This window comes from Pseudomonas sp. B5(2017) (assembly GCF_002112825.1).
Classification (GTDB): domain Bacteria; phylum Pseudomonadota; class Gammaproteobacteria; order Pseudomonadales; family Pseudomonadaceae; genus Aquipseudomonas; species Aquipseudomonas putida_Z.
In genome coordinates this window covers 1-55,900 of record NZ_NEIR01000011.1, presented here as the reverse complement: position 1 = coordinate 55,900, position 55,900 = coordinate 1, and the positions used below count along the sequence as shown (strand labels likewise).

50 protein-coding genes, 5 tRNA genes and 2 pseudogenes are annotated in these 55,900 nt (G+C 63.7%); 26 read left to right on the top strand and 31 right to left on the bottom strand.

From position 1 onward, the window contains the following. Nucleotides 1-3 precede the first annotated feature (3 nt). Nucleotides 4-960: a 23S rRNA pseudouridine(955/2504/2580) synthase RluC gene (gene rluC, locus CAG00_RS17505; protein ID WP_025338212.1), complete on the bottom strand. Its 957-nt coding sequence runs from the start codon at nucleotides 958-960 to the stop codon at nucleotides 4-6. 799 nt (nucleotides 961-1,759) lie between these two features. Here rluC and rne point away from each other — a divergent pair. After that, a complete protein-coding gene (rne, locus tag CAG00_RS17495) occupies nucleotides 1,760-5,029 on the top strand; it encodes a ribonuclease E (RefSeq protein WP_085664921.1) in 3,270 nt (1,089 codons plus the stop codon). A 186-nt stretch (nucleotides 5,030-5,215) separates the two neighbouring features. Here the strand turns inward: rne and murB are convergent, their stop codons facing one another. The 8 genes from murB to CAG00_RS17455 all read right to left on the bottom strand — a co-directional run bounded on the left by murB (nucleotide 5,216) and on the right by CAG00_RS17455 (nucleotide 12,188). After that, nucleotides 5,216-6,235, bottom strand: coding sequence for a UDP-N-acetylmuramate dehydrogenase (murB, locus tag CAG00_RS17490; protein ID WP_085664920.1), 1,020 nt, complete (start codon nucleotides 6,233-6,235; stop codon nucleotides 5,216-5,218). After that, nucleotides 6,232-6,696, bottom strand: coding sequence for a low molecular weight protein-tyrosine-phosphatase (locus tag CAG00_RS17485; protein ID WP_063911712.1), 465 nt, complete (start codon nucleotides 6,694-6,696; stop codon nucleotides 6,232-6,234). The genes murB and CAG00_RS17485 overlap by 4 nt, the downstream gene beginning before the upstream one ends. After that, a complete protein-coding gene (gene kdsB / locus CAG00_RS17480; RefSeq protein WP_085664919.1) occupies nucleotides 6,696-7,460 on the bottom strand; it encodes a 3-deoxy-manno-octulosonate cytidylyltransferase in 765 nt (254 codons plus the stop codon). The genes CAG00_RS17485 and kdsB overlap by 1 nt, the downstream gene beginning before the upstream one ends. Continuing rightward, a complete protein-coding gene (locus CAG00_RS17475) occupies nucleotides 7,457-7,642 on the bottom strand; it encodes a Trm112 family protein (RefSeq protein WP_011532874.1) in 186 nt (61 codons plus the stop codon). The genes kdsB and CAG00_RS17475 overlap by 4 nt, the downstream gene beginning before the upstream one ends. Nucleotides 7,643-7,686: 44 nt before the next feature. Continuing rightward, nucleotides 7,687-8,688 (bottom strand): tetraacyldisaccharide 4'-kinase, encoded by a 1,002-nt coding sequence (gene lpxK, locus CAG00_RS17470; RefSeq protein ID WP_085664918.1) that lies wholly within the window; start codon nucleotides 8,686-8,688, stop codon nucleotides 7,687-7,689. Next, entirely contained in the window at nucleotides 8,688-9,122 is a 435-nt protein-coding gene (locus CAG00_RS17465; RefSeq protein ID WP_025338207.1) for a biopolymer transporter ExbD, read from the bottom strand. The genes lpxK and CAG00_RS17465 overlap by 1 nt, the downstream gene beginning before the upstream one ends. Beyond that, complete coding sequence (locus CAG00_RS17460) at nucleotides 9,119-9,754, bottom strand: MotA/TolQ/ExbB proton channel family protein (protein WP_016391244.1); 636 nt, start codon at nucleotides 9,752-9,754, stop codon at nucleotides 9,119-9,121. Before CAG00_RS17460 ends, CAG00_RS17465 begins: the two co-directional genes overlap by 4 nt. Before the next feature lie 217 nt (nucleotides 9,755-9,971). Beyond that, on the bottom strand, nucleotides 9,972-12,188 hold the full coding sequence (locus CAG00_RS17455) for a DNA internalization-related competence protein ComEC/Rec2 (RefSeq protein WP_085664999.1): 2,217 nt from the start codon (nucleotides 12,186-12,188) through the stop codon (nucleotides 9,972-9,974). A gap of 142 nt (nucleotides 12,189-12,330) precedes the next feature. Here CAG00_RS17455 and CAG00_RS17450 point away from each other — a divergent pair. Beyond that, nucleotides 12,331-12,837 (top strand): annotated as a pseudogene (locus CAG00_RS17450) (DUF2062 domain-containing protein); the annotation flags it as partial. 9 nt (nucleotides 12,838-12,846) lie between these two features. On the opposite strand, the gene CAG00_RS17445 reads toward CAG00_RS17450, so the two are convergent. The 3 genes from CAG00_RS17445 to CAG00_RS17435 form a co-directional block, all read right to left on the bottom strand. Then, nucleotides 12,847-13,626, bottom strand: coding sequence for an ABC transporter permease (locus CAG00_RS17445; RefSeq protein ID WP_003260104.1), 780 nt, complete (start codon nucleotides 13,624-13,626; stop codon nucleotides 12,847-12,849). Continuing rightward, entirely contained in the window at nucleotides 13,623-14,555 is a 933-nt protein-coding gene (locus CAG00_RS17440; RefSeq protein WP_085664917.1) for an ABC transporter ATP-binding protein, read from the bottom strand. The genes CAG00_RS17445 and CAG00_RS17440 overlap by 4 nt, the downstream gene beginning before the upstream one ends. 144 nt (nucleotides 14,556-14,699) lie before the next feature. Next, nucleotides 14,700-15,323 (bottom strand): glutathione S-transferase, encoded by a 624-nt coding sequence (locus CAG00_RS17435; protein ID WP_085664916.1) that lies wholly within the window; start codon nucleotides 15,321-15,323, stop codon nucleotides 14,700-14,702. Nucleotides 15,324-15,608: 285 nt separating this feature from the next. Here CAG00_RS17435 and CAG00_RS17430 point away from each other — a divergent pair, with 285 nt between their 5' ends. The 7 genes from CAG00_RS17430 (at nucleotide 15,609) to CAG00_RS17400 (ending at nucleotide 22,401) form a co-directional block, all read left to right on the top strand. Then, a complete protein-coding gene (locus CAG00_RS17430; RefSeq protein ID WP_085664915.1) occupies nucleotides 15,609-18,056 on the top strand; it encodes an acyl-CoA dehydrogenase in 2,448 nt (815 codons plus the stop codon). Nucleotides 18,057-18,135: 79 nt separating this feature from the next. Then, nucleotides 18,136-18,534 (top strand): PA2817 family protein, encoded by a 399-nt coding sequence (locus CAG00_RS17425; RefSeq protein ID WP_085664914.1) that lies wholly within the window; start codon nucleotides 18,136-18,138, stop codon nucleotides 18,532-18,534. Between the two features lie 190 nt (nucleotides 18,535-18,724). Next, nucleotides 18,725-19,255: a fimbrial protein gene (locus CAG00_RS17420; RefSeq protein WP_085664913.1), complete on the top strand. Its 531-nt coding sequence runs from the start codon at nucleotides 18,725-18,727 to the stop codon at nucleotides 19,253-19,255. 61 nt (nucleotides 19,256-19,316) lie between these two features. After that, nucleotides 19,317-20,054, top strand: coding sequence for a molecular chaperone (locus tag CAG00_RS17415; RefSeq protein WP_085618152.1), 738 nt, complete (start codon nucleotides 19,317-19,319; stop codon nucleotides 20,052-20,054). 24 nt (nucleotides 20,055-20,078) lie between these two features. Continuing rightward, nucleotides 20,079-21,068, top strand: coding sequence for a FimD/PapC N-terminal domain-containing protein (locus tag CAG00_RS17410; protein ID WP_256579024.1), 990 nt, complete (start codon nucleotides 20,079-20,081; stop codon nucleotides 21,066-21,068). Then, entirely contained in the window at nucleotides 21,043-21,255 is a 213-nt protein-coding gene (locus tag CAG00_RS17405) for a FimD/PapC C-terminal domain-containing protein (RefSeq protein ID WP_176240897.1), read from the top strand. The genes CAG00_RS17410 and CAG00_RS17405 overlap by 26 nt, the downstream gene beginning before the upstream one ends. Before the next feature lie 66 nt (nucleotides 21,256-21,321). Then, entirely contained in the window at nucleotides 21,322-22,401 is a 1,080-nt protein-coding gene (locus tag CAG00_RS17400; protein WP_085664911.1) for a fimbrial protein, read from the top strand. 67 nt (nucleotides 22,402-22,468) lie between these two features. Here CAG00_RS17400 and CAG00_RS17395 read toward each other — a convergent pair whose 3' ends face one another. Further along, nucleotides 22,469-24,241 (bottom strand): RHS repeat domain-containing protein, encoded by a 1,773-nt coding sequence (locus CAG00_RS17395; protein WP_085664910.1) that lies wholly within the window; start codon nucleotides 24,239-24,241, stop codon nucleotides 22,469-22,471. Between the two features lie 32 nt (nucleotides 24,242-24,273). On the opposite strand from CAG00_RS17395, the gene CAG00_RS17390 reads away from it, so the two are divergent. Both CAG00_RS17390 and CAG00_RS17385 read left to right on the top strand, forming a co-directional pair. Then, nucleotides 24,274-26,385, top strand: a complete 2,112-nt coding sequence (locus CAG00_RS17390; protein WP_256579023.1) for an autotransporter outer membrane beta-barrel domain-containing protein — start codon at nucleotides 24,274-24,276, stop codon at nucleotides 26,383-26,385. An 84-nt stretch (nucleotides 26,386-26,469) separates the two neighbouring features. Continuing rightward, complete coding sequence (locus CAG00_RS17385) at nucleotides 26,470-27,933, top strand: hypothetical protein (protein WP_085664908.1); 1,464 nt, start codon at nucleotides 26,470-26,472, stop codon at nucleotides 27,931-27,933. Nucleotides 27,934-27,973: 40 nt separating this feature from the next. On the opposite strand, the gene CAG00_RS17380 is transcribed toward CAG00_RS17385, so the two are convergent. The 5 genes from CAG00_RS17380 to CAG00_RS17360 all read right to left on the bottom strand — a co-directional run bounded on the left by CAG00_RS17380 (nucleotide 27,974) and on the right by CAG00_RS17360 (nucleotide 28,535). After that, a tRNA-Gly gene (locus CAG00_RS17380) sits at nucleotides 27,974-28,049 on the bottom strand. Between the two features lie 84 nt (nucleotides 28,050-28,133). Beyond that, nucleotides 28,134-28,209 (bottom strand) — tRNA-Gly (locus CAG00_RS17375). Nucleotides 28,210-28,212: 3 nt separating this feature from the next. Beyond that, nucleotides 28,213-28,288, bottom strand: a tRNA-Glu gene (locus tag CAG00_RS17370). A gap of 91 nt (nucleotides 28,289-28,379) precedes the next feature. Further along, nucleotides 28,380-28,455 (bottom strand) — tRNA-Gly (locus CAG00_RS17365). A gap of 4 nt (nucleotides 28,456-28,459) precedes the next feature. Then, nucleotides 28,460-28,535: transfer RNA gene (locus CAG00_RS17360), tRNA-Glu, on the bottom strand. 377 nt (nucleotides 28,536-28,912) lie between these two features. Between CAG00_RS17360 and CAG00_RS17355 the strand changes: the two genes are divergently transcribed. After that, a complete protein-coding gene (locus CAG00_RS17355) occupies nucleotides 28,913-29,680 on the top strand; it encodes a hypothetical protein (RefSeq protein WP_085664907.1) in 768 nt (255 codons plus the stop codon). A 127-nt stretch (nucleotides 29,681-29,807) separates the two neighbouring features. Here the strand turns inward: CAG00_RS17355 and CAG00_RS17350 are convergent, their stop codons facing one another. Both CAG00_RS17350 and CAG00_RS17345 read right to left on the bottom strand, forming a co-directional pair. After that, nucleotides 29,808-30,290 carry a GAF domain-containing protein gene (locus CAG00_RS17350; RefSeq protein ID WP_003260813.1) on the bottom strand — a complete coding sequence of 161 codons (483 nt, stop codon included), beginning with the start codon at nucleotides 30,288-30,290 and terminating at the stop codon, nucleotides 29,808-29,810. Beyond that, nucleotides 30,291-31,178, bottom strand: coding sequence for an ATP-binding protein (locus tag CAG00_RS17345; protein ID WP_085664906.1), 888 nt, complete (start codon nucleotides 31,176-31,178; stop codon nucleotides 30,291-30,293). It abuts the gene before it with no gap. 200 nt (nucleotides 31,179-31,378) lie between these two features. Here CAG00_RS17345 and CAG00_RS17340 point away from each other — a divergent pair, with 200 nt between their 5' ends. Then, entirely contained in the window at nucleotides 31,379-33,736 is a 2,358-nt protein-coding gene (locus CAG00_RS17340) for a response regulator (protein ID WP_085664905.1), read from the top strand. Here CAG00_RS17340 and CAG00_RS17335 read toward each other — a convergent pair. Both CAG00_RS17335 and msrB read right to left on the bottom strand, forming a co-directional pair. After that, a complete protein-coding gene (locus tag CAG00_RS17335) occupies nucleotides 33,726-34,214 on the bottom strand; it encodes a glutathione peroxidase (protein WP_015269382.1) in 489 nt (162 codons plus the stop codon). The genes CAG00_RS17340 and CAG00_RS17335 overlap by 11 nt on opposite strands. A gap of 13 nt (nucleotides 34,215-34,227) precedes the next feature. After that, nucleotides 34,228-34,623: a peptide-methionine (R)-S-oxide reductase MsrB gene (gene msrB / locus CAG00_RS17330; protein ID WP_085664904.1), complete on the bottom strand. Its 396-nt coding sequence runs from the start codon at nucleotides 34,621-34,623 to the stop codon at nucleotides 34,228-34,230. 167 nt (nucleotides 34,624-34,790) lie between these two features. On the opposite strand from msrB, the gene CAG00_RS17325 reads away from it, so the two are divergent. Continuing rightward, nucleotides 34,791-36,002, top strand: a complete 1,212-nt coding sequence (locus tag CAG00_RS17325) for a pyridoxal phosphate-dependent aminotransferase (protein WP_013971543.1) — start codon at nucleotides 34,791-34,793, stop codon at nucleotides 36,000-36,002. 292 nt (nucleotides 36,003-36,294) lie between these two features. After that, a complete protein-coding gene (gene htpX / locus CAG00_RS17320) occupies nucleotides 36,295-37,182 on the top strand; it encodes a protease HtpX (protein ID WP_003259721.1) in 888 nt (295 codons plus the stop codon). Between the two features lie 168 nt (nucleotides 37,183-37,350). Here htpX and CAG00_RS17315 read toward each other — a convergent pair whose 3' ends face one another. Beyond that, complete coding sequence (locus CAG00_RS17315; protein ID WP_085664903.1) at nucleotides 37,351-38,001, bottom strand: thiopurine S-methyltransferase; 651 nt, start codon at nucleotides 37,999-38,001, stop codon at nucleotides 37,351-37,353. A gap of 101 nt (nucleotides 38,002-38,102) precedes the next feature. Here CAG00_RS17315 and CAG00_RS17310 point away from each other — a divergent pair, with 101 nt between their 5' ends. Next, nucleotides 38,103-38,870: a class III extradiol ring-cleavage dioxygenase gene (locus tag CAG00_RS17310; protein ID WP_085664902.1), complete on the top strand. Its 768-nt coding sequence runs from the start codon at nucleotides 38,103-38,105 to the stop codon at nucleotides 38,868-38,870. Nucleotides 38,871-39,059: 189 nt separating this feature from the next. Here CAG00_RS17310 and CAG00_RS17305 read toward each other — a convergent pair. Both CAG00_RS17305 and CAG00_RS17300 read right to left on the bottom strand, forming a co-directional pair. Further along, nucleotides 39,060-40,773: pseudogene (locus CAG00_RS17305) on the bottom strand (DEAD/DEAH box helicase). A 327-nt stretch (nucleotides 40,774-41,100) separates the two neighbouring features. Then, entirely contained in the window at nucleotides 41,101-41,856 is a 756-nt protein-coding gene (locus CAG00_RS17300; RefSeq protein WP_085664900.1) for a spermidine synthase, read from the bottom strand. A 116-nt stretch (nucleotides 41,857-41,972) separates the two neighbouring features. On the opposite strand from CAG00_RS17300, the gene CAG00_RS17295 reads away from it, so the two are divergent. After that, on the top strand, nucleotides 41,973-43,319 hold the full coding sequence (locus CAG00_RS17295; protein ID WP_003247094.1) for a class II 3-deoxy-7-phosphoheptulonate synthase: 1,347 nt from the start codon (nucleotides 41,973-41,975) through the stop codon (nucleotides 43,317-43,319). Here CAG00_RS17295 and CAG00_RS17290 read toward each other — a convergent pair. Beyond that, entirely contained in the window at nucleotides 43,300-44,520 is a 1,221-nt protein-coding gene (locus CAG00_RS17290; RefSeq protein WP_085664899.1) for a winged helix-turn-helix domain-containing protein, read from the bottom strand. The genes CAG00_RS17295 and CAG00_RS17290 overlap by 20 nt on opposite strands. A 146-nt stretch (nucleotides 44,521-44,666) precedes the next feature. Beyond that, on the bottom strand, nucleotides 44,667-44,885 hold the full coding sequence (locus CAG00_RS17285; protein ID WP_085664898.1) for a DUF1127 domain-containing protein: 219 nt from the start codon (nucleotides 44,883-44,885) through the stop codon (nucleotides 44,667-44,669). 96 nt (nucleotides 44,886-44,981) lie between these two features. On the opposite strand from CAG00_RS17285, the gene CAG00_RS17280 reads away from it, so the two are divergent. Next, entirely contained in the window at nucleotides 44,982-45,833 is an 852-nt protein-coding gene (locus tag CAG00_RS17280) for a LysR substrate-binding domain-containing protein (protein ID WP_025338181.1), read from the top strand. Between the two features lie 111 nt (nucleotides 45,834-45,944). Here the strand turns inward: CAG00_RS17280 and CAG00_RS17275 are convergent, their stop codons facing one another. Next, nucleotides 45,945-46,694: a sulfite exporter TauE/SafE family protein gene (locus tag CAG00_RS17275; RefSeq protein WP_085664897.1), complete on the bottom strand. Its 750-nt coding sequence runs from the start codon at nucleotides 46,692-46,694 to the stop codon at nucleotides 45,945-45,947. Between the two features lie 114 nt (nucleotides 46,695-46,808). On the opposite strand from CAG00_RS17275, the gene CAG00_RS17270 reads away from it, so the two are divergent. The 3 genes from CAG00_RS17270 (at nucleotide 46,809) to CAG00_RS17260 (ending at nucleotide 48,846) form a co-directional block, all read left to right on the top strand. Next, nucleotides 46,809-47,762, top strand: a complete 954-nt coding sequence (locus tag CAG00_RS17270) for a LysR family transcriptional regulator (RefSeq protein WP_025338179.1) — start codon at nucleotides 46,809-46,811, stop codon at nucleotides 47,760-47,762. 58 nt (nucleotides 47,763-47,820) lie between these two features. Beyond that, the gene (locus CAG00_RS17265) at nucleotides 47,821-48,276 is read left to right on the top strand and encodes a MarR family winged helix-turn-helix transcriptional regulator (RefSeq protein WP_025338178.1); all 456 of its coding nucleotides are present in this window, start codon (nucleotides 47,821-47,823) and stop codon (nucleotides 48,274-48,276) included. A gap of 141 nt (nucleotides 48,277-48,417) precedes the next feature. Continuing rightward, nucleotides 48,418-48,846, top strand: a complete 429-nt coding sequence (locus CAG00_RS17260) for an organic hydroperoxide resistance protein (RefSeq protein WP_085590091.1) — start codon at nucleotides 48,418-48,420, stop codon at nucleotides 48,844-48,846. A gap of 224 nt (nucleotides 48,847-49,070) precedes the next feature. Here the strand turns inward: CAG00_RS17260 and efp are convergent, their stop codons facing one another. Together efp and earP are read right to left on the bottom strand one after the other, a co-directional pair. Next, nucleotides 49,071-49,640 (bottom strand): elongation factor P, encoded by a 570-nt coding sequence (gene efp / locus CAG00_RS17255; RefSeq protein WP_013971530.1) that lies wholly within the window; start codon nucleotides 49,638-49,640, stop codon nucleotides 49,071-49,073. Nucleotides 49,641-49,688: 48 nt separating this feature from the next. Further along, nucleotides 49,689-50,816, bottom strand: coding sequence for an elongation factor P maturation arginine rhamnosyltransferase EarP (gene earP, locus CAG00_RS17250; RefSeq protein ID WP_085664896.1), 1,128 nt, complete (start codon nucleotides 50,814-50,816; stop codon nucleotides 49,689-49,691). Nucleotides 50,817-50,946: 130 nt separating this feature from the next. Here earP and CAG00_RS17245 point away from each other — a divergent pair, with 130 nt between their 5' ends. Continuing rightward, nucleotides 50,947-51,345, top strand: coding sequence for a hypothetical protein (locus tag CAG00_RS17245; protein WP_085664895.1), 399 nt, complete (start codon nucleotides 50,947-50,949; stop codon nucleotides 51,343-51,345). A 2-nt stretch (nucleotides 51,346-51,347) separates the two neighbouring features. Further along, nucleotides 51,348-51,818 (top strand): GreA/GreB family elongation factor, encoded by a 471-nt coding sequence (locus tag CAG00_RS17240; RefSeq protein ID WP_085664894.1) that lies wholly within the window; start codon nucleotides 51,348-51,350, stop codon nucleotides 51,816-51,818. Nucleotides 51,819-51,941: 123 nt separating this feature from the next. On the opposite strand, the gene CAG00_RS17235 is transcribed toward CAG00_RS17240, so the two are convergent. Beyond that, nucleotides 51,942-52,880 carry a LysR family transcriptional regulator gene (locus CAG00_RS17235; RefSeq protein WP_085664893.1) on the bottom strand — a complete coding sequence of 313 codons (939 nt, stop codon included), beginning with the start codon at nucleotides 52,878-52,880 and terminating at the stop codon, nucleotides 51,942-51,944. A gap of 118 nt (nucleotides 52,881-52,998) precedes the next feature. On the opposite strand from CAG00_RS17235, the gene CAG00_RS17230 reads away from it, so the two are divergent. From CAG00_RS17230 to CAG00_RS17220, 3 genes are all read left to right on the top strand, one after another. After that, a complete protein-coding gene (locus CAG00_RS17230) occupies nucleotides 52,999-53,748 on the top strand; it encodes a 3-oxoacyl-ACP reductase family protein (protein WP_085664892.1) in 750 nt (249 codons plus the stop codon). 243 nt (nucleotides 53,749-53,991) lie between these two features. Next, complete coding sequence (locus tag CAG00_RS17225; RefSeq protein WP_085618111.1) at nucleotides 53,992-55,179, top strand: MFS transporter; 1,188 nt, start codon at nucleotides 53,992-53,994, stop codon at nucleotides 55,177-55,179. A 120-nt stretch (nucleotides 55,180-55,299) separates the two neighbouring features. Beyond that, the gene (locus CAG00_RS17220) at nucleotides 55,300-55,680 is read left to right on the top strand and encodes a hypothetical protein (protein ID WP_025338170.1); all 381 of its coding nucleotides are present in this window, start codon (nucleotides 55,300-55,302) and stop codon (nucleotides 55,678-55,680) included. The last annotated feature ends 220 nt before the right edge of the window (nucleotides 55,681-55,900 follow it).

The following is a 55,900-nucleotide window of genomic DNA, read 5'->3' as shown; positions in this document are numbered from 1 at the left end:
AGGTCAGGACGCACTCAGACGTTCAACGGTTTTCGCCCAGACTTCATCCACTGGCGCCTCGAGCTTCAGCTCGCCACCGTCCGGCAGCGGTACGGTCAGCGCATAAGCATGCAGGAACAGACGCTTGCCGCCCAAGTCACGAATTTCACGACTGAAGTCTTCGTCGCCGTACTTGCTGTCGCCAGCGATCATATGCCCGGCATGCAGGGTGTGCACACGGATCTGGTGGGTACGACCGGTGATCGGGCGTGCCTCGACAATGGTGGCGAACTCGCCGAAGCGACGCAGCACACGGAACAGGGTCAGCGCCTCCTTGCCCTCGTCGTTCACCTCGACCATGCGCTCGCCGGAGCGCAGGTTGCTCTTGAGCAACGGCGCGTTGACCTGCTTCTTCGAGGTCGGCCAGTGGCCGCGCACCAGCGCCATGTAGCGCTTGTCGACACCGTCGCCGCGCAGCGCGGCGTGCAGGTGACGCAGCATGCTGCGCTTCTTGGCGATCATCAGCAGGCCGGAGGTATCGCGGTCCAGGCGGTGCACCAGTTCCAGTTCCTTGGCGTCCGGGCGCAACTGGCGCAGCGCCTCGATCACGCCAAAGCTCAGGCCGCTACCGCCATGCACGGCGATGCCGGCCGGCTTGTTCATCACGATCAGCGCCTTGTCTTCGTAGACGATGGCCGCTTCCAGGCGCTGCAGCAGACCCTGGGCCACCGGCGCCGGTTCGTCACGTTCCGGCAGGCGGACGGGCGGTACCCGCACGATATCGCCGGCCTGGATCTTGTACTCCGGCTTGACGCGACCCTTGTTGACCCGTACCTCACCCTTGCGCAGGATGCGGTACACCAAGGTCTTGGGCACGCCCTTGAGGGCCGTGATGAGGAAATTGTCGATGCGTTGGCCGGCAAGCTCCGGCGCGACTTCGATCAGCTGAACGCCGGAAGTCGGAGGGGTATTGGTCGTCATGGCGGGATCATAACAATTTTTTATGGAATTGAAGCACTTAATCATTGCTGCTATAGTCGCGAACGCCGCCAAAAGCGGCAGGCCAGCGGCACCAGGCTCCTAGCCGGTCCCTGACCAACGCAATTCTCCAGGACGCGAGGCCGTCCTACGGGGTTTTCGCCAGTTTACCGAATTGCCTGGAATCGCCACCAGCGCTGTGTAGAGAAGACCGAAAAAAAACGACAAGTGCGGTGTTTCACCTGCTTACCCGATTCTTTTCGCTGCACCTCTGCCCGCCCCGTCGCTTCCACGCAACGCCCGGCGAATGCTTCGGAAATACCTGCCTTGGACATGAATGGCGCCAGCGCAGAACCTGCGCTGGCGAAAAATGCAACCCGTTGCGGATTCAGCGCGCGGCAGCACCCGAATTATCAGGGATACGTGCAGGGTGGAGATGCACAGCCCTCGGACCGTGTAGCACCGCGTCCGGCCCACCAGCCCACTGAACGGCTGGCGAGCGGATAAGGTCCTGAACAGATGCCTCCGGGCGTCCACGGCTGACGGTTGATTCCTCCTCCTGACTGAGTGCACAAGGCCCGCTTGGTTGATTCGGATTCCAATTCGAAGCCACCGGGGCCTTGTTGGCACCGCAGCAAACAGGACGCGTCGTCGCGACAACGGCAGGCTGGGCAACCGGCTGGTGCCGAACGTCGCTCGACACGGGGGTGGCCCGGCCACCCTTTGCGCACCTTGGCACCGACCATGAGACGTCGTGTGTGCCGAACGCCGTTTCCGGCAGCCCGGAAACCGACGGTACAACATGAAAAGAATGCTGATTAACGCGACTCAACCCGAAGAGTTGCGTGTAGCCCTGGTGGACGGCCAACGTCTCTACGACCTGGACATCGAGTCCGGCGCGCGCGAGCAGAAAAAGGCCAACATCTACAAAGGCAAGATCACCCGCATCGAACCCAGCCTCGAAGCCGCCTTCGTCGACTTCGGTTCCGAACGTCACGGCTTCCTGCCGCTGAAAGAAATCTCCCGCGAATACTTCAAGAAAGCCCCCGAAGGGCGGGTCAACATCAAGGAAGTGCTGAGCGAAGGCCAGGAAGTCATCGTCCAGGTCGAGAAGGAAGAGCGTGGCAACAAAGGCGCCGCCCTCACCACCTTCATCAGCCTGGCCGGCCGCTACCTGGTGCTGATGCCGAACAACCCGCGCGCCGGCGGCATCTCCCGCCGCATCGAAGGCGAAGAGCGCAACGAACTGCGTGAAGCCCTGAACGGCCTGACCGTGCCAGGCGACATGGGCCTGATCGTGCGCACTGCCGGCCTTGGCCGCAGCAGCGAAGAAATGCAGTGGGACCTCGACTACCTGCTGCAACTGTGGACCGCCATCAAGGAAGCGTCCCAGGACCGCGCCGCGCCATTCCTGATCTACCAGGAAAGCAACGTCATCATCCGCGCCATCCGCGACTACCTGCGCCAGGACATCGGCGAAGTGCTGATCGACAGCATCGATGCCCAGGAAGAAGCCCTGACCTTCATCCGCCAGGTGATGCCGCAGTACGCCAGCAAGGTGAAGCTGTACGAAGACAGCGTGCCGCTGTTCAACCGCTTCCAGATCGAAAGCCAGATCGAGACCGCCTTCCAGCGCGTGGTCGACCTGCCGTCCGGCGGTTCGATCGTGATCGACCCGACCGAAGCCCTGGTGTCCATCGACATCAACTCGGCGCGCGCCACCAAAGGCAGCGACATCGAAGAAACCGCCCTGCAGACCAACCTGGAAGCGGCCGAGGAAATCGCCCGCCAGCTGCGCCTGCGTGACATCGGCGGCCTGATCGTCATCGACTTCATCGACATGACCCCGGCGAAAAACCAGCGCGCCGTCGAAGAACGTGTTCGCGAGTGCCTGGAAGCCGACCGCGCCCGCGTCCAGGTCGGCCGCATCTCGCGCTTCGGCCTGCTGGAAATGTCCCGTCAGCGCCTGCGCCCTTCGCTGGGCGAAAGCAGCGGCATCGTCTGCCCGCGCTGCTCCGGCACCGGCATCATCCGTGACGTCGAGTCGCTGTCGCTGGCCATCCTGCGCCTGATCGAAGAAGAAGCCCTGAAGGACCGCACCGCCGAAGTTCGCGCCCAGGTGCCGATCCCGGTGGCTGCCTTCCTGCTCAACGAGAAGCGCAACTCGATCACCAAGATCGAACTGCGTACCCGTGCGCGCATCATAATCCTGCCGAACGATCACCTGGAAACCCCGCACTTCGAAGTCCAGCGCCTGCGCGACGACAACCCGGAAGTGCTGAGCAACCAGTCCAGCTACGAGATCGCCGCCGCCGAAGCCGAAGAAGCGCCGCAGCCGACCGCCACTCGCACCCTGGTTCGCCAGGAGGCCGCGGTCAAGACCGCCCCGGCCCGCGCCAACGCGCCGGTACCGGCCACTGTCGAAGAGCCGCAGCCTGCCGCACCGGTCGCCCCTGCCCCGGTCGCTCCGGAGCCAAGCCTGTTCAAGGGCCTGGTGAAGTCGCTGGTAAGCCTGTTCGCCGGCAAGGAAGAGCCTGCCGCAGCGCCGGTTGTCATTGCCGCCGAGAAGCCGGCCGCCGAGCGCAGCCCACGCAACGAAGAACGCCGCAACGGCCGCCAGCAAAGCCGCAACCGCAACGGCCGCCGCGACGAAGAGCGCAAGCCGCGTGAAGAGCGTGCCGAGCGCGCACCTCGTGAAGAACGTGCCCCGCGCGAAGAGCGTGCACCACGTGAAGAACGCGCCCCACGCGAAGAGCGTGCACCGCGTGAAGAACGTGCACCACGCCAGCCACGCGAAGACCGCCGCGGCAACCGTGGCGAAGAGCGCGTGCGCGAACTGCGTGAGCCACTGGACGCTACCCCTGCCGAGCGTGAGGAACGTCAGCCGCGCGAGGAGCGTGTAGCCCGTGAAGAACGTGCCCCGCGTGAAGAGCGTGCACCTCGCGAGGAACGCGCCCCACGTGAGGAGCGTGCTCCACGTGAAGAACGCGCACCGCGTGAAGAGCGTGCCCCGCGTGAAGAACGCGCACCTCGTGAAGAGCGTGCCCCGCGTGAAGAACGCGCACCTCGTGAAGAACGTGCTCCACGCGAAGAACGAGCCCCTCGCCCACCACGCGAAGAGCGTCAGCCACGCGTAGCTGAAGAAGCCGCCGAGCAGGCTGCCGAGCTGGCCGAAGAGCAACTGCCGAACGAAGAGCTGCTGCAGGACGAACAGGAAGGCACCGATGGCGAGCGCCCGCGCCGCCGTTCCCGTGGTCAGCGTCGCCGCAGCAACCGTCGTGAGCGTCAGCGCAACGCCAACGGCGAGCTGATCGATGGCAGCGAGGAAGAAGGCAGCGAAGAGCAGCCGCAACCGCATCAGGCCACCGAGCTGGGTGCCGAACTGGCTGCCGGCCTGGCCGTGACTGCCGCCGTCGCCAGCAGCAACATCAGTGCCGACGCCGAAGCCCAGGCCAACCAGCAGGCCGAGCTTGCCACCGCCGAAGTCGCCGCCGTAGCGGAAACCGACAACAGCGAAGTCGCCCAGCCGGTCGAGCAGGCCGAGAAGGTCGAACAGGTCGAAGCTGCTGCCGAGGCTGAAGAAGTGGCTGTGGCTCCGGTGGTCGAGCAGCCGGTCAGCGAGCCTGTGGCCGTGGTCGAGGCAACTGCCGAGCCAGTGGTCGAAGTCGCTCCGCAGCCAGTGGTCGACGAAGCACCTGCTGCCGAACCGGTAGTGGTTGCCGAAGCACCGGTAGAAGCGCCTGCCGTCGAGGCCGGTGAAATCGAGCAGGCCCCGGTCGTGGTCGAAGCCGCTCCGGTTGCCGAGCAACCTGCCCCGGTTGTCGAAGCCCAGCCAGAAGTGGTGGCCGAGCCTGCCCCAGTGGCCGTCGAGCCTGCACCGGTCGAAGCCCCTGCGGCGGTGGAACCTGCCACTGTCATGCTGGCCAACGGCCGTGCGCCGAACGACCCGCGTGAAGTGCGTCGCCGCAAGCGTGAGGCCGAGGCTGCCGCCAAGGCCGCACAGGAAGCTGCTGCAGCCACCGAGGAGCCAGCCCTGGAAGCCACTGATGAGCAAAAGCCTCATCACGGTTGATAGCCAAGGCTGAATGAAAAAGCCCCGCCAGTGCGAACTGGCGGGGCTTTTTCTTGGCTGGACGTTTTTCCTGTACCGGCCTCTTCGCGGGTAAACCCGCTCCCACAGGGGCCCCACTACCCTCAGGCCCTGTGAGGTCCCTGTGGGAGCGGCTTTAGCCGCGAAAGGGCCAGCCCAGGCACTGAATCAGTAGAGGTTAGGCTCCATCTCCAGCTCGACCCCGAACCGCTCGAGGATATCGGCCTGGATCCGCCGCGCCAGCGCATGCATCTGCGCCCCGCTCGCCTGGCCGTAGTTGACCAGCACCAGCGACTGCAAACGATGCACCCCGGCATCCCCCTCGCGATGGCCCTTCCAGCCTGCCTGTTCGATCAGCCAGCCTGCCGCCAGCTTCACTTGGCCATCAGCCTGGGGATACGCCACCACTCCCGGGTACTGCGCACGGATACGCTCGACCAGTTCCGCCGAGACCACCGGGTTCTTGAAGAAGCTCCCGGCATTACCCAGCTCTGCCGGGTCTGGCAGCTTCTCGCGGCGAATGCTGCAGATCGCCTCGCTGATCGCCTGCGCGGTCGGCTCGGTCACGCCCTGCTCTGCCAACCGCTGGCGCACCGGGCCGTAATCCAGGTGAGCCTGCAGCGTTCGGCTCAAGGCAAAACGCACACGCAGGATCAACCAACGCCCAGGGTTGCGCTTGAACAGGCTGTCGCGATACCCGAAGGCACATTCAGCCAGGCCGAAGTCACGCAACTCGCCGGTCTCGCGGTCCAGGGCGGTCAGGCCGACGAATACGTCCTTGATTTCAACGCCATAGGCGCCCACGTTCTGCATCGGCGCAGCGCCCACGGTGCCGGGGATCAGGCTGAGGTTCTCCAGCCCGCAACACCCCTGCGCCAGTGTCCACTGCACAAACGGGTGCCAAGGCTCACCGGCCTCGGCCTCGACCACGATACGTTCGCCATCGTCGCTGAGCACGCGTCGGCCACGGCTGGCCATATGCAGCACCAGCGCATCGATATCGCGGGTCAGCAGCAGGTTGCTGCCACCGCCAATCACCAGCACCGGCACGCCGGTTTGCTGCGCCTGGGCCAGCGCCTGGCGCACCTCCTGGTCATCATGTGCCTGAGTGAAATACCGCGCCTTCACGTCGATGCCAAAGGTGTTGTAAGGCTTGAGCGATACCTGCTCCTGCCACTGCACTGTCATAGCCGCCCCTTGATTTCCAGGACCAGCGCCTGGCACGCCGCTTCAACCAGGTCGAGCACCTGCTCGAAGCCATCGGCGCCGCCGTAGTACGGGTCTGGCACTTCATCCAGCGCTGCGCCATAGCGGCGCAGGAACAGGTCGAGCTCCGCTACTGCCGTGTGCGGGCGCATCGCACGCAAATGGCCAAGGTTGCTCTCGTCCATGGCCAGGATCAAGTCATATTCGGCAAAGTGCGCCGCCTTGACCTGCTGGGCGCGTTGCTGCGACAGGTCATAGCCACGCGCCAGCGCTGCCTTGCAGGTGCGGCTGTCAGGCGCCTTGCCGACGTGCCAGTCGCCGGTGCCGGCCGAGGCCACATGCACCCGGTCGGCAAGCCCGGCAGCTTGCAATTGATGGCGTAGCACGCCTTCGGCGGTGGGCGAGCGACAGATATTGCCGAGGCAGACGAACAGGACGCGCATCAGGCCTCCAGCAAGCGCCGTACGCGCTCCAGGTCTTCAGGGGTATCCACGCCCACGGCAGGCGCCTCGATGGCGTCTTCGACGTGGATGCGCACGCCATGCCACAGGGCACGCAGCTGCTCCAGCGCTTCGGTCTGCTCGAGCCAGCACGGGCCCCAGCTGACGAAGTCCTGCAGGAAGCCGACGCGGTAGGCGTACATGCCGATGTGGCGGCGATACGGCACGCCTTCCGGCAACTGGTTGCGGTCCTTGGCAAAAGTATCGCGGGCCCAGGGCAGCGGCGCACGGCTGAAGGTCAGGGCCAGGCCGTTCTTGTCGCTGATTACCTTGACCGCGTTGGGGTTGAACACGGTTTCCGGCTCATGGATCGGTTCGGCCAGGGTGGCGATGCCGGCTTCCGGATGCGCTGCCAGGTTGGCTGCCACCTGGTCGATGATCACCGGCGGGATCAGCGGCTCGTCGCCCTGCACGTTGACCACGATGGCATCGGCCGGCAGCCCGAGGTGCGCGGCCACTTCGGCCAGGCGGTCTGTGCCGGACTCATGGTCGGCACGGGTCAGCAATACTTCGGCGCCGAAGGCCTTGCAGGCCTCTACGATGCTGGCGTCGTCGGTGGCGATGACCACGCGGCTGGCGCCGCTCTTGCGGGCCTGTTCCCACACATGCTGCACCATCGGCTTGCCGGCGATCGGCAGCAATGGCTTGCCCGGCAGGCGCGTGGAGCGCAGCCGGGCGGGGATCACCACGGTGAAATCCAGGCTCATTTGTCCAGACGCTCTTCATCAGTCAGGGTGCGCGCCTCGCTTTCCAGCATGACTGGGATGCCGTCGCGGATCGGGTAGGCCAGGCCGGCGCCCTTGCTGATCAGCTCGGTCTTGTCGGCACTGAGCTTGAGCGGGCCCTTGGTGATCGGGCAGGCCAGGATATCGAGCAGTTTGGTGTCCATTTGAGGCTTCCTTTAGGCCAGGTGGCCGGGAATTGAAAAAGGGCTCAGGGCTTGCGCAGCAAGCGTTGCAACTGGTTGTCGAACCAGGCGCTGAAAGCCTGCGTGGGCTGCGCCTCGACGGCCAGGTACCACCAGTCGTCAGCGGCGAAGGCCCGGCATTTCACCGCATCCTTCTCGGTCATGACCAGCGGCAGCGGCGGGCTGAAGGCCAGGCTCTGGGCGCTGAACTGCGCATGGTCGGCAAAGGGATGCGGCACCGGCTGCCAGTTTAGCCCCAGCAGGGTATTGAAGAAACGTTGCGGGTTGCCGATACCGGCCACCGCGTGCAGGCGTTGGCCTGCGGGGAAATGGTCGAGCGCGCGGCGCTCGCCGCTGCGCAGGTTGACCAGGGCTGACGGCTGCAGGCAGAAGCCGAAGCCATCGGCGCGGTCTGCGCTGGCGCCGTTGAACAGCACCGCGTCAGCCTCGTGCAGGCGTTCGGCCGGCTCACGCAACGGCCCCGCCGGCAGGCAGCGGCCATTGCCCAGGCCGCGGGCGGCATCGATCAGCACCAACTCCAGGTCACGGGCCAGGCGGTAGTGCTGCATGCCGTCGTCACACAGGATCAGGTCGAGGGGTTCGCTGGCCAGCAGGGCCTGCACGGCGCGGGAGCGGTCGGGGTCGATCATCAGCGGCACGCCGGTGCGCTGCACGATCAGCAGCGGCTCATCGCCGGCCTGCTCGGCGGCCTGGTCGGCCTGCACGCGCCAGGGTAGCTGCGGCGGCTTGGCGCCATAGCCACGGCTGACCACGCCCACCTTCAGCCCCTGCTGGCGACAGTGCTCGATCAGCCAGAGGATCATCGGCGTCTTGCCGGTACCGCCCACGGTGATGTTACCCACCACGATGACCGGCACCGGGGCCCGGTAGCTGGCACTTTCGCCACTGAGAAAACGCGCCCGCTTGCGCGTGACCACGCGGCGATACAGTGCCTCCAGCGGGCGCAGCAGCGCCAGAGCCGGATGCCCGGCGTACCAGGCGGCGAGCAGGCGGTCGGCGAAGGCCATCAAGGCGTGCCCTGAGCCGCCTCGACGGTGGTCATGCGCAACTGGCTGAAACCGAGCTTGCCGGCGGCATCCATCGCGGTGACCACAGCCTGGTGCGGGGTCTTGCCGTCGGCGCTGATGGCCAGCGGCAGCTTGTTGTCGCCGCCCGACTCACGCTCGATCGCTTCGCTCAGGGTGGCCAGGTCGCTCTTGGGCAGCAGGTGGTTGTTCACCGAGTACACGCCTTCGGCGCTGATGGTGATTTCCACCAGCTTGCCCTGGTCGGGCGGCGCCTGCTCGGCGCTGGCGGCTTCGGGCAGCTCGACGCGCAGCTGGGTCTCGCGGGTGAAGGTGGTGGTGACCACGAAGAACAGCAGCAGGACGAACACCACGTCGATCAGCGACGCCAGGTTGATGTCGACGCTCTCCCGCTGGCGATTGCGCCGGAACTTCACGCCTTGCCTCCGGCCACTTCCACTTCACGGTCGCCCTGGATCACTTCCACCAGCTTGATCGCTTCCTGTTCCATGCCGACTACCAGCTCGTCGATGCGGCGCAGCAGGAACCGGTGGAAGAACACCGCCGGAATACCGACCATCAGGCCGGCCGCAGTGGTGACCAGGGCCTTGGAGATACCACCGGCCAGCACTGCGGCGTTGGCGGTCATCTGCGAGCCCATGAAGGCGCTGAAGATGTCGATCATGCCCAGCACGGTGCCCAGCAGGCCCAGCAGCGGGGCCATGGCGGCGATGGTGCCGAGGGTGCTGATGTAGCGTTCCAGTTCGTGGATGACGCGCGAAGCGGCCTCCTCGATGCATTCCTTCATGATTTCGCGGCCATGGCGCGAGTTGGCCAGGCCGGCGGCAAGGATTTCGCCCAGTGGCGAATCGGCGCGCAGGGCCTTGAGCTTGTCACTGGTCAGTTGCTTGTCCTTGATCCACATCCACACCTGGCCCAGCAGGTGCGGCGGGGTGACGCGGCTGGCGCGCAGGGTCCACAGGCGCTCGACGACGATAGCCATGGCAGCGATGGAGCTCAGAATGATCGGCAGCATCATCCAACCACCGGACTTGACCAATTCCCACACAGTAAACGCCCCTTCGGAAAAAGGCCGCCACTCTACCATAGGCGCGCCGGAGGCTCATCTGCCGGAGGTCAGGGAATTGCCCTACCCGGTTTCTACCTTGAGCTGTCGGGTGGCTGAACTGGCCCTTTCGCGGGTGAACCCGCTCCCACAGGTACTGCACTCAACCTGAGGATGGTACAAAACCTGTGGGAGCGGGTTCACCCGCGAAAGGGCCAGCTCAGCCACCGCCCGCATCCCTCCAGAAACGCCTCTGTCGGCGCACACTCTCGACCTCCCCCTGCCTCCCCAACACCAACCGCAGCGCCCCCTGCACCGCTGTGTCATGCATCACCACCCCATGCCGCCGATAACGTTCGACCACCTGCGCATGCGGGTGCCCGAAGCTGTTGTTGCGCCCCCGTGAAATCAGTACCCCGCGCGGTGCCGTGGCGCGTATGAAGGCCTCGCTGGACGAACTGCGGCTGCCATGGTGCGGCGACTGCAGCCAGTCGATCCGCGGCGATTCTGTAGCCGCAAGCCAGGCCCGTTCGGCACCGGCTTCCATATCTCCCGCCAGCAACAACCGCTCACCCTGCGCCTCGACCAGCAACACACAGGAACGGTCATTGCTGCTCTGCCCATCAGCCCAGCGCCACAGCGAAAAGCGCACGCCATCCCACGTCCACTGGTCGCCACTGACACAAGGCTGCAGTTGCATGTCATCCAGCACTTCGCCGCCGATCACCCGTTCGACCGGCAGGCCACGCATGATTGCGCCAGCACCACCGGCGTGGTCGGCATGGGCGTGGCTGACCAGCACCAGGTCCAGGCTGCCCACCCCCAGCTTGCGCAAGGTCGGCAACACCACCCGCTCGCCCAGGTCGCTCTCCCCCCTGGCCGGCCCGGCGTCGTACAGCAGGTCGTGATGCCGGGTGCGCAACAGCACCGCCAGCCCCTGGCCGACGTCCAGCTGCCAGACCTCGACCTGGCCGAACGGCACCGTCTCCCGGGGTACCCACAGCGCCAGCAGCATCACGCCACCCAACCCGCGCAGTGGGACGCCACGGGGCATCAAAACCAGCAGCGTACCCAGGCACACCAGCAGCCAGGCCCACAATGGCAGAACTGCTGGCAGCCACGCCGACTGCTGTTGCGCCACCAACTCCAGCAGCCGGAAAAGCACATCGAGCAGACCACCCGCCAGCCAGAGCAGCGCCTCCCCCACCCCGCCCAGCGGCAGCAGCAAGGTCCCCAGCAACGCCAACGGCAGTACCGCCAGGCTGACCCAAGGCACCGCAACAAGGTTGGCCAGCGGCGCACTCAGGCTCACGGGCAAGCCCGTAGCCAGCAGCACCGGCAACAAACCGATGGCAATCACCCATTGCGCCCGCGTCCAGGCCTGCCAGGGCCGCCAGCCGCCCAGGCGGGCACTGAAGCAATAGCCAAGCGTGGCCACGGCCGCGAACGACAGCCAGAACCCGGGCAGCAGCGCGGCCAACGGCTCCACCAGCAGCACGGCAACCAGCGCCAGCAGCAACGGCAAGGTCGCATCGAGGTGGCGAAAGCGCAGGCGCCAGAGCAACACCACGGCCAGCATCAGGCAGGCACGCTGCACCGGTACACCGCCACCAGCCAACCAACCGTAGGCCAGTGCCGCAGCCATGGCCAGGCCACACGCCCAGGGCAGCCAGGGCAACCGAGCGGGCCACAGCCCCCAACGCGCCAGCCCGGCAACCAGGCCATACAGCAAGCCGGCAACCAGGCCGATGTGCTGGCCAGAGATCACCAGCAGGTGCACCGTGCCGGTGGCCTGCAACGTTTGCCAGTCCTCCCGGGCCAGGCCTGCCCCGTCGCCAAGCACCAGCGCCACCAACGCTGCCTGCCGGCCATTGGCGTCCACTGCCAGCAGGCGCTGGCGCAGCGTGTCGCGCCAGCCGCCGACAACCGGCGCCAGCAACTGCCCGGCCTTGACCGTACCGGTCGCACCGACCCGCCGCGCCAGCAATTGCGCCTCACGGTCCGGCCCATGCGGGTTGAGCAGCCCGGCCGGGCGCTGCAAGGTCACCGCCAGCCGCCACTGCTCGCCGGCGCGCAGCGGCGGGCCGTCGAACCAGCTCAGTTGCAGGCGCTGCGGCAGCTCTGCCCGCCGCGAGCGGGCCGCGTCCAGCTCGAAACGCACACCCTGCGCAGTCCGGGTCGGCAGGCCGACCACCTGGCCCTCAAGCCACAAGGTGCGGCCATCCAGCCCTGGGGCCAGGCGGTCATCCAGGGCCTGCTGCGCAGACCAGCAAGCCCAACACAGGCCCAACAGAAAACAGCCCAGCGGCCACAGCCGGGTGAACAGGCCGAGGCCACCGACTACAGCCAGCAGCACCAGCCATCCGACCGATGGCAATGCGGGGAGAAAGCCCAGGCACAACAGCCCGAGCGCGAGCGCAAACATCCCTGTGCGCATGAAGTAGAGCTCCAGAAGCGAAATCACCTTCTGAGGCATAGCCCAATTGCCGGCAGCGCTTGCTCAACAATTGTCACAAACTCTAAACGAGGCTGAGCGGGAATCAGGGCATACTGCCCGGATCAACGCTCCGGGAGCCTACATGCCGCGCCGACTTTTCAAACGCTACATGCCGGACCCGACCAGTATTCGGGAACACAAGTCCTTACGCTTTTTCGGCAAGTTGCTGCATGACCCGAACCTCTGGCACCTGAACCGCCATTCGGTGGCGAGGGCCATGGGCGTTGGCCTGTTCGCGGCGCTGATCCCGATGCCGGCGCAGATGCTGCTGGCCGCCGCGCTGGCCATTCCGCTGCGCGGCAACCTGCCGATCGCGGTCAGCCTGGTATGGCTGACCAACCCGCTGACCATGCCACCGGTGTTCTTCGTCACCTACATGACCGGCGCCTGGCTGATGCAGGTACCGCCGCGCACCCTGCCCGACGAGCTGACTTTCCAGTGGATCACAGACCAGCTGTCGACGCTGTGGCAACCCTTCCTGCTCGGCTCGGTGGTGTGCGGTGTGGTGCTGGGCATCCTCGGCTACTTCACCACCATGCTCTACTGGCGCTGGTGGGTGGGCCGGCAGTGGCGTCTGCGCCAATGCCGGTGCAAGGCTTCAGGCACGCATGCCGCGGCCGCTGACCAGCAGGCGAACGCACACCAGGTAGAGCACCGCGGTGGCGACCAGCATGAAGGTAATCGCCGTGCCAATGCTGATATCCGACACCCCTAGGATGCCGTAGCGGAACGAGTTGACCATGTGCAGCACCGGGTTGGCCAACGACACGGTCTGCCAGAACGGCGGCAGCAGGTTGATCGAATAGAACACCCCGCCCAGGTAGGTCAGCGGCGTCAGTACGAAGGTCGGGATGATCGAGATATCGTCGAAGTTGCGCGCAAACACCGCGTTGACGAAGCCCAGCAGCGAGAAGATAGTGGCGGTCAGCAGCACCACGACCACGGTCACGCCCAGGTGGTGCACCTGCAGGTGGGTGAAGAACAGCGACAGGAAGGTCACGATCACGCCCACCGCCAGGCCACGCAGCACGCCACCCAGCACGTAACCGACGAGGATGGTGTGTGGCGATACCGGCGACACCATCAGCTCTTCGATGGAGCGCTGGAACTTGCTGCCGAAGAAGCTCGACACCACGTTGCCGTAGGAGTTGGTGATCACCGACATCATGATCAGCCCCGGCACGATGTACTCCATGTAGGTGAAGCCACCCATGTCGCCGATCTGCCGGCCGATCAGGTTGCCGAAGATGACGAAGTACAGGACCATGGTGATCGCTGGCGGCAGCAGGGTCTGCGGCCAGATACGCAGGAAGCGCCGCACTTCGCGGTAGACGATGGTGTTCAGGGCGACCCAGTTGGTGCGCAGTTCCACACTCATACGGCCACCTTCGACAGGTTTTTTTCCACCAGGGACACGAACAGCTCCTCGAGTCGGTTGGTCTTGTTGCGCAGGCTCTGCACCTCGATGTTCTGCAGCGCCAGCTGGCCGAACAGCGCAGTGATGCCAATGTCCTTGTCCACTTGCACTTCCAGGGTATGCGGGGTCAGCAGCCGGCACGGGTAGCCCTGCAGCACCGGTGCAGTGGCCAGGTCCTGCTTGATGTCGAGCACGAAGGTTTCGACATGCAGCTTGCCCAGCAACTGGCGCATGCTGGTGTTCTCGACGATGGTGCCGTGGTCGATGATGCCGATGTTACGGCACAGCTGCTCGGCCTCTTCCAGGTAGTGGGTGGTGAGGATGATTGTGATGCCCTTCTGGTTCAGCTCGGTGAGGAAGCTCCACATCGAACGACGCAGTTCGATGTCCACACCGGCGGTGGGCTCGTCGAGAATCAGCAGACGCGGCTCGTGGATCAGCGCGCGGGCAATCATCAGGCGGCGCTTCATGCCCCCCGACAGCGAACGCGACTGTACGTCACGCTTGTCCCACAGGCCGAGCTGGGTCAGGCACTGCTCGGCACGCTCCTTGGCCACCTTGGGCGGGATGCCGTAGTAACCGGCCTGGGTCACGACGATGTCGAAGGTTTTCTCGAACTGGTTGAAGTTGAACTCCTGCGGCACCACGCCCAGGCAGCGCTTGAGCGCCGACGGCTCGCGGTCCAGATCGTGGCCGAACACGTTGACCGTGCCGCTGGTCTTGTTGACCAGGGTGGAGAGGATGCCGATGGTGGTGGACTTGCCCGCGCCGTTGGGGCCGAGCAAGGCGAAGAAGTCGCCTTCGGCAACATCCAGATCGATACCCTTGAGGGCCTGGAAGCCGTTGCCGTAGGTCTTGGTCAGCTGTCGGATGGACAGGGCGGAACTCATAGCGGGTCACTTACCGAGAAAAAGGTGCAGGACACGCCAGGTAAAGGCACTGGCGCAGTGAGTGCGGTCAATGGTGCTTGGCCTGGCCGCACAAGTACAGTCATGTGTATTGATAATGACTATCGAAGTAGCCGTGGTGTTCGATCAGGTCAGCGCAGTCATTACCGCTGCCTGGTACGCAGGGCGGGCCTTGAGGCGCTCGTACCAGGCCTCCAGGTGATGCATGGCCGGGCGCTCGATGGGCATTTCGAACCAGGCATAGATGAAGCTTCCCAATGGGATGTCGCCCATGCCGATCTGGTCACCGGAAAGGTACGGTTGTTTGGCCAGGGCTTCGTCGGCAATGGCCAGCAGCTGGGCGCATTGCTTGTGCGCAGCGTTGATCGCCACCCAGTCGCGCTGGTCTTCCGGGGTGCGCAACAGGCCCCAGAACAGTGGGCGGAACGGCGTGGCGAAGGACGAGGTGGTCCAGTCCATCCACTTGTCCGCCAGGGCGCGCTGACGCGGGTCGTCCAGGTACCAGCCCTGCTCCGCACCGTACTCGGCGCACAGGTAGCGAACGATGGTGTTGGATTCCCACAGGGTCAGGTCGCCGTCTTCCAGCATCGGCACCAGGCCGTTGGGGTTGCGCGCACGGTAGTGCGGCTCGTTGACCACGCCGAAGGCGCCGCCGGCGTCGATCGACTCGAAATCCAGGCCCAACTCGTGGGCGACCCACAGCGCCTTGCGCACATTGCTCGAATTCTTGCGGCCCCAGATCTTCAGCATGGCAACGTCCTTATGAATGCGGAGGTGGTGCAGTCTACTCCAGACTTTCGTCGCCTGTACCGGCCTCTTCGCGGGTAAACCCGCTCCCACAGGGTTCTGCGCCATACCTGAGAGTGATGCAGTACCTGTGGGAGCGGGTTCACCCGCGAAGAGGCCGGTACAGACAAGCAATGCCCTGAAACTCCCACCGCCATACCCTGTCACTGTTCTGACCCGGCCGTTCGCAGCGTTGCGTCTAAGCTGTCTGGGACGGCTTACCCCCCCTGGTTCCAAGGAGGACCGATTATGTTGCTGTTGTGGTTGGTAGTGCTGGTGATCGGCGCGGCGTACCTCACGCACCGGCGCCTGGCGCCCTTGCAGATTCTCGGCATCATGGCCGCTTATGTGCTGCTGATGGGCATTTTCAGCAGCGCTCCCGGCTGGCTGCTGACCCTGCTCTGGATAGTGCTGGCACTGAAAGTCGCCCTGGTGGCGCTGCCGGAATGGCGCCGCAAGGTATTCACAGGCCCCGTGTTCAAGTGGTTCCAGCGCACCCTGCCGCCAATGTCGCAAACCGAGCGCGAGGCGATCGACGCCGGCACCGTATGGTGGGACGGCGAACTGTTCAGCGGCCGTCCAGATTGGCGCACCCTGCTCGCCTACCCGGCGCCGAAGCTGAGCGAAGAAGAACAGGCCTTCATCGATGGCCCGACGGAACAGCTCTGCGCCATGGTCAGCGACTGGCAGATCGGCCAGGACATGGACCTGCCGCCCGAAGCCTGGGCACATATCAAGCAGAATGGCTTCTTCGCCCTGATCATCCCCAGGGAATACGGCGGCAAAGGCTTTTCAGCCTACGCCCACTCCCAGGTGGCGATGAAACTGGCCACCCGCAGCGGCGACCTGGCTTCCACCGTGATGGTGCCCAACTCGCTCGGGCCGGCCGAACTGCTGCTGCATTACGGTACCGACGAACAACGCAACCACTACCTGCCACGCCTGGCGCGTGGCGATGAAATCCCCTGCTTCGCCCTCACCGGCCCGCTGGCCGGCTCCGACGCAGGCGCCATGCCTGACACCGGGGTGGTCTGCAAGGGGCAATGGAACGGCGAAGAGGTCATCGGCCTGCGCCTGAACTGGGAAAAACGCTATATCACCCTCGGGCCCGTCGCCACCCTGCTGGGCCTGGCGTTCAAGGCCTACGACCCGGACCACCTGCTCGGCGAGCAGGAAGAACTGGGTATCAGCCTGGCGCTGATCCCTACCGACACGCCCGGCGTCGAAATCGGCAAACGCCACCTGCCACTGGGCGCCGCGTTCATGAACGGCCCCAACAGCGGCAAGGACGTATTCGTGCCGCTGGATTTCCTCATCGGTGGCCAGGCCATGCTCGGCAAGGGCTGGATGATGCTGATGAACTGCCTGTCGGTAGGCCGCTCCATCTCCCTGCCGGCCGTGGGCACTGGCGCTGCCAAATACACCAGCCTGGTCACCGGCCAGTACGCCAACATCCGCGAACAGTTCAATGTTCCGCTGGCTGCCTTCGAAGGCATCCAGGAGTCGATGGCACGCATCGGCGGCAATGCCTGGCTGCTGGACAGCGCGCGGCTGCTGACCGCCAAGGCCGTGGACCTGGGCGAGAAGCCTTCGGTGCTGTCGGCGATCCTCAAGTACCACCTCACCGAGCGCGGCCGCGAATGCATCCAGCACGCCATGGATGTGCACGGTGGCAAGGCCATCATCATGGGGCCAAACAACTATCTGGGGCGCAACTGGCAAGGGGCGCCGATCTTCATCACCGTCGAAGGCGCCAACATCCTTTCGCGCAACCTGATGATCTTCGGCCAGGGCGCTATCCGCTGCCACCCGTTCGTGCTCAAGGAAATGGCCCTGGCCGGCCGCGAGGACCGCGATCAGGCATTGAGGGAATTCGATGACCTGTTGATGAAACACATCCTGTTCGCCGCGAGCAATGCGGCCAGCACGCTGGTGTTGAACCTCGGCCTGGGCCGCCTGGAGAGCGTACCGGGTGACGCCTTGAGCCAAGGTTACTTCCGGGCGCTCAACCGCCAGGCCGCGGCCTTCGCCCTGCTCGCTGACCTGTCGATGATGCTGCTGGGCGGTGCGCTGAAACGCCGCGAACGGCTGAGCGCAAGGCTGGGGGATGTACTGAGTTACCTGTACCTGGCCAGCGCTGCGCTCAAGCGCTATCACGACCTGGGCTCACCGGAACACATGCAGCCCTTGCTGCGCTGGGCGATGGAAGAAAGCCTGGGCCAGGCGGAAACGGCCCTGGACCGGCTGCTCGACAACTTCCCCAACCGCTTTGCCGGCTGTGCGTTGCGCGTGCTGGTGTTCCCCTTCGGCCGCCGCCACACCGGCCCAAGCGATGAACTGGATGCCGAAGTAGCGGCGTTGATCGGTCGCAGCAAGGGCGACCCAGCCCTGGAGGAGCTGCTCGCAGGTTGCTTCCGCCCGCAGGCCGATGGCGACCCGGTAGCGGCACTACAACGGGCCGCCGACTTGCTGGATGGGGCGGCCCCACTGCACAAGGCACTGCACCAAGCTATCAAGGAAGGCAAGGTTCAGCCTGCAACAGGGCAGTCGATAATCGATGCGGCAGTGGAAAGCGGTGCGCTACAGCCTGGTGAGGGGCAACGACTGCACGAGGCAGAGCACGCCCGCCGGGCGGTGATCGATGTGGATGCCTTCGACAAGACACAGTTGCTGCCCGAACCAGGCAAGGTACGCTGAGCCAAGGGGCCGTTTTGCGGCCCCTTCTGTAACCCGCGTATACTCCGCCCCCGTTTCAACCAACCCGAGGACCGCTCCCATGGCCAACCCCCACCTGGAATACCACCTGCAACTGCTCAACCACCTGCGTACCATCCTGGTGGCCCTGGGTGACGCCGAGCAGGTACCGGAGGAAAGCCACGCCCTGTTCCTCGAGCGCTTCGACGAGCTGCTGAGCCTGCTGCCGCAGGATCCTCTGGAAAGCCAGTACCTGGGCCAGGACCTGATCTGCCAGGTAATCCAGCGCTACCCGCAAATCGCACACCTGGTACCCCGTGACCTGCTGTGGTTCTTCGCGGGCGATTGCCTGCACTATATGCCCGACGAGGAACTGGACCTTTACCAGCGGCTGGAAGAGCGCCGTTACGAAGCGGAACAGAACAATGAACCCTTCGACTGGCACGCCGAGAAGCAGCTGTTGAACCCGGCCCGCCACTGACCTTGCCAAGCACCTGGCCGTGATTCGGCCGGGTGCCTGTCGAAGTTTCAACCTTAGCCAATTACTTCGCCCTACATCCCCTTCGCCCCCCTGTCCGTACGCTGTACCTCGTTTCAAGGATGCCTTGGCAACTTGAAGCGCTGCGTGCCCTGCACACAGCCAGCCAACCTTTCAATGTACGGATTGAACAATGAAAAAAACTCTTATGGTGCTTGCCCTGAGCCTGGCAAGCAGCACGGCCTTTGCTGCCACCGACAAGATCCTCTTCAAGGGGCATATCAACGGCGGTGGTACCTGCCCTATCGAAGTGGTTGAACCGGGCATGGGTGGTCTGGGCTGGGTAGACCTCGGCGTATACCCGGTCAAGTACTTCGCCTCTAACACGTCCACCACCGATGTCGCATTCGCCCTGCGAGTCGAGGTAGATGGCACTTGCGCCTTTAATCCTGGCGACGTAGCCACTGTGAAATTCGACTCGCTGAACGGCGATGATCCCACGGGCAAGTACTACGGGATTCGCACTGACGGAGCCGACGGTCTGGCTCTGGAGATCAAGGACGAGGATGGCACGTCGATCCCTCCACGAACAGACTCCAAGGAATACCCTCTGGCTTCAACCGGCACTACCGACATGAAATTCTATGCCTCGTTGATCAAGACCGGCACCGTGACCGACGGCGCAGCCAACGCAGATTTGAACTTCGTGGTCGCTCTGCCTTGATGCCCTTCCAGGTGCCCCAGTGCACCTGGATCCTTCGCTCACCCTCACCTGGTCATCTTCCATGTTCCCCGTCACCCGCACCTCGACGCTGCTGGGCGGCTGCCTGCTGCTGCTGGCCTGCCTGCTGAACAGCGCCCATGCCGCCCTCACCATCAGCAGCACACGCATCATCTACGAAAGTAGCCAGCGCAGTGCCTCGGTGGTAGTTGCCAACCCCAGCCAGCGCCCCTTTGCCGCCCAGGCCTGGGTCAATACCCAGGCCGATGACACCACCACCGCCGTACCGTTCATGACAGCCCCGGCCTTGTTCCGGCTGGGGGCCGGCAAGGAGCAATCGGTGCAGATCAGCGGCCTGCCCAACGACCTGCCACAAGACCGCGAATCGCTGTTCTTCTTCAACCTGCAGGAGATCCCTCAGGCCATCGACGGGCAGCGCAATGCGCTGAACATTGCCCTGCGCACTCGCATCAAGCTGTTCTACCGGCCGGCCACTTTGCAAGGCGACCCGGTTCACCAGCTCAAGCAATTGCACCTCGCCAGGACCCTGCGCGAGGGCCACCCGCACCTGACGCTGCACAACCCCACGCCCTACCACTACACCTTCAGCCGCCTGGACCTGGTCAAGGGCAAACAGGAAAAAGCCCTACCCGGTGCGGACATGGTGCCACCCATGTCCGAGCTCAGCTATCCGCTGCCAGCCGAAATCGACAGCGCCGGCCTACAGGCCATCGTAGCGGTGATCACTGACTACGGCAGCACCAGCAAACCGCTGACCCTGCCCGTGCACGACACCCCCTGACCCACGGCCTTCGAAGGACTTCCCATGATCCTGCAACCCTCCGGGTGCAGGCGTTTTCGCCTGCGCCACGTTTGCCCGATGGTCATCTGCCTGTCGACCGGCACGGTGCTGGCAACCCCCTTTCCTGCGGCGCAGCCCGAGTTCGACGCAAGCTTCCTCTACCTGTCGCCCGGGCAGCCACGGGCAAATGCTGCCCATGCCCTGCATGGGTTGGCCGAGCAAAAGGCACTGCCACCTGGACGCTATCCAGTGCAGGTGCTGGTCAACCTGGCGCCGGCGGGTGTACGCGAACTGACGTTCGAAGCGGCCCCTGGCGATGAGCAGTTGCGACCGTGCCTTGGCCCTGGCCTGATGGGCGAGCTAGGGCTGCGCCTGGATGCCATCGCCGACCCAGCGGCACTTGAAAACACCTGCCTGGACTTACCCACCCTGGTACCCGGTGCGCTTGTCGACTTCGATGCCAGCCGACTGCAACTTGCCATCTCCATCCCGCAAATCGCATTGCGTCGGGACATGGCAGGCCAGGTGGACCCGGCACGTTGGGAACACGGCATCCCGGCCGCATTCGTCAGCTACCAGGCTTCCATGCAGCAAAGCGACCACCGCAGGAGCGGCAGCCAGAACACTCAGGACCTCTACCTCAACAGCGGCGTAAACCTGGCAGGCTGGCGACTGCGCAGCAACCAGGCCTGGCGCCGTGACGAAGAGGGTCGACAAACCTGGAGCCGTGCCTATACCTATGCCCAGCATGATCTGCCCGGCACCTGGGGCAATATCACCCTGGGCGAAACCTTTACCAGCAGCGATGTGTTCCGCGGCGTGCCGGTCACCGGTATGCGCCTGGCCTCCGATATCGACATGCTGCCCGACGCGATGCGCAGCTATGCCCCCACCTTGCGTGGTGTAGCGCAAACGCGTGCCAAACTCGAGGTTTGGCAAAACGGCCAACCGGGTGGTACTCAGCCTTACCAGCAACGAGCAACTGCCATTGCCTTTCGGCAGCCAGCTTCATGATGCCGACGGCAACGTGCTGGGCATTGTCGGCCCGGCTGGCCGCGCCATGCTGTCGCTTGCCGATGGCCTGCAGCTGCTGGAAGCACGCTGGGGCGAAGCGCCAGATGAGCGTTGCCGCTTCGAGCTGGATCCACAAGCCATTCCACAAAACCAAGGCTATCGCCTGCAGTCCCTGACCTGTGAATGACCTGACAAACCCTTCCCAATTATTGAACGCGCGCCCACAAAAGGCGCGCGACATCAGGAAATACCAATGAAACGCCTCCTGCCCCTGGCGCTACCCGTCATGCTTTTCGCCAGCTATCAAGCCCACGCAGGTGACAGTTGCACCTGGAGCGCGGGCACCCAGCCAATGAATATCATCCGGGTACTCTCCGGCGTGATGCATGTACCCCTCAACGCCGCCCCAGGTGACGTCATCGGTACGCCAAACCAACCGGAATTCACCCTGTCCCAACCAAGGTCGGAACTGCATTGTTACAACGATGGCGACGTGCTCTGGCGCTTCGACATGAACGCTCGCTCCATCTTTCCCGGCCCGCTACCACCTGTGGCGGGTGAACCTTCCGACGGCTACATACTGAATACCAATATCGACGGAATCGGCGCACGCATCCGCCTCGATCGGCCTTTCACCGGCACCGACCCCGCCTACTTCATGCCCGAAAGTGGCCCTGGCAAACCATTGATCCCGATGCGCTCGACTTACCAGTTCAACAACACCTTGGTTGGTTACAAGATGTCCACTCTGCGCAACGAGGTAACCTTGGTCAAGACCGGGGACATTGAGCCTGGCCTGCACACAGTCGACGCCGAACTGTTCACCGGGCATTTCGACGCAACAGGGCTGGGACTGGTGCTGCGCTACCGGTTGCAGGCCAATGTACTGCAAACCCAGTGTAGCCTGATCGGTGACCCGGTCAGCGCAAACCCGGTGGACTTGCAGGAGTGGGACAAGTCACACTTCGTCGCCAAAGGCACCACGACTTCGATCATTCCGTTCTCCATCACCTTGAGCGACTGCAAGACAGACCCTGGCGGCCTGACCAAGGCCACCATCGAACTCGACCCCGTCGATGGATCTATGCCGGTACCCGGGCTGGAGGGGGTGTTCAGCCTCACTTCTGACTCTACCGCTGAAGGTGTCGGTATCCAGATACTGAAAGATGACAACTCCCCTCTACCCTTGCAACGCGAGGTAGAGCTCCAAGCGATCCGGGATGGCAACACGATCCTGAACTTTGGCGCACGGTTCTACCAGACCGAGGACGCAAGCGCAGTTCGCGCCGGCGAGGCGAAGGGGGCCTTGAAATTCACCATGCGCTACCGCTGACCGCCAGCAAGTTTGAAACAGAGCGACGCCCAAGGCGAGGGCCCTGGGCGTCGCGCTTATTCACGGATCAGGCGGGATCTGCGGTTTCAGTCGAACTCAGAATATTTTTCGGGTCATAGCCATACGTACACTTGCCTTTGCCGGGGGCCGTAGCCTCGATCAGGCGATTCAGTGCATCGTACTTCATGGTGAGTTCGCCATCTTCCTTCAAATTTCCGTTATCGTCATACTTGAGCAGTACTTCTGGCGGATAAGGGGGGCCAAAGTTATTGGTAATACGGGAAAGCTGTGCTGGGTCCTTGGGATTTTCAAAATGATAAACCGCCATGTTCTGACCCGTAATATCATGACCACTCTCATCTTTACCATCGATGAACTTTGTCAACACCTGCCGAATATTATCAACCGCATCGAAGCGGAATACCTGGCTGATAATCTTTTTATTACAGGGGTCAACCGGGCGATAATCATCATCACCCTCACATTCATACGTAGTCAACCTGCCGCGCGTATCGTATTTGTAGGTCTCCTTGCGCAGCACTGTCGTACCGTCCGACAGAGTGCGCTCGATAATACGATCAAAATCGTCATACTCTTGGGCAAGCACCTGTTCAGCGCCGTGGCTGAACGTAAACGTACGAGAACATTCCCGCTCAAGATCATCATAGGCCAAGGTGGTCTTGAGTGAGTTTTTCTCGCCAGCGCCCTGCGGCTGGTCAATGGTTTCGTAGCTTTCAATACGGCCTAGCTCATCGTATTTGAATTCACTACTCAGTGAGCCCAATGTCGTCCGCTCCAACCGCCCGGCCTTATCGTAAGTATTGACCTGGGTCTGCTTCAGCACATCCTGATAGGACTCCATGCGCCCGAGGCAGCTGTAGCCATACACCATGTCGAGGTCGCCGCGAGTTTCCGTATGCACCTCGCCAGTCGTGTAATATGTACGCGAGAACCCCTGCCCTCCTTGCTCGGTACAGCTGAGCAGCCGCGCATTGTGCGGATCATAAACAAAGTCAGCCTCATGACCGGCAAGCGTACGCTGTACCGGTTCGTCAGTCAGATAAGGACGATATACATAATCAATTTCACCCTCCGGCGTGATGACCTTGTGCGGCTTGCTTTCCCCCTGCTTGTACTCGTATGTCTGCTCGCGCCCACCCGTACTGGACCAGACCATCAGATCCAGGCCATCGAAGCGCTGCTCGCCCAATAGCGGCAGGTCATTCACCCAGATCTTGACCGGCAGGTCTTTATCGCTGTGCGCAGCGTACGTTCGATAAACCACCTCGCCTTCGCGCAAGCTATGTGTCACCAGGCGCTGGAAGCCATCGTAAGTGAAGGCCTCCGTCTGCTTGTTCACGTTGCCGTCAAGGCCCGAGATTTCCTTGGTCTTCAGGCCAAACCCGTCGTACTCGGTCAGCGTCTGGCTTTCAAGAACCGTCTCTTTTTCATCGTCGGGGCATTCCTTCACCCAACGCCGCACCTGAACTGGCAATTCAAACAGGTCCAGCTGGGTTTCGGTCACGCCGGTCTTGCGCCCGTTATCCAACTCGTTGCCGCCGCCGTCGAACATCTGCTGCCGCCATTCACGCGTGATCGGGCCTGTCTTGCCATCACCGATAGGGTCCGTTTGCGCAAACTCACCCACACCGTCAGGCCCAATGACTCCCAGCTGTTCCTCCCAGGCGTCGTAGCGATAATGGCTTGTCAGGTACAAATCGCCGCTGGTCATCCAGTCAATCTCGGTCTCTTCCGCGAGCTTGTCCCGATTGTCGTACTTCGCGCTGTAAGTGGGCTTGGTTTCGCGATCTGACCTGGGCTTTTCCTTTGCGCCACGCACTGCGCGCCGCCTCTTTGGGCCCTCTTCTGTTATTGAGCCCGGAGAGCTGGGCGCAAACCATCATCGACAAAGACACCACGATCGATAACAGCACGCCACCAGACAACTACACGGTGCTCGACGGTGCCACTCTCACCGCCAACGGCGCCAACGCCCTCAACATCGAGGTACGGGAAGGCTCCAGGCTGGTACTCGACACCAGCACCGTGAACGCCACCGGCAATGCAACCGGGATAAGGCTGCGCGACGGCAGCAGTGCCACCCTCAGCGGCAGCCACGTGTCATCGGCAGTCCAGGGGCTGGGCCTCGGGGCAGGCACACGGCTGGATGCACACGACAGCGTGATCAGCGGCGGCAACGCCGGGGCAGTCATCAACAACAGCCTGGTGACGCTGTCCGCCAGCCAGCTGCTGGGCACCGACACCACCGGCGTGGGGGCCCAGCTGTTCGACGGCGAGCTGCAGGCCAGCGCCGGCAGCCGCATTGTCGGTGGCCAGAATGGCATTCGCTTGCGTGGCGACAGCGGCCAAGCTGCCAGGACAGGCACGGTGGTATTGGATGCCAGCCACGTAGAAGGCCAGAACGGGTCAGCGATAGCCGTCGGCACTGTAGGCAGCGCACCAGCCAGCGCCAGGATCGAGGTACTGAACGGCTCCACCCTCAAGGCCGGCAACGGCACCCTGGTTGAAGTGGGTGCCGTCGGCACCGCGGACATCCTGGTCAGTGCCAGCGCCCTGGAAGGCAATATCATCATTGCCGAAGGCGGCAGCGGCAACCTGACCCTGGCCAACCAGGCCACCCTCAAAGGCCGCCTTGAAAACCTCGATCGCCTGGCATTGAACAGCGGCGGCCGGTGGACAATGACCGGTGATGCCCAGCTCAAGGACCTGGTGATGGACGGCGGCGCGGTGGAATTTGGCGACAACGGCGAATTCCTTACACTGGAGGTGGCCACAGTGGAAGGCAGTGGCCGCTTCAACATGAATGTCGATTTCGCGGACGGCCGGGGCGACCTGCTGAAAATAACCGGTAATGCCACCGGCAACCACCAGATCCGGGTTACCAGCACCGGCAAGGATCCACTGGCCGATAGCGAACTGCGCCTGGTGGAGACCGCCGCAGGCAGCGATGCCAGCTTCACCCTGGAGGGCGGGCCGGTTGACCTCGGTACCTTCGCCTACGGCCTGGCACAACGCGGCAATGACTGGTACCTGGATACCTCGATGCGTTCGCTCAGCAACGGCACCCAGACCATCCTGGCACTGGCCAATACCGCTCCCACGGTGTGGTATGGCGAGCTCACCACCTTGCGCAGCCGCATGGGTGAAGTGCGCCGCAACGATGGTGCTGCGGGCGCCTGGATGCGCAGCTATGGCAACCAGTACAACGCCTCTACCTCCGGCTTCGGTTACAAGCAACAGCAACAAGGGCTGTCGTTCGGTGCCGATGGCCGCTTGCCAATCGGCGACGGCAACTGGCTGGCCGGGGTAACGGCAGGTTACAGCAATTCCGACCTCAACCTGCAGGGCGGCAGTTCGGGCTCGGTCGACAGCTACCACATCGGTGCCTACACCACCTGGCTCGACCCACAAAGCGGCTACTACTTCGACGGGGTTGCCAAGCTCAACCGCTACCAGAACCGCGCCGATGTGCAACTGAGCGACGGCAGCAAGACCAAAGGCGATTACAGCAACCACGGCATCGGCGTTTCGCTGGAGGCCGGCCGGCACATCAAGCTGGACCATGGCTATTTCATCGAGCCTTATGCCCAGCTGGCGGCCATGGCAATCGAGGGGCAGTCGTACCACCTGGCCAATGGCTTGCAAGCCAGCGGTGACGACACCCGCTCGCTGCAAGGCAAGCTGGGGGCTACCGCCGGGCGCACCTTCGACTTCGGCCAGAGCCGCATGCTCCAGCCTTATGTGCGGGTTGCCGGGGCCCATGAGTTCGTCAACAACAACCGCGTGAAAGTCAACGGCAACAGCCTGGATAACGACCTGGGCGGTTCTCGTGCAGAGCTGGGTGCCGGTGTGGTAGCGGCCTGGGCCGAGCAGTGGCAAGTGCATGCGGAGTTCGACTATGCCAACGGCGAACGCCTGGAACAGCCGTGGGGGGCCAGCCTGGGCGTACGTTACAACTGGTAGCCGTGAATAGTGCCCGGCAGCATCCTTGATCCACTGCTGGGCCCGTCATTCATGCGATGAGTTTTTCATTCCGGAGGCGTCACCATGTCTTTCGTAGCTCACCTTCGTTGGTTGTTTACCCGCTTGCTTCGACCGACGGCCCAGTCGGACAAGCTTGCTCCTGTCCTGATTGAAGACCTACTGGACGATATCGAGGGCGGCGAGAGCAACCTGTTGCGCTACAGCGCTACGCAAAAGCCCCTGCGCGTGGCGTTCGAGATGTGGGAAAACTCCGACCCGAGCCCGGATGGCCCCGAAACACTAACGCTGTTCTGGAATGATCAGCCAGTCGACAGCAAGACCTGGACCGCTACGGTAGCCGAAACGGATCTTTTCATCATAGTGCCGGAACGCTACATGAGCACTGATGGGAAGCATACACTGCGCTACGAGGTGGAGCTGTATAACAGCAATGTTTCAGTCTCCCGGCCATTGGATATCTACATATTCACAACCCCGCCCGAACTCGCCAAGGATAGCGCCCTGCTGTTCGACCCGGCAGTCATTGCCAATGGGGTGACCGATGCCTACCTTCAGACCAATGGCGACGCCCTGCCCGCCATGGTTCCGGCCTACAAGAACGTTCGCCCCGGTGATGTCCTGACCTGGTACTGGAGCAAAACAGTCGGCGGCCAGGACCTGGTAGACAGCTGGACCCTGACCCTTGACGACACAAGCAAGCCGTTGCAAATCAATTTCCCCGGCGAGCTCATCCGCAAGCTGGGTGACGGCATTCGCTATGCGCATTACACGGTGCAGGACCGCGCCGGCACCCCTCTGCAACGCGCGCTGCCGATAGATCTGCAGTGCAACGCCACCCCACTGCCAACAAGGTTCGCTCCCCCTTACCTGAAGGAAACAGGCAGCACCGGCAGTAGCAGCACGTTGAAACCAGCACGGGCCACGAACGGTGGCACAGCGGTCATCAAATCGGGCAGCAGCTTCGAACCCGACGACATCGTGACAATGTACTTTGCGCATCCGGGCGAACACGGTGCCTTCAGCGCAGTCGTGAGCATTGCCCCCGGCGAGATGGAGTGTGCTATCCCCAGAGCGAACATTGCGGCGCGGATGGGCAGCAAGCTGGAGCTGTATTTCGAAGTCACGCGGCGTGGCAAGAATCACCCCTCAGACCCGCACCTTCTCAAGGTGGAAGCCCCGGACATTGGAGCCCCACAATCTGAACAGATCGGCAGCGAGCCGTTGAGCCTGAGCAAAATGGGCCCTGTGACCTTTACCCTGGAGCGCTGGGTGCTCAAGGATACCGGCCAGTTCGTCAGGCTTTACATTACAGGCGTACGCAACGATGGCAGCAAGGACCCGGTCGTGGTCGCAGAGGCAACACCGGTACCGTCGGCTGATGGCGACATGACGATCGGGACGGTAACTGCTGATGCGCTGAGGGTATTCGTCACACCGTCGGATCTGGAGATACTGGCGTTCCTCAGTGTCGACAACAAGCAGAGTTGGATTACCTCTCTTCCATTGCCGGTTCAACTGGTGAAATGACCAAAAAAAAACCACTCCATATGGAGTGGTTTTTTTGAATTGGAGCGGGAAACGAGACTCGAACTCGCGACCCCGACCTTGGCAAGGTCGTGCTCTACCAACTGAGCTATTCCCGCATTGTGAAGCTTTACCGCTATCGGCGTGAAGCGCCTTGAAGACCTTCACCACCACTGCACCGCATAGACGCCACAGTATTGAACTGGAGCGGGAAACGAGACTCGAACTCGCGACCCCGACCTTGGCAAGGTCGTGCTCTACCAACTGAGCTATTCCCGCAAATGGCGTCCCCTAGGGGACTCGAACCCCTGTTACCGCCGTGAAAGGGCGGTGTCCTAGGCCACTAGACGAAGGGGACACACGACACTTTTCAGTGCACCAGGTTTGAACCTCACGATTCAGCCTGGATTTTCTTTTCCTGCCCCGCCATTAGGCGCTGCCGGAGAAACTGGAGCGGGAAACGAGACTCGAACTCGCGACCCCGACCTTGGCAAGGTCGTGCTCTACCAACTGAGCTATTCCCGCAAATTGGCGTCCCCTAGGGGACTCGAACCCCTGTTACCGCCGTGAAAGGGCGGTGTCCTAGGCCACTAGACGAAGGGGACACGCTGCTGGCATTACTGCCTGCTTTCACTCCCTGCCGCGTTTCGCTGTGTGCTTTACGCTGCAAGTGGCGCGCATTCTATGGATGGTTCGGACAGGCGTCAACCCCTTTGTAGAAATTTATTTAAATCAATGACTTCCGGGTGAGTTGGGGTGCAGATGCGGGAGGGGTTGCCGATATAGGGAGAGGCAATCCTGTGCCGGCCCTTTCGCGGCTAAAGCCGCTCCCACAGGGACCGTGCGCAGCTTGAAGGCAGTGCCGTACCTGTGGGAGCGGCTTTAGCCGCGAAAAGGCCGGTACAGGCATATAGCCGCTATTCGCCCCCCGGCAAACTCACTACACTCAAAGCTGTAATTCTTCTTCAATGAGGCATTAACGGTGACACCACTTCTGATCACCCTGCTCATCGTGGCGGGTATCGCGTTGCTGATCGTGATCGGCTACCTAAACAATGTGGTCGAGAACGGCAAGCTCGAGCGCGCCCGGATGAAGGTCGAGCTGGCCGACCGCCTGCGCCGCTGTGGCGAAATCACCGAGACCTTCCCCGGCCAGTTCATGACCCCGGCGCTGAAGTTGCTGCTGACCCGCCTGGAGCTCAACCTCAACCAGCGTCAACTGGCGATGGACAAGCACAATGCCGAAATCAAGGCGCGCATCGCCGAACTGGAGAGGCTGATTGCCCAGGGCGGGCAAATTCCGGTGAACAACCCGCCCAACCCGATCCAGACCGAGATCAAGGCCAAAGATGTCCGCTTCCTGCTGGAGGCGTTGCACAACCAGGTGACCCGCGCCGCCCAGGAGGGCTTCCTGCCCACGCCCGAGGCCAAGCAATGGATCAAGGAAATCCGCCATATCCTGGTGCTGCTGCATATCGAGTTCTTCAACAACCTCGGCCAGCAGGCCCTGCAGCAGAACCAGCCAGGCCAGGCGCGCCTGGCCTTCGAGCGCGGCGTGCAGTACCTGCGCAAGCAGCCGGAACCGAAGGTGTATGAAGAGCAGCTGACGTACCTGGAGAAGCTGCTGGCCCGGGCCAACGCCCAGGTGCTGGACCGCATGGCCCCGGCGGAGGACGAGCAGAATGAACTGACCCAGGGGCTCAAGACCGATGAGGAAGAGACCTGGAAGAAGAAGGTGATGTACGACTGATGCTTTAACCTGTACTGGCCTCTTCGCGGCTAAAGCCGCTCCCACAGGGACCGCATCGCCCTCAGGCTTGATGCCATCCTTGTGGGAGCGGCTTTAGCCGCGAAGAGGCCGGTACAGGCAACGACCATCAGCAGTCGGTCAGTTCCAGAAAAATCGCCGCCAACCGCTCCAACCCCACCTGATCCGCCTCACTGAAGCGCCCAAGCTTCGGGCTGTCCAGGTCCAGCACACCAATCAACCTGCCCTCCTTCACCAGCGGGATCACCAGCTCGCTGTTGGACGCGCTGTCGCAGGCAATGTGCCCCGGGAACGCATGCACGTCCTCTACCCGCTGGGTCTGCCGGGTGGCCGCTGCCGCCCCGCACACGCCCTTGCTGAACGGGATGCGCACGCACGCCACCTGGCCCTGGAACGGGCCCAGCACCAGTTCTTCGTTGCGGTTGAGGTAGAACCCCGCCCAGTTCAGGTCGTCCACCTGGTTATAGAGGAACGCCGAAAACTGCGCGGCATTGGCGATGAAGTCACGCTCGTCGGCAAACAGCGCCTGCACTTGCGCCGCCAGCAGGTTGTAGCCGTCGAGGCCGGCGCCACTGGCATTGAGGTCGATCATTTACTTTTGCTCCAGCAATTGCAGCCCGACCCAGTAGCGGGCGAACTGATAGGCACAACGGCCATTACGGTTACCGCGGCCGGTGGCCCAGCGCACGGCGAGGATGTCGAGTTCTTCGCTGCGCTGCCAGGCCAGGCCGGCAGTTTGCGCGAGCTGGCCGATCCAGTGCTCGACCACGTTCAGGAAGTGTTCCTGGGTGAAGGGGTAGAACGACAGCCACAGGCCAAAACGGTCGGACAGGGCAATCTTGTCTTCCACCGCTTCGCTGGGGTGCAGCTCGCCGTCCACGCGCCTCCAGTTCTCGTTGTCGCTCTCCTTCTCCGGCACCAGGTGGCGGCGGTTGGAGGTAGCGTACAGCAGCACGTTGTCGGGGGCCTGCTCTAGCGAGCCGTCGAGCACGCTCTTGAGCACCCGGTAGTCGCCCTCCCCGGCTTCGAACGACAGGTCGTCGCAGAACAGGATGAAGCGCTGCGGCAGCTTCTGCAGCTGCTCGACTACACGCGGCAGGTCGGCCAGGTGGTCGCGTTCGATTTCGATCAGGCGCAGGCCGGCACCGGCGTGCTCGGCCAGCAGGGCACGTACCAGCGACGACTTGCCGGTGCCGCGCGAGCCCCACAGCAGTGCATGGTTGGCCGGCATGCCGTTGATGAACTGATGGGTGTTGCGGCCCAGCTGGTCACGCTGCAGGTCGACGCCGATCAGGTCGCTGAGGCGGATGTCCAGGCTGACTTCCAGCGGCAGCAGGTAGCCGCTGCGGCCATCGCGCTGCCAGCGCGCGGCCAGGGTGGCGGCCCAGTCGATGTTCGGGCGCTGGGCCGGCAACAGGGGTTCGAGGCGGGCCAGTACCGATTCGGCGCGGTCCAGGAAAGCAATCAAGCGAGCGTCCATCAGGGCTCCTGCAAATTCAGATTCGGGGCTGCTGTGCCGGCCTCTTCGCGGCTAAAGCCGCTCCCACAGGTTTATCACCGCCCTTGAGACCTGTGATGTACCTGTGGGAGCGGCTTTAGCCGCGAAGAGGCCGGCACAGCCAGTAGAACAATCAAGGCTGAATGTGTGACAGACCCACCAGCAGCCGGGGCTATTCGGCTATGCTTGCGCAGCGCAAGGGACGTGAAACCGGCTCGGGACACATGGATATCAAGTTCACCAATCGCCTGTCATACAAGCAAGCCCGGTTGACAGTCCTGGTCGGCTTCATCCTGGGAACATTGCTCAGTCTCATCCAGATCGGCATCGATTATGCCAGCGAAGACGCGTCCATCAACCGTGAAGTGCGCGCCTTGCTGCAAATCAGCCACAACCCGGCTTCGCGCATCGCCTACAACATCGACTCGGAACTGGCCCTGGAGCTGACCCGCGGCCTGCTGCAATCGCCGGCGATCATCCGTGCGCGGCTGATCGACAACAACGAAACAGTGCTGGCCGACGTCGAACGGCCGCGCCTGCAGGACCGCTACCGGCCGCTCAGCGACTTCCTGTTCGGCGACCAGCGCCAGTTCAAGGAACGCCTGTACCTGACCCACATGCCCGAGGAATACCTCGGCACCCTGTACCTGGAGGTGGACACCTACGCCTTCGGCAGCCGCTTTCTCGACCGCGCCGGCATCACCCTGCTCAACGGTTTCGCCCGCAGCCTGGTGCTGACCGGCATCCTCCTGGCGCTGTTCTACATGATGCTGACCAAGCCGCTGGTGACGGTGATCGGCGCGCTCAGCGGCAGCGACCCGCGCAAGCCCCGGCAAACCCGCGTGGCCTGCCCGCACGGCCACGAACACGACGAGATCGGCGTACTGGTGAAGGTCGCCAACCAGCAGTTCGTCAGCATGGCCACCGAGATCGAGCAGCGGCGCACCGCGGAAAACCGCCTGACCCAGTACCTCAACGAGCTGGAAGATATCGTCTCGGCACGCACCAACGAGCTGAAGGCCAGCAACAGCAGCCTGAGCCTGTCCAACCAGGAGCTGGAGGAAGCCCGCCGCCGTGCGCTGGACATGGCCCAGGCGCGCGCCGCCTTCCTCGCCAACATGAGCCACGAAATCCGTACCCCGCTCAACGGCATGCTCGGCATGATCGCCCTTGCCCTGGACAGCCCGCTGCCCAGCGAGCAGCGCCAGCAGCTGGCGATAGCCCATGACTCGGGCAAGGTGCTGGTCGAGTTGCTCAACGATATTCTCGACCTGTCCAAGTTCGATGCCGGCCAGTTGGAGCTGGAGCGCATTCCGTTCGACATGGGCTCGATGGTCGAGGACACTGCCAACCTGCTGTCGCAGAACACCGCGCAAAGCGTGGAGCTGACCTGCCTGATTGCCCGCGACTTCCCCAGCAGCGTGCTTGGCGACCCCACGCGGGTACGGCAGATCGTCAGCAACCTGCTGTCCAACGCCCTCAAGTTCACCCGCTTCGGCCGCGTGGATGTACGCCTGTCGACCATCGTCGGCGGTGTGCGCCTGGAAGTGCGCGACACCGGCATCGGCATTCCCGAAGAAGCCCAAGCGCGGATCTTTCAGCCATTCACCCAGGCCGGCGCCGGCATCACCCGCCAGTACGGCGGCACCGGCCTGGGCCTGGCGCTGACACGCAACCTGTGCAAGGCCATGCAGGGCCACCTGCATATCAAGTCCGACCCGGGCTTCGGCAGCCGCTTCACCGCCGAGCTGCCACTGGCGGTGCACACCGAGGCCATCCCGCCGGCACCGTTGCACGGGCGCGTGGCGGCGCTGAGCGCGGCCGGCAGCGGGCTCGATGAACTGTTGCAGGACCTTTTGCCCGCCTGGGGCCTTGCCTATCAGCACCATGACAGCAGCGCGGGGCTGGACGCCACGGCCATCGACCTGCTGATCACCGACAGCCTGGACCAGCTGTTCGAACTGCGCCCGGCATTGAAGACACCGATCCTGCTGGTGACCGCCTACGGCAACTTCCTGCCCAGCGAACAGTCGGTCACCCTCGCCCCCCTGCACCAGCTGGCCCGGCCGCTGGCGCGCAATGCCCTGTACCAGACCTTGCGCCGCACCTTGCAGGGCCACGAGCCCGAACACCCGCTGGCCACCCCGGCCATCACCCTGGAACAAGGCCGCGCGCGCATCCTGCTGGTGGAGGACAACCCGGTGAACCAGCTGGTGGCCAAGGGCATGCTGGCCAAGCTCGGTTGCCAGGTACAGCTGGCCACCCAGGGCGCCGAGGCCCTGGAGCTACTGGAACAGGACGAGTTCGACCTGGTACTGATGGACTGCAACATGCCGGTGATGGACGGCTACGAGGCCAGCCGGCGCATCCGCCAGAGCGGCCGCTGGCCCGACCTGCCGATCGTTGCCCTGACCGCCAACGCCATGCCCGAGGAGCGCGAGCGCTGCCGGGCAGCGGGCATGAACGACTACCTGGCCAAGCCGTTCCGCCGTGAAGAGCTGCTGGCGCTGGTCGACCACTGGGTGCCGGTCAACGGCTGAGCAGGCGCTCGATGTCCGCTTCCAGGGCCTGCGGCTTGGTGGTGGGGGCGTAGCGCGTTACCTGGCCAGAGGCCGGGTCGACCAGGAACTTGGTGAAATTCCACTTGATCTTCTGGCTGCCCAGAATGCCCGGGGCGCGCTGCTTGAGTTCGACGAACAGCGGGTGGCTGCCGGGGCCGTTGACCTCGACCTTACGGAACAGCGGGAAGCTCACGCCGAAATTGCGCTCGCAGAACTGGGCAATTTCCCGCGCATCGCCCGGCTCCTGCTTGCCGAACTGGTTGCAGGGGAAGCCCAGCACCACCAGGCCGCGTGCGCGATAGGCCTGCCACAGTTGCTCCAGGCCCTTGTACTGCGGGGTAAAACCGCACTGGCTGGCGGTATTGACCACCAGCAACGCCTTGCCGGGGAAGTCGCCGAGCTTCTTGTGCTCGCCGCCCAGGGTCACGCAGGGGATGTCCAGTATCGATCCAGCCATGGTCGGGCTCCGGTCAGTCGCGCGGGCGCAGGTCGATGCACACCGAGTTGATGCAGTAGCGCAGGCCGGTAGGTGGCGGGCCATCGGGGAACACGTGGCCCAGGTGCGCATCGCAGCGGGCACAGGTGACTTCGGTGCGGATCATGCCGTGGGAGGTGTCGCGGATCTCGATCATCGCGCTCTCCTCGATGGGGGCGTAGAAGCTCGGCCAGCCGCAGCCGGAATCGAACTTGGTCTGCGCATCGAACAGTGCCAGGCCGCAGCAGATGCAATGGTAGATGCCGTCGCGGCGCTCGCTGTTGTACTTGCCGCTGAACGGCCGTTCGGTGCCCTTGAGGCGGCACACCTGGTACTGCTCGGGGTCAAGCATCGACCGCCATTGATCCAGGGTTTTCTCGATCTTTTGCATGTAGGGACCTCGGCAGGCTGAATTTCACTGCGCACCGTCTTTTCCGGGGCGCGGGTGGCACGTATATTAGTTGGCTTCGTGTGCCAGGCGTTCAGTCTGGCACCCGCTTCCTGCCCTTTCAAACCTTTCGGCGGGGCGTAGCGCGTTTTCTCAATCGGGATCCCATCATGCAGTTCAGCAAATCGAACAAGCTCGCCAATGTCTGCTACGACATTCGCGGCCCAGTGCTCAAGCACGCCAAGCGCCTGGAAGAGGAAGGCCACCGCATCCTCAAGCTGAACATCGGCAACCCGGCGCCCTTTGGCTTCGAGGCGCCTGACGAAATCCTCCAGGATGTGATCCGCAACCTGCCCACCGCGCAGGGCTACAGCGACTCCAAGGGCCTGTTCAGCGCGCGCAAGGCGGTTATGCAGTACTGCCAGCAGAAGCAGATCGAAGGCGTCGGCATCGAGGACATCTACCTGGGTAACGGTGTGTCCGAGCTGATCGTGATGTCGATGCAGGCGCTGCTCAACAACGGCGACGAAGTGCTGATCCCGGCCCCCGACTACCCGCTGTGGACCGCCGCCGTGAGCCTGGCCGGCGGCAAGCCGGTGCACTACCTGTGCGACGAGCAGGCCGACTGGTTCCCCGACCTTGAGGACATCAAGGCCAAGATCACCCCGAACACCAAGGCCCTGGTGATCATCAACCCGAACAACCCGACCGGCGCGGTGTATTCCAAAGAGCTGCTGCTGGGCATGCTGGAACTGGCCCGCCAGCACAACCTGGTGGTGTTCTCCGACGAGATCTACGACAAGATCCTGTACGACGAAGCCGTGCACATCAGCACCGCCTCGCTGGCCCCCGACCTGCTGTGCCTGACCTTCAACGGCCTGTCCAAGTCGTACCGGGTGGCGGGCTTCCGTTCCGGCTGGCTGATCATTTCCGGGCCCAAGCACCACGCGCAAAGCTACATCGAAGGCATCGACATGCTGGCCAACATGCGCCTGTGCGCCAACGTGCCGGCCCAGCATGCCATTCAGACCGCGCTGGGCGGCTACCAGAGCATCAACGACCTGGTGCTGCCACCGGGCCGCCTGCTGGAGCAGCGCAACCGCACCTACGAACTGCTGAACGACATCCCGGGCGTGAGCTGCGTCAAGCCGATGGGTGCGCTGTATGCATTCCCGAAGATCGACCCGAAGGTTTGCCCGATTCACAACGACGAGAAGTTCGTGCTCGACCTGCTGCTGTCGGAGAAGCTGCTGATCGTTCAGGGTACGGCGTTCAACTGGCCGTGGCCGGACCATTTCCGCGTGGTCACCTTGCCGCGGGTGGATGACCTGGAGGCGGCGATTGGCCGGATCGGGAATTTCCTGAAGGGTTATTCGCAGTAAGTGAAGGCCCTGGGGGCGCTTTGCGCCCCTTTCGCGACACAAGGCCGCTCCTACAGGGTTACGCGATCAGTTGTAGGAGCGGCCTTGTGTCGCGATGGGCTGCAAAGCAACCCCAAAACCCCACAGGATGTTTCTTACATCCTGCAACGCTCTATCCCACAGCCCCCGCACCATCCTCTGCCATACTCCGCCGTACACAGTTTGAAATAGTCGCCCGATTGAATCGGCACGGCAGGCCCCTTATATACCCCGCAGTAAGCGACAACTCATCCGTCAGGAGAACGTAACAACCATGATGCGCATTCTGTTGTTTGTAGCCACCAACCTCGCGGTGGTGCTGGTTGCAAGCATTACCCTGAGCCTGTTCGGTTTCAACGGGTTCATGGCCGCCAACGGGGTCGACCTGAACCTCAGCAGCCTGCTGGTGTTCTGCGCCGTGTTCGGCTTTGCCGGCTCCCTCGTCTCGCTGTTCATCTCCAAGTGGATGGCGAAGATGACCACCGGCACCCAGATCATCAGCCAGCCGCGCACCCGCCACGAACAGTGGCTGCTGCAAACGGTCGAAGAGCTGTCCCGTGAAGCGGGCATCAAGATGCCCGAGGTGGGTATCTTCCCGGCGTACGAGGCCAACGCCTTCGCCACTGGCTGGAACCGCAACGACGCACTGGTAGCCGTGTCCCAGGGCCTGCTGGAGCGTTTCTCGCCCGATGAAGTGCGCGCAGTGCTGGCCCACGAGATCGGCCACGTGGCCAACGGCGACATGGTCACCCTGGCGCTGGTGCAAGGCGTGGTGAACACCTTCGTGATGTTCTTCGCACGCATCATCGGCAACTTCGTCGACAAGGTGATCTTCAAGAACGAAGAAGGCCAGGGCATTGCCTACTACGTGGCGACCATCGTTGCCGAGCTGATCCTGGGCATTCTGGCCAGCATGATCGTGATGTGGTTCTCGCGCCGCCGCGAATACCGCGCCGACGAAGCCGGTGCACAACTGGCCGGTACCGCGGCGATGATCGGTGCCCTGCAGCGCCTGCGCGTGGAGCAAGGCCTGCCGGTGCACATGCCCGACACCATGAAGGCCTTCGGCATCAATGGTGGCCTGAAGCACGGCCTGGCCGGGCTGCTGATGAGCCACCCGCCGCTGGAAGACCGTATCGAGGCCCTGCGCCGTCGCGGTTGATCCAACCGGTAAAAAAAAGGGCGGCTTCGGTCGCCCTTTTTTGTACACCTGTGCCGGCCTCTTCGCGGGTAAACCCGCTCCCACAGGCTCACCACACACCTTGAGGATTGTGCAGTACCTGTGGGAGCGGGTTCACCCGCGAAAGGGCCGGTGCAGGCTACACACCTGTCAGCGGCTGACCCGGTAAACCCGCTCCAACAAGCTCGACACCCCGGCCTGCAAGAACTTCGGGCTTTCCTCAATCACTTCCACTGCCTCCAGCTCATCCACCTGCCACCCGGCAAACCCCTGCCGCAGCTCCTCATCCCCCACCGAAAACGGCGGCCCGCCCAGCAAAGCCTGGTCATAATCCAGAGTCACCACCACCCCCTGGCAACCCGTCGGCAGCAAGCCCGACAACAACTGCATGTAAGCCACACGCATTTGCGGCGGCAAGGCAATCAGCGCCGCCCGGTCATACAGCCCCGCGCAGTCGCCGATATCCCCTGCCTGCAACGCAAAGAAATCCCCACACCAGAGCTCCACGTCACCACAGCGCCAAACCTCGAAAGCCCCGCGCTGTTGCACCTCGGCTTCAAGCCCATGCTCGCCAAAGAAAGCCTCCACCGCCCGCCGCGACAGCTCTACGCCCAACACGCGGTACCCCTGCCCGGCCAGCCAGGCCAGGTCCAGGCTCTTGCCGCACAACGGCACCAGCACGCGGCTGCCCGGCGCCAGGCCAAGCGTTGGCCAATACTTCTGCAGATAGGGGTTCACCTGCGCCTGGTGAAAGCCGATCTGGTTGTCGGCCCACCGTTGCTGCCAGAACGCTGGCTCCATGATCACTCCCGATTTTTAGATGGTTTGTCGGTAAAAGTTGGTTTGGATTTCGATCTGTAGTTGATTGAAGATGAGTGCATCTTAACCGTCAGGACCCTGCCATGCTGCCCAGCCTGTTCATTTCCCATGGTTCCCCCATGCTGGCCCTGCAACCCGGCGCCAGCGGGCCGGCGCTGGCCGGGCTGGCCAACGCCCTGCCCCGGCCGAAAGCGATCGTGGTGGTGTCGGCGCACTGGGAAAGCCGCGAACTGCTGGTTACCGGCAGCGCACGGCCAGAGACCTGGCATGACTTTTACGGTTTCCCACCGGCGCTGTATGCGGTGCAGTACCCGGCGCCGAGCGACCCCACCCTTGCCGGCCAGGTCAGTGAACTGCTGCAGGCTGCCGGGCTGCCTGCCCGGCTGGACGCGCAGCGGCCGTTCGACCACGGCGCCTGGGTACCGCTGTCGCTGATGTACCCGGATGCGAATATTCCGGTGGTGCAGGTTTCACTGCCCAGCCACATGGGGCCGGCGCTGCAGGTCAAGGTAGGCCAGGCGTTGGCGGGTTTGCGCGGCCAGGGCGTGCTGCTGATCGGCTCGGGCAGCATTACCCACAACCTGGGCGAATTGGACTGGCATGCCGGGCCGGATGTGATCGAGCCGTGGGCACTGGCGTTCAGGGATTGGGTGGTGGAAAAGCTGCGGGCGGATGATCAGGAAGCGCTGCTGGGTTATCGGCAGCAGGCGCCGTTTGCGGTGCGTAACCATCCCAGTGATGAGCATTTCCTGCCGCTGTTCTTTGCCCTGGGAGCTGGGGGCAAGTTCGGGGTGGTGCACCAAGGGTTTACCTTGGGGGCGTTGGGGATGGACATTTATCGGTTCGACTGAAGATAGCCGGGGGCGCTTTGCGCCCCTTTCGCGACACAAGGCCGCTCCTACAGAGGTTACGCGTCACCATGGGGTACGCGATCCCTTGTAGGAGCGGCCTTGTGTCGCGATGGGCTGCAAAGCAGCCCCAAAATGGCACAGGCAAAAAAAATCCCCAGCCAAAGCCGGGGATTTTTCATTGCGCCAGGATCAATCCTCGCGGTAGCGACGCAGCTTCAGCTGCTTGCCAGCCACGCGGGTGTCCTTGAGCTTGGACAGCAGCTTCTCCAGGCCATCTTCCGGCAGCTCGACCAGGCTGAAGCTGTCGCGCACCTGGATGCGGCCGATGGCGTCACGAGCCAGGCCACCTTCGTTGAGGATCGCACCCAGCAGGTTCTTGGCAGCGATGCCGTCACGAGCACCCAGGGCAGTACGGCAACGCACACGGCCTTCGGCCAGCGGCATCGGCGCACGGCGCTCGCGGTCACCACGCTCCGGACGCTCGCCACGCTCACCACGTTCGGTACGCTCACCACGCGGGGCGAAGCTCGGCACCAGCGGCTGCTCACGCTCTACCGCAGCCAGGTCCAGCGCCTGGCCATTGGTGGCCTTGCGCAGCAGGGCAGCAGCCAGGGCACGCGCGCTGCAACCCAGGTCGGCGGTCAGGCGGTCGAACAGCTCGCCGTGGGTGGCTTCCGCTTCGGCAACCAGCGGCGCCAGGCTCGTGGTCAGCTTCTTGATGCGGGCGTCCAGCACGGCCTGGGCATTCGGCAGGCGGGCTTCGGCAACTTTCTGCCCGGTTACGCGCTCGATCACCTGCAGCATGCGGCGCTCACGCGGGGTGACCAGCAGCAGTGCACGGCCATCGCGACCAGCACGGCCGGTACGGCCGATACGGTGTACGTAGGACTCCGGGTCGTACGGCATGTCGACGTTGAACACGTGAGTGATGCGCGGTACGTCCAGGCCACGGGCAGCGACGTCGGTAGCAACAACGATGTCCAGGCGGCCATCCTTGAGCGAGTCGATCACGCGCTCACGCTGGTTCTGGGCGATGTCGCCGTTCAGCGCGGCAGCCTTGTAGCCCTTGGCTTCCAGCGCGGAGGCCAGGTCCAGGGTGGCTTGCTTGGTACGCACGAAGGCGATCAGCGCGTCGAACTCTTCCACTTCCAGCAGACGCAGCACAGCCGGGATCTTCTGGTCGGCGTGGACCATCAGGTGGGCCTGCTCGATCGCGGTAACGGTCTGGGTCTTGCTCTGGATCTTGACGTGCTTGGGCTCGCGCAGGTGGCGTTCGGCGATCGAACGGATCGACGACGGTAGGGTGGCGGAGAACAGCACGGTCTGGCGGCTGGCCGGGATGGCATCGAAGATCACTTCGAGGTCGTCCATGAAGCCCAGCTTGAGCATCTCGTCGGCTTCGTCCAGTACCAGGTACTGCACGGTCGACAGGACTTTTTCGTCACGACGCAGGTGGTCGCACAGACGGCCCGGGGTGGCCACGACGATTTGCGCGCCGTTGCGGATCGCACGCAGCTGTGGGCCCATCGGGGCACCACCGTAGACGGCGACCACGTTCACGCCCGGCATCTGCTTGGCGTAGGTTTCGAAAGCGGTAGCAACTTGCAGCGCCAACTCACGGGTTGGCGCCAGGATCAGGGCTTGCGGTTCGCGCTTGCTCACATCGATCTTGTTGAGGATCGGCAGGGCGAAGGCAGCGGTCTTGCCGGTGCCAGTCTGCGCCTGGCCGATCATGTCGTGACCGGCGAGGATGATCGGGATCGATTGTTGCTGAATGGCGGACGGCTCTTCGTAGCCGGTCGCCAGAACGGCAGCAACAATATTCGGATTGAGATCGAGAGCGGCGAAGCCGCCGGTTTCCTGGGTCATGGGTCTGCCTCTAGGTGCATCCGCAAAGACCCATGCTCCAAAGCTGCACAAGCCATGAAAGACCGACAGGTCACCCAGGCAGCTTTGGCGGCGGGGATTTGCGAAAACGATTGAAAAAGAAAACGTGGGAAAGTCCGCCTAGCGGACGTGCAGCCGAAGCTGGACTCGGAGGGTTTGCACCACCTGATTTTGCGGTCCGCTAAAAGACCGGCGCGTACTATACCCGAAATCGTGCGCAGACGTGAGGAATATTTTCAGGGTGCCTGGCCAGTGTCGGGCCATCAGCAATGTGCGGCTGAAACGATTCCTGTCTGCGATACCGCGTCGCCTGATTCGCGGGCACGCCCGCGAAGAAGCCAACTCAGGTAGCCGGCCGAATCTCGCGGATCAGCCCCTCGAGGCTGTACCCCAGGCGCGGCGCCAGCGCCTCGGCCCGGGCTTTCAGAGCATCCAGGTCCAGCGTCTGCTCCAGGTCCGCCGGCACCAGCAGGATCACATTGCCCTCCTTCACCGGCAGCTCCCAGTAATGCCGGTGGTACAACCCGCGCAGCAACGCCGCGCCCAGCGGCTTGCCGTCGTCGGTGGCCCACTGGTTGATCACCAGCCAACCACCCGGGTTCAGCTGCTGCTGGCAGTTCTCCAGGAAGTTCCACGCCAGGTGGCCCACCCCCGGCCCATGGTCGGTGTACAGGTCGACGAACAGCAGGTCGGCCTTCTCCGCCGTGGGCAACAGCTCCAGGGCATCGCCGATGCGTACATACAGCCGCGGGTCGTCGTCAAGGCCCAGGTACTCCATGGCCAGGCGCGGTACGTCCGGGCGCAGTTCGATGGCTTCGATGTCGTCCAGCGGCAGGAATTTCATGCAGGCCTGGGTCAGCGTGCCGGCACCCAGGCCGAGAAACAGCGCGCTCTCCGGCTGCTCGTGGCACAGCGCCCCCACCAGCATGGCGCGGGTATAGTCGTACTCCAGCCAGCTGGGGTCGGCCGTGAACACGCAGCTCTGCTCGATCGCATCGCCGAATTCCAGAAAGCGGTAGTCGTCGACTTCATACACGCTGATGACGCCAAAGGCGTCCTCCACCCGTGCCAGTAGCCGCTCTTCCCGTTCTGCCGCCATGCTCACCACCCACCCGCGCAAAAACGCGCATTGTCCGTCAACACCCTCGATGCAACAAGCGCAGCGCCAACTGTTACCATGGCCCAAAGCCTACAACCGACAAGACCGAGCCCGAGATGAACCAACCGTGGAGCCCCGACAGCTGGCGCGCCCTGCCGATCCAGCAGCAACCGACCTACCCCGATGCCGCGCACCTGCTGAAGGTCGAACAGACCCTGGCCAGCTACCCGCCGCTGGTGTTCGCGGGCGAGGCGCGCGAGCTGCGCCGACAGTTCGCCGAGGTCACCGAAGGCCGCGCCTTCCTGCTGCAGGGTGGCGACTGCGCCGAGAGCTTCGCCGAGTTCTCGGCGGCGAAAATCCGCGACACCTTCAAAGTGCTGCTGCAAATGGCCATCGTCATGACCTTCGCCGCCGGCTGCCCGGTGGTCAAGGTCGGGCGCATGGCCGGGCAGTTCGCCAAACCGCGCTCATCGGGCGATGAAACCATCGGCGACATCACCCTGCCCGCCTACCGTGGCGACATCGTCAACGGCATCGGCTTCGACGCAAAAAGCCGCATCCCCGACCCGGAGCGCCTGCTGCAGGCCTACCACCAGGCCACTGCCAGCCTCAACCTGCTGCGCGCCTTCGCCCAGGGCGGGTTTGCCGACCTGCACCAGGTGCACAAGTGGAACCTGGACTTCATCGCCAATTCGGCGCTGGCCGACAAGTACCACCAGCTGGCCAACCGCATCGACGAAACCCTGGCATTCATGCGCGCCTGCGGCCTGGACAGCGCGCCGCAGCTGCGCGAAACCAGCTTCTTCACCGCCCACGAAGCACTGCTGCTGAACTATGAAGAAGCCTTCGTGCGCCAGGACAGCCTGACCGGCGACTACTACGACTGCTCGGCGCACATGCTGTGGATCGGCGACCGCACCCGCCAGCTGGACGGTGCCCATGTGGAGTTCCTGCGCGGCGTGCACAACCCGATCGGGGTCAAGGTTGGCCCGAGCATGAACCCCGAAGAACTGATCCGCCTGATCGACACGCTGAACCCGGCCAACGACCCCGGGCGCCTGAACCTGATCGTGCGCATGGGGGCCGGCAAGGTCGGCGACCACCTGCCGGGGCTGATCCGCACGGTCGAGCGCGAAGGGCGCAAGGTGCTGTGGAGCTCCGACCCGATGCATGGCAATACCATCAAGGCCAGCAGTGGCTACAAGACCCGCGACTTTGCGCAGATCCTGGATGAGGTGAAGCAGTTCTTCCAGGTGCACCAGGCCGAGGGCAGCCATGCCGGCGGCATCCACATCGAGATGACCGGGCAGAACGTCACCGAATGCATCGGCGGCGCCCGGCCGATCACCGAGGATGCGCTGTCCGACCGCTATCACACCCACTGCGACCCGCGGATGAATGCCGACCAATCCCTGGAGCTGGCGTTCCTGATTGCCGAAACCCTCAAGCAGGTGCGGCGCTGAGCAACGCCTGGCGCAACTGGCTGCCCTCGGTACGCGGGCAGTTCAGTTGCACCTTCTCCAGCCCCAGCCAGCTGGCCAGGCGCAGCAGGTTGCCGGCCAGGGCCTGGTAACCCTCTTCGTCCAGGTCGGCTGCCTCGACATGCACGGCGTGCACTGCCAGTTGCCCCTGGGCGCGCTCGGCGCGCAGGTCCACGCGCGCGCCGATGCGTTCGCGGTACAGGAACGGCAGCACGTAGTAGCCGTACACCCGCTTGTGCGCCGGGGTGTAGATTTCCAGGCGGTAGCGGAAGTCGAACAAGCGCTCGGTACGGTTGCGTTCCCAGACCAGCGAATCGAACGGCGACAACAGCGCGCTGGCCTGGATGCGCCGGGGGATACGCGGCGCGCCGGCGCAGTAGGCAAGCTGCTTCCAACCCTGCACCTCGACCGCTTGCAGGCGGCCATCAGCCACCAGTTCGGCCAGTGCCGCTTTGCCCTGCGCCGGGTCCAGGCGGAAGTAGTCGCGCAGGTCGCGCTCGGTGGCTACGCCCAGGGCGGTGGCGGCGTGCAGCATCAAGCCCTGATGCGCCTCGGTCTCGCTGGGCAGTGGCTGGTCGAGGATCGACCTCGGCAGGACCTTTTCCGGTACATCGTAGAGCCGCTCGAAGCCGCGCCGGCCAGCAACCGTCACCTCCCCTGCGGCGAACAGCCACTCCAGTGCGTGCTTTTCCTCGCTCCAGTCCCACCAGGGGCCAGCCCGCTCCTCGCGGGTGGACAGGCTGCCCGCGCCAAGGGCGCCCTGTTCGCGGACCGCTGCCAGTACCCGGGCGATCACATCCTGGCGTTCACGGCCAAACTGCGCGAGCTGGCGATAGATGCCACGGCCAACGGCGGCATGGGCCATGCGCCAGCGCAGCAGTGGGTACAGGCTCAGCGGCAGCAGCGAGGCTTCGTGCCCCCAGTACTCGAACAACAGGCGCTGGCGGCCACTGCCCCAGGCGAGCTGGTCGAGAGTGGCAGGCAAGTAGTTGCCCAGCCGGGAGAACAGCGGCAGGTAGTGGGAGCGGACCAGGGCGTTGACCGAATCGATCTGCAACACGCCCAGGCGTTGCAGCATGCGCTTGAGTGCTGGCAGGGTCGGCGCCGATTCCGGCTGTTTGCCGAAACCTTGGGCAGAAAGGGCCAGGCGGCGGGCCTGGTTGATGGACAGCTTGAGGGGCAAGCCTGAACTCCTTGTAGTGTCTGTTCCGGCCCTTTCGCGGGTGAACCCGCTCCCACAGGGATCCCACTGGTCTCGGGGGAATGTGGAGTTCCTGTGGGAGCGGGTTCACCCGCGAAGAGGCCAGTGGTTCCACCGACAAACTTAGCCTATTTCCGCAGCGGGTCATCCCAGAAATGCCGCTCGGCCTCCTGCTGGATATCCGCCCGGCTCAACCCCAGGTCGTGCAGGGTCGCATCACTCAGGCTGGCCAGTTCCTGGCGCTGGCGGTACAGCTGCAGCCAGCGCGCCGGGCGCTGCAGGGCGGCATGCCAAAGGTGGTTCAGGGAAAAGACAGGTTGCTGGATGCTGCTGACATGACCTTTCATCGTGAAGCCCTCCGTGTTGATGGCTCCAGTCTCCTGCCAGGCATAAGATCAATCCAACGAATGTTTCTGATGCCATGCATCTCGGAGATTGATGCAATGTCCCAGTACCAGAGCCTCGATGCGGACGTACTGCGCACCTTCGTGGCCATCGCCGAGCAGGGCGGCTTCACCCGCGCCGGCGAGGTGGTCAACCGCACCCAGTCGGCGGTGAGCATGCAGATGAAACGCCTGGAAGAAGACATTTTGCAGCGCCAGCTGTTCGAGCGCGACGGCCGCCAGGTGCGGTTGACTGCCGAAGGCCAGGTGCTGCTCGGCTATGCGCGGCGCATCCTCAAGTTGCATGGGGAAGTGTTCAACACCCTGCGCATGCCGCACATGGTGGGGATCGTACGCATCGGTACGCCGGACGACTATGCCATGCGTTTCCTGCCGACCATCCTGTCGAGCTTTGCCCAAGCCTACCCGCTGGTGCAGGTGGAGGTGCATTGCGACTCCTCCAAACAACTGATGCTGCGCCAGGACCTGGACCTGACCATCGTCACCCGTGAACCGGGCAACGAGATTGGCCAGCTGCTGCGCCAGGAACGCCTGGTCTGGGCCGCCGCGGAAGGCTTCTGCCCGCAGGAGCAACGCCCCATGCCGGTAGCCTTGTTCAACACCGACTGCTTCTGCCGGGCCTGGACCTGCAATGCCCTGGAGGCCCAGGGCATCGACTACCGCATCGCCTATACCAGCCCGAGCCTGGCAGCGATCTTCGCCATCGTCACCGCTGGGTTGGCGGTGACCGCACAGTTGCAGAGCCTGATCGGCGGGAATATCCGCATTCTGGGCGAAAGCGAAGGGTTGCCGCAGTTGCCGGTGGCCAATGTGATGCTGGTGCGCAGTACCCAGAACCCTTCGCCGATCACCGATTGCATGGCCGACTACATTGTCGAAGGTTTCAAGTGAGCCGGGGCTGCTGCGCAGCCCATCGCGACACAAGGCCGCTCCTACAAGGGCACGCGATCCCCTGTAGGAGCGGCCTTGTGTCGCGATGGGCCGCAAAGCGGCCCCAAAATCTCAAAGCTCGAACCCGAGCATCACCGCACACCCCACCAGAAACACACAGAACATTGCCCGCAACACCTTCTCCGGCAATGCATGGGCCAATTTCACACCCCAGCTGATACTCAGCAGGCCGCCCATCGCCAATGGAACCCCCACCCCCCAGTCAACACTGTGGTGCACCCCATAGGTCACCAGGGTTACCAAGGTACTCGGCGCCGCCAGCGCCAGCGACAGCCCCTGCGCCACCACCTGGGTGGTACCGAACACACTGGTCAGGATCGGCGTGGCCACCACGGCCCCACCCACCCCGAACAAGCCGCCCATGGTGCCGGCAAAGCTGCCCAGCACACCCAGCCACGGCCAGGCATAGCGCAACTCGGCGCTGGGCGGCGTTACCTTCATGAACATCCGCGCCACGTTCCACACCGCCAGGGCCACCAGGAAGCCGACAAAGCCCAGGCGCATGGATTGCGCATCCAGCCCCACCGCCCAGATCGACCCCAACCAGGCGAACACGAAACTGCACAGCGACAACGGCACCGCATGGCGCAGCTCGATGCGGTTACGCTGGTGATAACGCCACAGCGCCAGCAGCACATTGGGCACTACCATCACCAGCGCCGTGCCTTGCGCCAGTTGCTGGTCCAGGCCGAACAGCACGCCCAGCGCCGGAATCGCGATCAGCCCGCCGCCAATGCCGAACAGGCCACCCATGGTCCCCAGGGCTGCGCCCAGCACGATATACAACAACCACTCGATCATCAGGGGCCTCATCCGCCTTTACACATAATGCGAGCATGCTAACGATTGCGGGCTGGCGGGGAAACGCACAGCAGCGCACAATGGCTGTGCGTTTTTCGCAAAAGCAAGGCAGCCATGAGCCCCGATACCCTGACCGACCAGCTAAGCCTGTTCCTCGATGTGCTGGAAACCGGCAGCTTTTCTGCCGCCGCCCGCCGCCACCCGCTGACCCCGTCCGCCGTGGCCCGGCGCATCGACAACCTGGAAAGCGCCGTGGGCAGCCGCCTGTTCACCCGCAGCACCCACGCCGTGCGTGCCACACCTGCCGGCAACGCCTTTGCCGAACGGGCCAGGCGCATCATCGAGGAGCTGCGCCTGGCCCGCGCCGAAGCGGTGTCGCTGAGCAATGCCCCCGAAGGCCTGATCCGCATCGACGCCCCCGCCGCATTCGGCCGCCGCCACCTGGCCCCGGCCATCGCCGATTTCCTGGTCGCCTACCCAGGCCTTGATGTGCAACTTCGCCTGATCGACAGCTTCGTCGACCTGCATGGCAGCCACCTGGGCGAAGTCGACCTGGTGCTGCGCGCCGGCCCCCTGGCCGACACCCGGCTGGTCGCCACGCCATTGGCCTACATGGTGCGCATCGCCTGCGCCAGCCCGGCCTACCTGGCCAGCCGCGGCATGCCCACCTGCCCCAGCGAACTGCCCGGGCACGACGGCCTGGACTGGGACGGCCTGGCGCCGCCATTCGCCTGGCGTTTCAACGTGGCCGGGCAAACCCGCCTGTACCGCCCCTCACGCATGCGCATGGCCGCCAACAACGCCGAAACCCTGCTGTTCGGCGCCCTCGCCGGTTTAGGCATAGCCCACCTGCCCACTTGGCTGATCAGTGAATACCTGCTGCGTGGCGAGCTGATACCTTTGTTTTGCGACGGTGGCTTGCCCCAAGCGGAAACCAGCGGTATCTACGCGCTTCGCCTGGAACATGAAACGAACTCTCGCAGTCGTTTGCTGCTCGAATTTCTCAAGAGCCGCTTCAGCCCGATTCCACCCTGGGACCTGGCCTTGCGCAGTGAACTGCGCGAATAAAGCGCGCACTTACGATCCGCGTGCCAGACTTTCCCATTGATTACCTTCAAGGACCTGCATGAACGCCAACACCCAAGCCTCCTGTGACGAGCTGCTGCTGGACAACCAGGTCTGTTTCGCCCTGCACTCCACCTCGTTGCTGATGACCAAGGTCTACAAACCGCTGCTGCAGGCCCTGGGCCTGACCTACCCGCAGTACCTGGCCATGCTCGTGCTGTGGGAGCACGACGGCCTGACCGTAGGCGAGATCAGCCAGCACCTGCTCACCGACCCCGGCTCGCTGACGCCGCTGCTCAAGCGCCTGGAAAGCGAAGGCCTGCTGCAGCGCAACCGCAGCCGCGAGGACGAACGGGTGGTACTGGTGCAGCTGACCGACAAGGGCCGCGCCTTGCAGCAGCAGGCCAAAGAAGTGCCGCAGTGCATCCTCAAGGCCAGCGGGCGCAGCCTGGAACAGTTGCAACAGCTGCAGGCCGACCTGCTGGCGCTGCGCGAGAACCTGCAGAAAACCCTCTGACAGCTATGCTGTGCAATGGCCGTTCGGATGAGCGGTGACGATTTATCTTGCGCACTAACTAATTGAGCGCTAATTTAAATCCCACACCAACCCGCGCCCTCCTCCAGACGGGGAGCGCACAGCACATTAGCGAGGCTCAAGATGCAAAAGGTCACTCCGCTGTACATCGCAGAAGCTACCTCCACCGGTGGGCGCGACGGCAAGTCCCGTTCCAGCGACGGCAAGCTGGTGGTCAGCCTGAGCACCCCCAAGGAACTGGGCGGCGCAGGCGGTGACGGCACCAACCCCGAGCAGATGTTCGCCGCCGGTTACTCGGCGTGCTTCATCGGTGCCCTGAAGTTCGTGGCCGGGCAGGAGAAAAAAGCCTTGCCGGCGGACGCCTCGATCACCGCGAAGGTGGGCATCGGCCAGATTCCGGGTGGTTTCGGCCTGGACATCGACCTGCACATCAACCTGCCGGGCCTGGCCCAGGCCGATGCTGAAGCGCTGGTGGAAAAGGCGCACAAGGTGTGCCCGTACTCCAACGCCACCCGCGGCAATGTGGATGTGCGCCTGCACGTGACCGTGTAAGGCTTGCAGCGCCTCATGTAGGAGCGGCCTTGTGTCGCGATGGGCCGCGAAGCGGCCCCAGGATCGGCCTGCGAAAGCAAGTATTCCTGTGGGATCGTCAGGGCCGCTTCGCGCCCCATCGCGACACAAGGCCGCTCCTACAAGGGAAGCGTGCCGCGGCCTGGAAGTTTGCAGGCATTAAAAAACCCGGCCAAGGCCGGGTTTTTTGCGTTTCACAGGAAGGATTACTTCTTGGAACGGCCTTTGAAGCTGTTGTCGCGAGTGTCGATATCGATCCACTCGTCGATCTGGATGAAGTCGGCAACCGAGATCTCGGTACCGTTCTTCAGCTTGGCAGGCTTCATCACCTTGCCCGAGGTGTCGCCGCGTGCAGCGTTCTCGGTGTAGACAACCTGGCGGCTGATGGTGGTCGGCAGTTCAACCGATACCAGGCGGCCTTCGAAGAACACGGCTTCGCAGACGTCTTCCATGCCTTCTTCGATGTACGGCAGAACGGCTTCGATGTCCTCGGCGTTCAGTTCGTACATGGTGTAGTCGGTGGTGTCCATGAAGGTGTATTCGTCACCGTTGATGAACGACAGGGTCGCTTCTTTGCGATCCAGGATCACGTCGTCCAGCTTGTCGTCTGCACCGTAGACGGTTTCGGTCTTGTAGCCGGTCAGCAGGTTCTTCAGCTTGGTCTTCATGATCGCGCTGTTACGGCCCGACTTGGTGAACTCAGCTTTTTGAACCAGCCACGGGTCGTTGTCGATCCGCAGGACGGTACCGGGTTTCAGTTCTTTACCAGTTTTCATTACGAAGTATCCGAATCTGGATGGATTTATAAAAATCGAGGCCGCGTATCATAGCGAATTTCGGTAAAAGTGTACTAGCGCTGTGGCAAGGTCCGGCTGAGCGGCCCGTCGCGCTGCCCAAAGCCGGGCATGCTGCTGCAGTTCCGGCCAGTGCTGGCGGGCCGCCTGCCAGGCCTGGCCCATGTCGCGGTCCATGTTCCAGGCACGCCACAAGCCAAGCAGGGCGGCATCGGCATCGTCTGACAACCCGTGTCGATAATGCGCGAGAAACGCTTCGAGCTTTTCCCAATGGGCATTCTCGTCCTGCACGTAGATGTGCCACAGCATCGGCTGCCCGGCCCACTGCGCGCGCACGAACGAGTCTTCGCCGCGCACGGCGTTGAAATCACAGCTCCACAGCAACCGGTCGTAGTCGTCCTGGCTGACGAAAGGTAGCACCTGCACGGTCAGCGCCCCTCGCTTGCGCACGCTGCCCACTTGCAGGGCCGCCTCGCCAAGCCACTGGCCGAGCCCCGCGAGGACGCGCCCTTGCGGCACCAGCAGGTGGCAAGGTTGCTCGCCTGAGGCCAAGGCATCAAGCCAGTTGCCCAGTTGCGGGTTTTCGTAGGCGAACAGGGAAATCAGCAACGCCCCCGCTTCAGGGTTTACGCCAAGCCCCTGCAAGAAGGCCTGACGTGCGCCTTGCTGGAACCCATCACGCCGCGCCAGCAGCGAGCCCTCGCGCAGCAGGCCACCGGTTTTTTCGGTAAAGCCGGGAAAGAAAAACACCTTGCGCAAGCCATTGGGCTGCGGCGAAGGCAAGCCATGGCAGCCCTCCACCCAGTCCTCGGCACTGAGGTATTCGAGGTTCAACCACAGCGGCGGCGTGGCGCGAGCACGCATTGCCTCCACATAAGCTGCTGGCAACTGGCAGGCGAAGGCACCGATTACCACATCAGCCGGCGCCACCGGCAACCAGGTCACCGGCCACTGGCGCACATCCACACCGTGCTGCCACTGCTGCGGGGCGGCGGCATCGGCCCCGGGGCACATGGGCGTGAACGCATTGAGGTCATCCACCCACAGGCGCACTGCCAGGCCGTGCTCGGCCACCAGCTGCCGGGCCAGGCGCCAAGTCACGCCTATATCGCCGTAGTTGTCGACGACGCTGCAGAAGATGTCCCAGGTGGCGTTCATGTGCCCTGCCCTCGCCCAGCGGAAAAACCGCGCATTCTGCGCATAAATTGTCGCTGACAAAAGCACCTGCGCGGAAAAATGCCCAGGCGCATGCGACAATGCACCCCGAACACCCTGCCAGGAGGCTGCCATGCCGCGCCACCGTGAACTGAAGATTACCCTCAAGCCGCTGCCGTTGATCGTGTGCGTTGCCCTTGGCCTGTGGCTGGGCGCCGTGGCGATCGCCGCCAGCCTGTGGCTGGCGCTGCAACTGTGGCCACAGCAGGTACAGCCACTGGCCCAGGCCGTGGCCCCCGCCGCGTACCGGCCTGCCGCGCCGCCAGCGCCCGCCCCTGCGGCGGATGCCCAGGCGGAAATGTTCGAACGCTACAAGGACATCCTGCACAAGCAGGAGGTGCAACAGGCCGCCGAGGCCGCCCAGGGCAACCCGCGCAACCTCAACAGCCCCAAGTGCCAGTTCTGGCTGCAGCAGAACCGCACCGCGCCCACCGACAAAAGCCAGGCCAACGTGCTGGAGTTCTGTTACTGACCATGGACAAGCCCAGCCTGCTGGCGCAGATAGTCGCCACCCTCGAGCATGACCAGGATGTGCTGACCCGCGCGGCGCAAACCGCGTACGAAGCCGCCACTGCCGAAGAGAACATCGCCGAAAACAAGTACGACACCCTGGGCCTGGAAGCCTCGTACCTGGCCACCGGCCAAGCCCGCCGCAGCGCCGAGATCCGCAAGGCGCTGGTGACCTACCAGCAACTGCTGCTGCGTGATTACGACCCGGCACGCGGGGTGCAGGTGAGCAACCTGGTAACGCTGGAGGATGAAGATGGCGGGCAACGCCGACTGTTCCTCGGGCCCGAGGCGGCGGGGTTGAAGATTGGCGAGGGGGATGGGCTGGTGACGGTGATTACCCCGCGCTCGCCGCTGGGGCAGCAGTTGGTCGGCAGGAAGGTTGATGATGAGGTGAGCCTGGGGGCACAGGCATTGTTCATAGTCGATGTTGTCTGAACCGGCCTCTTCGCTCCCCAGGCCAGTGATCCCCGTGTAGGAGCAGCCTTGTGCTGCGAAGGGGCCATGAGCGACACAGAAAGTCATTTGCCTTACCGGCCTCTTCGCAGCACAAGGCTGCTCCTACACGGTTTGCAAGGCATCGAACCGCCGCGCCAACCCCTGCTCTTCGAACTGTTCCACCACAAAATCGATAAACGCCCGGGTCTTGCCCGGCAACAGCTTGTGCTCGGCGAAATACAGGCTGATATACCCATCGTCCACGTACCAGTCCGGCAGCACCCGCTGCAGCCGCCCGCCTTCCAGGTACGGCACTGCAAACGGCAGGCTCACCAGGGCAATCCCCAAGCCCTGCTCGGCCACCGCGCAAGCCGCATCCGAATCGCTCATGGTCATCGTCTGGCGCAACTGCAATGGCTGCTGCACCTGCCAACGGCTGGTCAACGGCCATGAACGCACCCGCCCGGTCTGCGGCGAGCGGATCAGGATACCGTCATGCCGTTGCAATACCTGCGGGTCGTCAATCGGCGCGTGCCGGCCCAGGTAAGCCGGCGCCGCCACCAGCACCCGGTGCGCCGGGGTCAGCTTGCGCGCCACCACCCCCGGCGGCAGATCGAAGCCTCCGCCAATCGCCGCATCGAAGCCCTGGCCGATCAGGTCGACCTGGCGGTTGTCGAAATGCCAGTCCGGGGTAATGGCCGGGTAGCGACGCAGGAACTCGGCCAGCAATGGCAACACATACAAGCGCCCGAACACCGTGCCCATGCTCACCCGCAACAACCCGGCCGGCTGGCCTTCGCTGCTGGCCAGGTTGGCCACGGCGTACTGGATGGTGCGGAAGCTGTCACTGACCTCCCCCAGAAATCGCTGCCCGGCCTCGGTCAGGGTCAGCTTGCGGGTACTACGCTGGAACAACCGCACCCCCAGGCGCGCTTCCAGCTGGGCAACATGCTTGCCCACGGCAGCCGGGGTAATGCTGAGGCGCCTGGCGGCCTCGGCAAAGCTGCCGACTTCGGCACTGCGGATGAAGCATTCCAACGCGTTGAACGATTCCATGGCCATGATTGGCAACCAAAGGTTTACTCTGCTGATAGTGATTGCCATCTTATCAGCAGGTAATCAAGCGCCGATACTGCGCCCATCCAAGGCATTCCGGCCTGGCTTCCAGCAGGAGATCAGCATGTCCAAGCAACATACCCTCGAAGGCAAAGTAGCCCTGGTACAGGGCGGTTCCCGCGGCATCGGTGCAGCCATCGTGCGACGCCTGGCCCGCGAAGGCGCGCAGGTGGCCTTCACCTATGTCAGCTCCGCCGGCCCGGCGCAGGCGCTGGCTGAGGAAATTACCGAAAACGGCGGCAGGGCCTTGGCCCTGCGGGCCGACAGCGCCGACGCGGCGGCCGTGCAACTGGCCGTGGATGACACTGTGAAGGCCTTCGGCCGGCTGGATATCCTGGTCAACAACGCCGGTGTGCTGGCGGTAGCACCGGTGACCGAATTCGACCTGGCCGACTTCGACCACATGCTGGCGGTGAACGTGCGCAGCGTATTCGTCGCCAGCCAGGCCGCGGCACGCTACATGGGCCAAGGTGGGCGCATCATCAACATTGGCAGCACCAATGCCGAGCGCATGCCGTTTGCCGGCGGCGCCCCCTATGCCATGAGCAAATCGGCGCTGGTCGGCCTGACCCGCGGCATGGCCCGTGACCTGGGGCCGAAAGGCATTACCGTGAACAACGTGCAGCCAGGGCCGGTGGACACCGACATGAACCCGGCCAGCGGCGAGTTCGCTGACAGCCTGATCCCGCTGATGGCGATCGGGCGCTATGGCGAGGCGGATGAGATTGCCAGCTTCGTGGCTTACCTGGCGGGGCCTGAGGCGGGGTATGTCACTGGGGCCAGCCTGACGGTCGATGGCGGGTTTGCTGCCTGATTGAAGGGTTGCCTGTTCCGGCCTCTTCGCGGGTAAACCCGCTCCCACAGGGATATCACAGGCCCCGAGCCCAGTGGTGTACCTGTGGGAGCGGGTTTACCCGCGAAGAGGCCAGCACAGGCTCAACCGATCCCCAACCTCCAGCCCCCCTCCCCCTGCCCTGCTCTGCCACACAATGCATTGATGTAGTGCCCGACACTTTCCGATAATCCCCCCTTTACTCCTGCCCGCCACGAGAACTGCATGAACGCCCCCACTCTCAGCCGCGCCCTGATCCTGCTGATGGCCACCGCCACCGGCCTGGCCGTGGCCAGCAACTACTATGCGCAACCACTGCTGCACAGCATCGCCCAGCAGTTCGGCCTGAGCACTGCCAGTGCCGGCAGCATCGTCATTGCCGCGCAACTGAGCTATGGCGCCGGCCTGTTGCTGCTGGCACCGCTGGGCGACCTGTTCGAGCAGCGCCGGCTGATCACCGTGATGACCGCCATTTCCACCCTGGGCCTGATCATCAGCGCCTGCGCACCGAGCCTGCCCTGGCTGATCCTTGGTACGGCGCTGACCGGGCTGTTCTCGGTGGTGGCGCAGATCCTCGTGCCCATGGCCGCGACCCTCAGCGAGCCACACCAGCGCGGGCGCGCGGTCGGCACGTTGATGAGCGGGTTGCTGCTGGGCATCCTGCTGGCACGTACCGCCGCCGGGTTCATGGCCGAACTGGGTGGCTGGCGCAGCATCTACGTGCTGGCTGCAGTGCTGATGGCCATCACCGCCGTGGCGCTGTACCGCAGCCTGCCACAACACCACAGCCATGCCGGGCTGAAATACCCGGCGCTGATCGGCTCGGTGTTCCGCCTGTTCGTCGAAGAACCGGTGCTGCGCCTGCGCTCGCTGCTCGGCCTGCTGGCATTCAGCCTGTTCGCCCTGTTCTGGACGCCACTGGCGTTCCTGCTGGCGAAAGGCCCGTACCACTATTCGGACGCGGTGATAGGCCTGTTCGGCCTGGCCGGTGCAGCGGGTGCGCTGTCGGCCAACTGGGCCGGGCGCCTGGCCGACCGTGGCAAGGGTTCGCTGGGCACCACCGTGGGCCTGGTGGTATTGCTGCTGTCGTGGGTGCCGCTGGGCTTTGCCGAGCAATCGTTGCTGGCCTTGCTGCTGGGCGTACTGATGCTCGACCTGGCAGTGCAACTGGTGCACGTGAGCAACCAGAACGCGGTGATTGCCCTGCGGCCCGAAGCGCGCACGCGGCTGAATGCCGGGTATATCACCTGCTACTTCATTGGCGGGGCCTTGGGGTCGTTGCTGGGCACGCAGTTGTTCCAGCGCCAGGGCTGGATGGGGATTGTGGTGGCCGGGTTGGTGATTGGCGGGCTGGCGTTGCTGGCGTGGGGTTTGGCCGAGCGCAAGCGCAAGAACGCTTTGCAGGTGGCCTGAAGTCCATTGACCTGGGCGACAATGCACCGCACGACCCTCCGTCGCATGGCCGTTGACTTGCCTGCCCGGGCAGCGCTCAGTAGGCGCTGGTCAATGCCCTTTCCCTGACAGGACGACGTTATGACAAGACTCACGGTGCAATCCGGCGATTTCTTGCAAGGCGAAGGCGAGTATCGCAATGGATCGCTCACACTCAAGACCCCGCGCAGCCCCTCGCCGGGCGAGCGGATTTCCCTGGCACGCATCAGCGAGCTGCGGCTGGCCAGCCTGGAATCCAGCCGTAGCCTGGGCAGTGCCCTGGGCTGGGGCGTGGCCGGGGCCCTGGTGGCCGGGCCGGTGGGGTTGCTGGCCGGGCTGTGGCTGGGTGGCAAGGAAGAGGAAGCCACCTTCCTGGCCACCTTCAAGGACGGGCGCAAGCTCATGGCCATTACCGATGGCAAGACCTGGTCGAAGATCGATGACAACTGGCGGCAGCACAGGCGGCCGGCCCGCAAAGGCTGACTGGATATCGCAGAGCCCGGATCGTTTTATGTTGAAGGCGGCTGTAAGATGCCGCCTTTTTCATGGCCTGTGCCGGCCTCTTCGCGGGTGAACCCGCTCCCACAGGGATATCACTGCACCTGAGGATAGTGATTTTCCTGTGGGAGCGGGTTCACCCGCGAAGAGGCCGGCACAGGTGTCGCGCATCCAGGAGCCCCACCGCATGCCCCCGCGTCACCCC

Excerpts from the sequence above, each read along its gene's own strand:
- rluC (WP_025338212.1), bottom strand. The coding sequence starts at position 960 with ATGACGACCAATACCCCTCCGACTTCCGGCGTTCAGCTGATCGAAGTC.
- rne (WP_085664921.1), top strand. The coding sequence starts at position 1,760 with ATGAAAAGAATGCTGATTAACGCGACTCAACCCGAAGAGTTGCGTGTA.
- murB (WP_085664920.1), bottom strand. The coding sequence starts at position 6,235 with ATGACAGTGCAGTGGCAGGAGCAGGTATCGCTCAAGCCTTACAACACC.
- CAG00_RS17485 (WP_063911712.1), bottom strand. The coding sequence starts at position 6,696 with ATGCGCGTCCTGTTCGTCTGCCTCGGCAATATCTGTCGCTCGCCCACC.
- kdsB (WP_085664919.1), bottom strand. The coding sequence starts at position 7,460 with ATGAGCCTGGATTTCACCGTGGTGATCCCCGCCCGGCTGCGCTCCACG.
- CAG00_RS17475 (WP_011532874.1), bottom strand. The coding sequence starts at position 7,642 with ATGGACACCAAACTGCTCGATATCCTGGCCTGCCCGATCACCAAGGGC.
- lpxK (WP_085664918.1), bottom strand. The coding sequence starts at position 8,688 with ATGGCCTTCGCCGACCGCCTGCTCGCCGCCTGGTACGCCGGGCATCCG.
- CAG00_RS17455 (WP_085664999.1), bottom strand. The coding sequence starts at position 12,188 with ATGCGCACAGGGATGTTTGCGCTCGCGCTCGGGCTGTTGTGCCTGGGC.
- CAG00_RS17445 (WP_003260104.1), bottom strand. The coding sequence starts at position 13,626 with ATGAGTGTGGAACTGCGCACCAACTGGGTCGCCCTGAACACCATCGTC.
- CAG00_RS17440 (WP_085664917.1), bottom strand. The coding sequence starts at position 14,555 with ATGAGTTCCGCCCTGTCCATCCGACAGCTGACCAAGACCTACGGCAAC.
- CAG00_RS17435 (WP_085664916.1), bottom strand. The coding sequence starts at position 15,323 with ATGCTGAAGATCTGGGGCCGCAAGAATTCGAGCAATGTGCGCAAGGCG.
- CAG00_RS17430 (WP_085664915.1), top strand. The coding sequence starts at position 15,609 with ATGTTGCTGTTGTGGTTGGTAGTGCTGGTGATCGGCGCGGCGTACCTC.
- CAG00_RS17425 (WP_085664914.1), top strand. The coding sequence starts at position 18,136 with ATGGCCAACCCCCACCTGGAATACCACCTGCAACTGCTCAACCACCTG.
- CAG00_RS17420 (WP_085664913.1), top strand. The coding sequence starts at position 18,725 with ATGAAAAAAACTCTTATGGTGCTTGCCCTGAGCCTGGCAAGCAGCACG.
- CAG00_RS17415 (WP_085618152.1), top strand. The coding sequence starts at position 19,317 with ATGTTCCCCGTCACCCGCACCTCGACGCTGCTGGGCGGCTGCCTGCTG.
- CAG00_RS17410 (WP_256579024.1), top strand. The coding sequence starts at position 20,079 with ATGATCCTGCAACCCTCCGGGTGCAGGCGTTTTCGCCTGCGCCACGTT.
- CAG00_RS17400 (WP_085664911.1), top strand. The coding sequence starts at position 21,322 with ATGAAACGCCTCCTGCCCCTGGCGCTACCCGTCATGCTTTTCGCCAGC.
- CAG00_RS17385 (WP_085664908.1), top strand. The coding sequence starts at position 26,470 with ATGTCTTTCGTAGCTCACCTTCGTTGGTTGTTTACCCGCTTGCTTCGA.
- CAG00_RS17350 (WP_003260813.1), bottom strand. The coding sequence starts at position 30,290 with ATGATCGACCTCAATGCCAGTGGCGCCGGCCTCGACGGCTACAACCTG.
- CAG00_RS17345 (WP_085664906.1), bottom strand. The coding sequence starts at position 31,178 with ATGGACGCTCGCTTGATTGCTTTCCTGGACCGCGCCGAATCGGTACTG.
- CAG00_RS17340 (WP_085664905.1), top strand. The coding sequence starts at position 31,379 with ATGCTTGCGCAGCGCAAGGGACGTGAAACCGGCTCGGGACACATGGAT.
- CAG00_RS17335 (WP_015269382.1), bottom strand. The coding sequence starts at position 34,214 with ATGGCTGGATCGATACTGGACATCCCCTGCGTGACCCTGGGCGGCGAG.
- msrB (WP_085664904.1), bottom strand. The coding sequence starts at position 34,623 with ATGCAAAAGATCGAGAAAACCCTGGATCAATGGCGGTCGATGCTTGAC.
- CAG00_RS17325 (WP_013971543.1), top strand. The coding sequence starts at position 34,791 with ATGCAGTTCAGCAAATCGAACAAGCTCGCCAATGTCTGCTACGACATT.
- htpX (WP_003259721.1), top strand. The coding sequence starts at position 36,295 with ATGATGCGCATTCTGTTGTTTGTAGCCACCAACCTCGCGGTGGTGCTG.
- CAG00_RS17315 (WP_085664903.1), bottom strand. The coding sequence starts at position 38,001 with ATGGAGCCAGCGTTCTGGCAGCAACGGTGGGCCGACAACCAGATCGGC.
- CAG00_RS17310 (WP_085664902.1), top strand. The coding sequence starts at position 38,103 with ATGCTGCCCAGCCTGTTCATTTCCCATGGTTCCCCCATGCTGGCCCTG.
- CAG00_RS17300 (WP_085664900.1), bottom strand. The coding sequence starts at position 41,856 with ATGGCGGCAGAACGGGAAGAGCGGCTACTGGCACGGGTGGAGGACGCC.
- CAG00_RS17295 (WP_003247094.1), top strand. The coding sequence starts at position 41,973 with ATGAACCAACCGTGGAGCCCCGACAGCTGGCGCGCCCTGCCGATCCAG.
- CAG00_RS17285 (WP_085664898.1), bottom strand. The coding sequence starts at position 44,885 with ATGAAAGGTCATGTCAGCAGCATCCAGCAACCTGTCTTTTCCCTGAAC.
- CAG00_RS17280 (WP_025338181.1), top strand. The coding sequence starts at position 44,982 with ATGTCCCAGTACCAGAGCCTCGATGCGGACGTACTGCGCACCTTCGTG.
- CAG00_RS17275 (WP_085664897.1), bottom strand. The coding sequence starts at position 46,694 with ATGATCGAGTGGTTGTTGTATATCGTGCTGGGCGCAGCCCTGGGGACC.
- CAG00_RS17270 (WP_025338179.1), top strand. The coding sequence starts at position 46,809 with ATGAGCCCCGATACCCTGACCGACCAGCTAAGCCTGTTCCTCGATGTG.
- CAG00_RS17265 (WP_025338178.1), top strand. The coding sequence starts at position 47,821 with ATGAACGCCAACACCCAAGCCTCCTGTGACGAGCTGCTGCTGGACAAC.
- CAG00_RS17260 (WP_085590091.1), top strand. The coding sequence starts at position 48,418 with ATGCAAAAGGTCACTCCGCTGTACATCGCAGAAGCTACCTCCACCGGT.
- efp (WP_013971530.1), bottom strand. The coding sequence starts at position 49,640 with ATGAAAACTGGTAAAGAACTGAAACCCGGTACCGTCCTGCGGATCGAC.
- earP (WP_085664896.1), bottom strand. The coding sequence starts at position 50,816 with ATGAACGCCACCTGGGACATCTTCTGCAGCGTCGTCGACAACTACGGC.
- CAG00_RS17245 (WP_085664895.1), top strand. The coding sequence starts at position 50,947 with ATGCCGCGCCACCGTGAACTGAAGATTACCCTCAAGCCGCTGCCGTTG.
- CAG00_RS17240 (WP_085664894.1), top strand. The coding sequence starts at position 51,348 with ATGGACAAGCCCAGCCTGCTGGCGCAGATAGTCGCCACCCTCGAGCAT.
- CAG00_RS17235 (WP_085664893.1), bottom strand. The coding sequence starts at position 52,880 with ATGGCCATGGAATCGTTCAACGCGTTGGAATGCTTCATCCGCAGTGCC.
- CAG00_RS17230 (WP_085664892.1), top strand. The coding sequence starts at position 52,999 with ATGTCCAAGCAACATACCCTCGAAGGCAAAGTAGCCCTGGTACAGGGC.
- CAG00_RS17225 (WP_085618111.1), top strand. The coding sequence starts at position 53,992 with ATGAACGCCCCCACTCTCAGCCGCGCCCTGATCCTGCTGATGGCCACC.
- CAG00_RS17220 (WP_025338170.1), top strand. The coding sequence starts at position 55,300 with ATGACAAGACTCACGGTGCAATCCGGCGATTTCTTGCAAGGCGAAGGC.